The sequence below is a fragment of the Pseudomonas sp. B21-041 genome (assembly GCF_024748675.1).
Classification (GTDB): domain Bacteria; phylum Pseudomonadota; class Gammaproteobacteria; order Pseudomonadales; family Pseudomonadaceae; genus Aquipseudomonas; species Aquipseudomonas neuropathica.
On record NZ_CP087175.1, the window covers coordinates 4,780,001 to 4,837,671 of the forward strand.

The window sequence follows — 57,671 nt, forward strand, 5'->3', positions numbered from 1 at the left end:
AACTCATTGAATATCAAGGAGTTTTCCGTTTCGACTGCGCCGGAAGTGGGGCGAATTATAGACATCCTGAATCTGCCGTCAACCGTTAATTTCACTTTTCTATCAAAGCAGGCGAAAAAGCTCCCTCTATATAGACACAACTCCCATGCCTGATTCGAACTCAACCAGAAAGCCCTCCAAGAGAAAGCGCATACAAATTACGACTAGGCCTTGCCACGCCTGCTGATTGAGCGCTTCAAGACCATCGAGTATTAAAGGAGGGGAGTTTCAACAATAGATGGTGTCCCAGGGCAGGTTCGAACTGCCAACCTTCCCCTTAGGAGGGGGATGCTCTATCCAATTGAGCTACTGAGACACACGCTTTGTCGCAGCAGACGCTGCATGACGGACGGCGTGCATGTTAACCACCGAACCCTGATTTGTCATGTCGTCCGTTTGGCTTTTAAGTGTAGGCAAGCGGCCTGCAATGCTGCGGGAAGATTTACCGTGCATTTTGCACGCCCCCAGAAAAGCCACTGTTGCAGATTGCAATCTGCACAATTCGAGAAACCCGCTCAAATGCTTGTTTTTAAAGGACTTAACAGAGGTTAAACTGTTGGCACGACGGCTGCTTTGTCTGCTCTATCGAAGAACATTCGGAGCTACATCCATGAACAACGCCCTTTTGCTTGCAAATGCAATTGCTCTAGCGGTTTTGGTGAGCTTCCAGTTTGTGCCCGAGCGTGCAACACAGAAGCCATTGGCCCAGCGCATGCCGCATTACTTGCAGGTACAAAAAGCCCCCCAACTGGCGGTGCTGAACGATCAGGACACCTCTACCCCACAGGCCGTCAGTAACTCCGAGCAGGTGCGACCAGCACTGACCTCCGAATATCTGGTTTTTTGAAACATCTTCAGGAGTAAAACATGTCCAAGTCAGCTGCGGGATTTCTGATCCTCGCCCTATTGAGTGGCGTTGTGCATTTATCGCTGTTCGAGGGCGCTGAAATCACCCTGCCCCTGATTGGCTGCGCCATTTTTGCCACACTATTTGTGTTGGCACTGGCTGCGGGAAGAAAGATCAAATTTGATCCGGTTTTACGCTGAGCCTGATCAGACGCAAAAGATCACTGACGGCCTCCGCCAGCTCCCCGGAATTATCAATGACATTTACCGGCTCATCACTTGACCGCCTATCCTTGAACAACATATTGCGATCCAGTCTTGCGTCAATTTGCTCAAGCGTTTCTCGACCGCGCTTGAGCAGACGCTCTCGCAACACCTCACCCCGAACTGTCAGCAAAACTGGCAGCAGCGCGGGATAGCGCTCCATTGCTTGACGCAGATTGGCCCGGGAACCATTGACCAATACATGCCGTCCGGCATTCAGCCATTGATCCATTTCCACTGGAATCCCGTAGGCGAGACCATTGGCACGCCAGGCCAATGAAAATTCGCCGGCGCGCTCACGCTGCTCAAACTCATCCGGTGTCACCCCAACAGCATCCTCCCCCACCGATTCGGCAGATCGCGTGATCACCCGACGCATCACTTCACAGTTCAATGCACGTAAGGGGGCTCGCGCAGCCTCGATCAAACTGTCCTTGCCTGACCCGGACGGCCCCATCAAGTAAATTAGCTTGCCATCCATCCTGAAAACGCCCTCCAGCAGGTGTATGCCACTAGTAAATCGGCAATTTGCCACTATCCTGTACAGGTAAGGAACAAGGATGCAGAACCCGCATAGCATGCACGTTCTGATGCTATCGGACATCAATTGATGTGCAGCAGGAAGCGGACAAGGATGCGGACAGAGGTGAAGATTTCTAACCAGTCCGCATTTCTGATAATTGGTGCTGGCATTACGCCTTTACCCAGCTCAATATTTGTCACAGAATTGACGCCAATGATCTGGCAATTTTGAGGCATGATGCGGGCCTCTTAACAATTCAGGTTGAACCATTTGGCGCGGATGCTTGTCCTACCACACATCCTGCGGCCAATCCCGAGAACCGCTCCCCTGAACTAACCGGTTAAATATATGCGCCCATTGAAACAGGCAATTTATTCCAGCCGTACGGCTGACAAGTTCGTCGTACGTCTGCCAGACGGAATGCGTGAACGCATTGCCGAGGTGGCTCGCAATCATCATCGCAGCATGAACTCCGAGATCATTGCGCGCCTTGAGCAGAGTCTTATTCAGGAAGGTGCACTGGGCGAAGAGCTGAGCATGCGCCTGGACAGCCCGGAACTGTCGTTGCACGAGCGCGAGCTGTTGCAACGTTTCCGCCAGCTGTCTCATCGTCAGCAAAACGCTTTGGTGTCCTTGATTGCCCATGACGCCGAAATGGCAGCAGACGCGTCCTGAGCCATACCGAACATCTCAAGCCAGCTTAATTGCTGGCTTTTTTTTGCGCGGCATTTGAGATTTCGCAGCCACAAAAAAGCCCGCCAATTGGCGGGCTGTTTCGCTAATACCGATCAGAGCAGGAAGATTGTCGCCAGCCCGAGGAAGATGAAGAAACCACCGCTGTCCGTCATCGCAGTGATCATCACGCTCGCCCCCATCGCCGGATCTCGCCCCATCTTCGCCAGGGTCATAGGGATCAACACCCCCATCAACGCAGCCAGCAATAGATTCAGCGTCATCGCTGCCGTCATTACCACGCCCAACGACCAACTGCCGTAGAGCAGATAAGCAACGACGCCGATCACACCGCCCCAGACCAAGCCGTTAATCAAGCCCACCGCCAACTCCTTGCGCATCAGACGCGAGGTATTGCCAGTGCTGACTTGGTCGAGCGCCATGGCGCGAACAATCATGGTGATCGTCTGGTTACCGGAATTGCCGCCGATACCCGCCACGATCGGCATCAGCGCTGCGAGCGCTACCAGCTTCTCGATCGAGCCTTCGAACAGACCGATCACTCGAGAGGCGACAAACGCAGTGATCAGGTTGACCGCCAGCCATGCCCAACGGTTGCGTAAAGACTTCCAGACGGAGGCGAAGATGTCTTCCTCTTCACGCAAACCGGCCATGTTGAGAACTTCGCTCTCGCTTTCTTCACGAATCAGGTCGACCATTTCGTCGATCGTCAGACGGCCGATCAACTTGCCGTTCTTGTCGACTACAGGGGCCGAGATCAAGTCGTAACGCTCGAACGCCTGAGCGGCGTCGTAAGCACCTTCGTCCGGATGGAAACTCACCGGATCGCTGGCCATCACCTCGGCAACCTGTTTCTCCGGATCGTTGACCAGCAGACGCTTGATCGGCAACACACCCTTGAGCACGCCGTCGTAATCGACCACAAACAGCTTGTCGGTGTGGCCGGGGAGCTCTTTGAGTCGACGCAGATAACGCAGAACCACTTCGAGACTGACATCCTCACGGATGGTGACCATCTCGAAGTCCATCAACGCACCGACCTGCTCGTCGTCGTAAGACAGGGCCGACCGTACGCGTTCACGTTGCTGGTTATCCAGACTCTCCATCAGCTCATGGACGACGTCTCGCGGCAGCTCGGAAGCCAGGTCAGCAAGTTCGTCGGCGTCCATGTCCTTGGCCGCAGCCAAGAGCTCGTGATCGTCCATGTCGGCGATCAGCGTTTCACGAACGGAGTCGGATACTTCGAGAAGAATGTCGCCGTCGCGATCAGCCTTGACCAATTGCCAGAGCGTCAGACGATCGTCCAGCGGCAAGGCTTCAAGGATGTAGGCGACGTCGGCAGAGTGCAGATCATCGAGCTTGCGTTGCAGCTCGACGAGATTTTGTCGGTGAACCAGATTTTCGACGCGATCGTGATGCGCGCCTTCCTGGCGGTGAGTCAGGTCTTCCACGACCCGCTGACGCTGCAGCAGTTCGACGACCTGAGCCAGGCGATCCTGCAGGCTTTCTTGTGATTTCTTTACTTCGATTTCAGACATAGGCGAACTCCACTCCCAGCAGCGGGGCACGCCGGAAGGATCAATCAGTCAATTCATGATTGGTGAAACTATTTACTGAGTAACTACTGGGTAAGTCCATGGAGGTTTTCCATAAGCCCCGGCGGGGCTGACGGGCGCAATGATACACCGCCTGACGGTTTAAAACGTTAAAAAATCGCGGTCGAAACAAGCGCTTGCGAAACAAACCTGAGCACTGTCCTGATCCCTGCAAATGCGACGACTCATCCTGAAAAGAAAACACACCGGCGCTTGAAAATGTAGCGACTACCCTTGAGCGTAGATCGTCATGGAGGACGCCGAATGCCATTGAAACCATCCCACCTTGTGCTCACCTGTCTGCTCTGCCTGCCGCCCACCGGGGCCGCCCTTACCCTCCATCGTTGCGAAGCCGATGATGGCAGCATCACCTTCACCTCGATGAGTTGTGCGCACGGCGAGCAGCGCTCAGCACAGGAAGTCCACCCCTATTCCCCCGGATCAGTCGTGGCGGTGATGCCGGAACACAACCATGAAGAAATATCCGGGATGACAACAAAAACTCGAGCACTGGGGATTGTTGGTCACGCTGAAGACAGATGCGGAAACCTGATCGACGCCAGGCAACGTCGCGAAGCGATCATCAATCGCCGTGTCATTGCCGGCATGAGCCAACAAGATGTCGAGAGCGCGCTAGGTAAACCGCACAAGGTAAATATCCGAACATCGACGACGAGCTATCGATACGACCTCAAGCGAGGACGTTCGGCTCAAATTGATTTTGACGAGCGAGGATGCGTGAAAGCAAAAGCCAAATCCCGGACAGCAAAAAGCCCGCGTTAAACGCGGGCTTTTTGGTATATGGTGCACTCGACAGGATTCGAACCTGTGACCGCTCGGTTCGTAGCCGAGTACTCTATCCAGCTGAGCTACGAGTGCATTTGTGTTTTTAGACCAGACCACAACTGGCTGAAACCAAGTTATTCACATTGCTGCAACTAACTCTTAAATGGTGCACTCGACAGGATTCGAACCTGTGACCGCTCGGTTCGTAGCCGAGTACTCTATCCAGCTGAGCTACGAGTGCATTTGTGTTTGTTAGACCAGATCACACCTGGTTGAAGCCAAGTCATTTACATTGCTGTAACTGACTCTTAAATGGTGCACTCGACAGGATTCGAACCTGTGACCGCTCGGTTCGTAGCCGAGTACTCTATCCAGCTGAGCTACGAGTGCATTTGTTGCGCCGCATTATAGCCCGTCTAATCTCTATTCCAACCACTTTTTCTATTAATTTCAACAACTTACAGAAAAAGCCAGATTACAACGTACTAAGCAAATAATGGCGGAGAACGGGGGATTCGAACCCCCGACACCCTTTTGAGGTGTACTCCCTTAGCAGGGGAGCGCCTTCGGCCACTCGGCCAGCTCTCCGCAACACGGGGCGTATCTTAACCAACCTTTTCCCCGTTTGCAAACATAAAAATCGATAAAAATTAATGGCTTGGTTCTTCGTCCTTCTCTTTCTTTATACGCAGGTAAATTTCCTCACGGTGCACGGCAACCTCTTTCGGGGCGTTGACGCCGATACGCACTTGGTTTCCTTTAACGCCGAGCACGGTCACGGTGATTTCGCCATCACCGATAATCAGGCTTTCTGCGCACCGACGAGTCAGAATCAGCATACCTTTCTCCTCACGCAATTCATTTCAGGGACAACAGTCTGCAAAAAAAAGGCACCCGACCTACAACCGGAGCGATCGTAGCCCTACATGCCTGAGTATTGACCAGCGCGAGCAAAAGAACAGTTCAGGGCTCGCGCCATTCAAAAAATAAAGGGCGCGGTCAGACCGCGCCCTTCAAGAAACGGAATTACTCGCCCTGACGGGCCGGAGCATCCAGTTCGAAAGCCGTGTGCAGGGCGCGCACGGCCAGTTCCAGGTACTTCTCTTCAATCACCACGGAAACCTTGATTTCCGAGGTCGAGATCATCTGGATGTTGATGCTTTCTTTCGCCAGGGATTCGAACATGCGGCTGGCCACACCTGCGTGGGAACGCATGCCGACGCCGACGATCGAGACCTTGGCAATCTTGGTGTCGCCAACCACTTCACGGGCACCGATCTCGCGAGCGGTGTTTTCCAGCACGGTCTGTGCGGCCTGGTAGTCGTTGCGGTGCACGGTGAAGGTGAAGTCGGTGGTGTTATCGTGCGCGACGTTCTGCACGATCATGTCGACTTCGATGTTCGCGGCACTGATCGGGCCGAGAATCTTGAACGCCACGCCCGGGGTGTCTGGCACACCACGGATGGTCAGCTTGGCTTCATCGCGGTTGAAAGCGATGCCGGAAATGATCGGCTGTTCCATGGTTTCCTCTTCATCAATAGTAATGAGGGTGCCCGGACCCTCCTTGAAGCTGTGCAGTACGCGCAGCGGAACGTTGTACTTGCCGGCGAATTCCACCGCACGGATCTGCAACACCTTAGAACCGAGGCTGGCCATTTCCAGCATCTCTTCAAAGGTAATCTTGTCCAGACGCTGAGCGACCGGCACAACGCGCGGGTCGGTGGTGTAGACACCATCAACGTCGGTGTAGATCTGGCACTCGTCAGCCTTCAACGCGGCAGCCAGTGCCACGCCGGTAGTGTCGGAACCGCCACGACCGAGGGTGGTGATGTTGCCGTGCTCGTCGACGCCCTGGAAACCGGCGACAACCACCACGCGACCTGCTTTCAGATCACCGCGAATCTTCTGGTCATCAATCTGCAAGATACGCGCTTTATTGTGCGCACTGTCGGTCAGGATCCGCACCTGATTACCGGTGTACGACACCGCCGGCACACCGCGCTTGATCAGCGCCATGGCCAGCAGGGCAATCGTCACCTGCTCGCCGGTGGAAACAATCACGTCCAGCTCACGCGGAACCGGTTGAGTGTCGCCACTGATTTGCTTGGCCAGATCGATCAGACGGTTGGTTTCGCCGCTCATTGCAGACAGCACAACCACCAGGTCATCGCCGGCATCGCGGAATTTCTTAACCTTGTCGGCGACCTGCTCGATTCTCTCGACGGTACCGACCGAGGTGCCTCCAAATTTCTGTACGATCAAAGCCATTTCAAAGCCGCCTCTGCCCATGAAGGGCGCCCAATAATCACTCGAACAGCCGCCGGACCCGCCACTAGACTGCGGGCCGGGCGGACTGCCTTATAAACCCTGCTCGACGAATGGAACGGTCAGCGCCAAAGCACCATCCAGTGCGTCGGCGTCGACACCGCCGCCCTGCGCCATGTCCGGACGACCACCGCCCTTCCCGCCCACTGCCGCAGCAGCCTGCTTCATCAAATCACCGGCTTTGAGTTGGCCAGTCAGGTCCTTGGTTACGCCTGCAACCAGTACGACCTTTTCCTCATGGACACTGCCGAGCAGGATCACTGCGCGGCCGAGTTTGTTTTTCAGCTGATCAACCAGCGCCAGCAGCGCCTTGCCGTCCTGACCATCCAGACGTGCGGCCAGAACCTTCACACCCTTGACGTCCACTGCCGAGTTCGACAGATCGTCGCCCGCGGCACTGGCAGCCTTGGCCTGTAACTGCTCCAGCTGTTTCTCCAGTTGGCGGTTGCGCTCCAGCACAGCCGACAGCTTGTCGATCAGGTTGTCGCGGCTGCCCTTGACCAGGCTGGCCGCTTCCTTGAGTTGTTCTTCTGCCGCGTTCAAGTAAGCCAGTGCTGCAGCACCAGTGACTGCCTCGATACGACGCACGCCTGATGCCACACCGCCTTCGCTGATGATTTTCAGCAGGCCGATATCGCCGGTACGGTTGGCGTGGATACCGCCACACAGTTCGACGGAGAAATCGCCGCCCATGCTCAGCACGCGCACGTTGTCGCCATACTTCTCGCCGAACAGCGCCATGGCGCCTTTGTTCTTCGCGGTTTCGATGTCGGTTTCTTCGGTTTCAACCGCGGAGTTCTTACGGATCTCCGCGTTGACGATATCTTCCAGCGCTTTGATCTGTTCCGGCTTGATTGCTTCAAAGTGACTGAAGTCGAAACGCAGACGCTGGCTATCCACCAACGAACCTTTCTGCTGAACGTGCTCGCCCAAGACCTGACGCAATGCAGCGTGCAGCAAGTGCGTGGCCGAGTGGTTCAGCGAGGTAGCGTGACGCACTTCGGCATCGACGTGGGTTTCCACTGGCGCGCCAATGGTCAGGCTGCCCGAGTCCAGCACGCCGTGGTGCAGAAAGGCGCCACCGGTCTTGGTGGTGTCACGTACGTCGAAACGCGCGTTACCTGCCTGCAGGAAACCGCAGTCGCCGATCTGGCCGCCGGATTCAGCGTAGAACGGCGTCTGATTCAGAACGATCACCGCCTCTTCGCCCTCATTCAAGACGTCGACCGACTGACCATCTTTATAGATAGCGACAATTTTTGCCGAACCGCTGGTGTCTTTGTAACCGGTGAATTCGGTGGCGACATCAACCTTGACCAGGGTGTTGTAGTCCAGACCGAAGGAGCTGGCCGAACGCGCGCGAACACGCTGGGCTTCCATCTCACGTTCGAAACCGGCTTCGTCGACAGTCAGGCTGCGCTCGCGGGCGATGTCGGCGGTCAGGTCCATCGGGAAACCGTAGGTGTCGTAGAGTTTGAACACCACGTCGCCCGGCACCACGGTGCCTTTGAGTTCCAGCAGATCCTGCTCGAGGATCTTCAGGCCGTGCTCCAGCGTTTTGGAGAACTGCTCTTCTTCAGCCTTGAGCACACGTTCGATGTTGCTCTGCTGCTTCTTCAGTTCCGGGAACGCTTCGCCCATCTCGGCGACCAGCGCCGCGACGATCTTGTAGAAGAAGCTGCCGGTGGCGCCCAGCTTGTTACCGTGACGGCAAGCGCGACGGATGATCCGGCGCAGTACATAACCGCGACCTTCGTTGGACGGCAGCACGCCGTCGGCGATCAGGAAGCCGCACGAACGGATGTGGTCGGAAACAACCTTGAGCGAAGACTGGTCGCCATTTTCGCAACCGATGGCTTCAGCGGAGGCCTTCAGCAGGTTCTTGAACAGGTCAATGTCGTAGTTGGAATTGACGTGCTGCATCACCGCACTGATCCGCTCCAGGCCCATGCCGGTATCGACCGACGGCGCTGGCAACGGATGCAACACGCCATCGGCGGTGCGGTTGAACTGCATGAACACGTTGTTCCAGATCTCGATGTAACGGTCGCCGTCTTCTTCCGGCGAGCCCGGTGGGCCGCCCCAGATGTGGTCGCCGTGATCGTAGAAAATCTCGGTGCATGGGCCGCACGGGCCGGTATCGCCCATGGTCCAGAAGTTGTCGGAGGCGTAAGGCGCGCCTTTGTTGTCGCCGATGCGGATCATGCGCTCGACCGGCACACCGATTTCTTTGGTCCAGATGTCATACGCTTCGTCGTCGGAGGCGTAGACAGTGACCCAGAGTTTTTCCTTCGGCAGTTTCAGAACGCCGGTCAGGAAGGTCCAGGCAAAGGTAATCGCGTCGTGCTTGAAATAGTCGCCGAAGCTGAAGTTACCGAGCATTTCGAAGAATGTGTGGTGACGAGCGGTATAACCGACGTTTTCCAGGTCGCTGTTCTTGCCACCGGCACGCACGCATTTCTGGCTGCTGGTCGCGCGGGTGTACGCACGTTTTTCCTGGCCCAGGAAGCAGTCCTTGAACTGGTTCATCCCCGCGTTAGTGAACAGCAGGGTCGGGTCGTTGCCCGGAATCAAAGAGCTGGAGGCTACACGGGTGTGGCCTTGCTCTTCGAAGAAGCGAAGGAAGGCTTCACGGATTTCTGCGCTTTTCATTAGGTTCTTCCACGGAGGCTGCGGCCAAAGGCCTGTTCGAAACGTCAACAGACGAAGCGACGGCAAAGGGCCGCATTATATCGGCCCTGCGCGCGGGGTACAGCGTGTTTATACGATAGAAACGGTCAATTGGACGGCTAACGCTATCACTTGCGCGAAAACTCGACGAATGTCGCGATCACTTGCTCGATTTGCGAGCGTTTGACGTCCATGTGCGTGACCATGCGCAGACGTGCGGCAGCGCTCAACTTGATCCCGCGTTCGGCGGCAAAGGCCTTGATCGCTTCAGCTTTTTCACCCATTTGCACATAAACCATGTTGGTTTGCACCGGTTCGACGATGAAACCTGCTTCACTCAAGCCCTCGGCCAGTAACTGTGCGTTGGCATGGTCGTCTGCCAGACGATCAACATTGTGGTCCAGCGCATACAGCCCCGCCGCTGCCAGCAGCCCGGCCTGACGCATGCCGCCGCCAACCATTTTGCGCAAGCGACGAGCCTTGCCGATCAATTGCTCAGAGCCACACAGCACTGAGCCCACCGGCGCGCCAAGGCCTTTGGACAGGCACACCGACACCGAATCAAAGTACCGAGTGATTTCCCGAGCATCGACGCCCAGCTTGATTGCCGCGTTGTAAAGGCGCGCGCCGTCGAGGTGCAGTTGCAAGCCTTTGTCCTGAGTGAAGCGGCGGGCGCGGGCCAGATACTCCAGCGGCAGGACTTTGCCTTGCATGGTGTTTTCCAGCGCCAGCAAACGAGTCCGGGCGAAATGGAAGTCGTCAGGCTTGATCGCCGCCGCGACCTGATCCAGATCCAGCGAACCGTCGGCCTGCACTTCCAGCGGCTGCGGCTGGATCGAGCCCAGCACCGCCGCGCCACCGCCCTCATATTTGTAGGTGTGCGCCTGCTGGCCAACGATGTATTCGTCGCCGCGCTCACAGTGCGCCATCAACCCCAACAGATTGCTCATGGTGCCCGTCGGTACGAACAATGCGGCAGCAAAACCCAATCGCTTGGCCAGTTCGGCCTCGAGACGATTGACCGTCGGATCTTCGCCGTAAACGTCATCACCGGTGTCCGCTGCGGTCATCGCATCGAGCATGGCGGGAGTCGGTTGGGTGACGGTGTCGCTGCGAAGATCGATAACGCTCATGAACCTGGCCTCTAATCAGCAGGGGAAATCCCTTTACGAAGTTGAATTACTGCGGTCATCGCTCGGATTAATCAACCCTTGCGCAAGGAAAAGTCGTTTCGAACCGCCAGAAAATTCGATGGCAATCATCAGAAAGGCGCAATGCACACAGCCACAATCTGTGTTAAAAACGCTGCGCCGCCCGATAAAGGGCGGCAAAAACGTTCTCAGGGCGGGGTGCAATTCCCCACCGGCGGTAATTGCGCGCAATGCGCATAGCCCGCGAGCGCTTGGCGACGAACACAGCTTGGGTTGTGCGCGGTGGCAAGGTCAGCAGACCCGGTGTGATTCCGGGGCCGACGGTCATAGTCCGGATGAAGAGAGAACGGGATTAACGCCAAAGGGCCGTCCGCGCGATGTTGTGCGTGTGCGCACCCTTGAATCCCTTTCGATTCATAACGCCCTGTTTTTCACACAAACAGGAGTCAGAACATGCAACCCACCGCTATCGACAGCAAAAGCAAACACCCTCACGGCGAGCGCGTCGCGTTCATTCAGGCCTGCTGGCACAAGGAAATCGTCGACCAGAGCCGTAAAGGCTTCGTCGCCGAAATGCTTGCCTTGGGTTATCAGGAATCGGACATCGACATCTTCGAAGTCGGCGGCGCTTTTGAAATGCCTCTGCACGCCAAGTTGCTGGCCAGAACCGGTCGTTATGCCGGCATCGTCGCCGCAGCCCTGGTCGTGGACGGCGGCATCTACCGTCACGAGTTCGTCGCTCAGTCGGTGGTCAGCGGCCTGATGCAAGTGCAGCTGGAAACTGAAGTGCCGGTGTTCTCGGTGTCCCTGACGCCGCATCACTTCCATGCCGGTGACGAGCATCAGAAGTTCTTCTTTGAGCACTTTGTACACAAGGGCCAGGAAGCGGCGCGGACTTGCGCCGATACGTTGCGCAAGGTTCGCGCACTGCGCCGCACCGAGCCGCATGCTGTAGCGGTCTGACGCCGAGTGAGGTTTTGACCTCACTCAAATCAAATGTGGGAGCGAGCCTGCTCGCGAAGAGGAACTGCCAGTCGATGATAAGTTGACTGATAGACCGCTTTCGCGAGCAGGCTCGCTCCCACATTGGGTTTGTGCCGGTTTAGAGATCGCTGTCAGGCGAGGTTTTCGTCGGTGGCCGGCACGATCAGGATGCCCGCGCGCAAGCCGTTCTTGACCTTGGGATTGGGAAAGATGATGCGTGCTCCCTCCTCCTCAATCACCCAACGGGTATTGGCCAAATCCTCGGCCAGCACGTAACCCACTTCCAACTCTGAAAAGTTTTCGATGTCCTGCGGCAGGTTCAGGCGGAATGCATCGCTGTGCTTGATGATTTCCCGGGCGACGCTGAACAGCTGCAAACCGTCCAGCCCCTGCTCAGCCATCTGCGGCTCGTTGCCTTCAATGATCTGCTGCAGACGGGTTTCCAGCAGCGAGACATTGACCCCGTCGTTCTGCCCGAACGGCCGCGCCTTGCCCAGTTCCAGCGTGAAAGCCTCGGCACCGAGCTTGTCGTAGGTGTACGAGCTGAAGACGATCGACGGTTTGTTCTGCAACAGCACCGCTTCCATTCCGGCAGCGCGCAGACGTGCCAGCTCCAGACGCGAATGCTGGCGACCTTCCTTCCACGGATAGAGTGCGAACTGTTCGATCTTCGAACCGCGAATCGCCGTGTGCAGGTCATAGTGCAGACGCTGGCGATCCGGCAGGCTGAAGAAACTCGCCGCCAGACGTTCCAGCTCACAGGCACGCAGCGCTTCGCTGCCACTGCTTTGTTCATGACGGCCGTTGAACAGCCGATTGACGTCCTGCTCGACGAAACGCTCGCCCTTGCGAATCGCTTCCGGGTTGCCGAACAGGAACAGAATGCGTGCGCGCGGCTTCAGATCGCCGCGGGCGATGTCGTGCAGCAGCCGGTCAAGCAACTCGATCGGCGCTGTTTCGTTGCCGTGAATACCTGCCGACAGCAGCAGGTCCAGGCCATTGTCGCGTGCTTCGGGTGGCCGCACTTCCAGCGCACCTTCGCTCAACCAGCGCATACGCACGCCTTCGACAGTCAGTTGAGTCTTCTCCGCCGGTTCGCGGCCGGCGAGGGTCAGTTCAAGCAGTTTGCCGAGGGCGAGCATAGAGCGGTTTCCTTAGTGATCGTGGTTGCAATCCGGGCCGTGCACGTGGTCTTCGTCGTCGCCGACGTCAGCCGGTTCCATTTCCAGTTGCAGACTTACCAGATTAGTCGCCAATGGGCGCAGCAGCAGGTTGGCGTACTCGGCGTCACCTTCTTCAACGTCCACGCCGATCAGCAGTTGGCCACGGCCGTCCTGCTGGATCCACAGCTCTTTGCCTTGCCACATGACCGCGACGCGGGTGCACGAGGTTTGCAGTTGCGTGCCGTCGGTGTCTTCAAGGATCAACTGCAGGGAATCGCTCATGTTTTTACTCTCTTGGGGAGACAAGCCGCGCGCCGCGTTCAGGCGACGCGCCGGCCATCAATTGATCTGGAATGGATAAACCGCGCCCAGTTTAAGGATTTGCGTCAGTTCATCCAGTGCCGTCCGGCATTCAAGCAGCAATTGCGGATCCGCCAGATCGGTTTCGCTCAGGCGGTCGCGGTAGTGCTTTTCAACCCATGCGGTCAACGAACCGTACAACGGTGGCGTCATGATAACCCCTGGGTTGACCGCCGCCAGTTCGGTTTCGTTAAGCGCGACGCGCAGTCGCAGGCACGCCGGGCCACCACCGTTCTGCATGCTTTGCTTGAGATCGAAGACTTTCACTTCGCGGATCAGGCCGCCGGAGCTGGTCAGCTCTTGCAGGTAAGTCCAGACGCGCTCGTTGGCCTGGCACTCTTGCGGCACGATCAGCAGCATCGAACCGTCAGGACGCGAGAGCAACTGGCTGTTGAACAGGTAGGAACGCACCGCATCATCCACGGTGACTGCCGAACGCGGCACACACACGGACTGGAAGTTGCCGCCGACTTTGGCGAGCTTGCTTTGCAGTTCGGCCAGCATCTGATCGGTCTCGAGGAACGCGTCCTCGTGATAGAACAGCACTTCACCGTTACCCACGGCGATCACGTCGTTGTGGAACACGCCTTGATCGATCACGTTCGGGTTTTGCTGCGCGTAAACCACGCCTTCGTCACGCAGACCGTGCAGACGCGCAACGGCTTGCGAGGCTTCGAGGGTCTGGCGCGCCGGATATTTCTGCGGCGCCGGGTAGCGATTGTCGAAGGCACTGCGACCGAATACGAAAAACTCGACGCCCGCTTCGCCATATTCGCGGCAGAAACGTGTGTGGTTGGCCGCACCTTCGTCGCCGAACTGCGCCACTGCCGGCAACGCGGCGTGATGGGCGAAGTGCTGCTGATTGGCGAACATCGCGCCGAGCACGCGGCTGGTGGTCGGGTGCTCGATGCTGCGGTGGTATTTGCAGTTGAGGTTGGCGGCGGTGAAATGCACGCGACCGTCTGCGGTGTCGGCACTCGGGCTGACAGTCGCGGCGTTAGCCACCCACATGCTCGACGCGGAACAACTGGCGACCAGCAGCGGCATCGCCTCTTTGGCGGCGCGCTCGATCACTTGCGCGTCGGTACCGCTGAAGCCCAGACGGCGCAGAGCGGCCACGTCCGGACGTTCCTGCGGTGCGAGCACGCCTTGCTGAAAGCCCATTTCCATCAGCGCTTTCATCTTCGCCAGACCTTGCAAGGCCGCTTCCTTCGGGTTCGAAGACTGCTGGCTGTTGCTCTGGGAAGCAACGTTACCGTAGGACAGACCACCGTAGTTATGGGTCGGCCCCACTAGACCGTCAAAATTGACTTCATAGGATTTCATCAGCGAGGCTCCACGAGAATCTGTTGTTATAGGCTTCAGGTAACAATTCAGTCAGACCGCGTCGCGGCTATCGCGAGCAGGCTCACTCCTACAGGGATTTTCATCGCTCTTGTAGGAGTGAGCCTGCTCGCGATGGCCGTTACGCCATTTTCACGCCAGGCGTCAGGGCAGCAGGCAACACCAGGCTTGGGGTTTCCAGCGAGGCCACCGGGTACGCGCAGTAATCCGCCGCGTAATAGGCGCTGGCGCGGTGGTTGCCCGAAGCGCCGACACCACCAAACGGCGCGCTGCTCGCAGCGCCAGTCAGCTGCTTGTTCCAGTTGACGATACCGGCGCGGCTTTCCAGCCAGAACTGCTGATAACGCGCTTCAGAATCCGACAGCAGACCTGCGGCCAGGCCGTAAGCGGTGTCATTGGCTTCCGCGATCGCCGCTTCAAAATCAACGTAGCGAATCACTTGCAGCAACGGGCCGAACAGTTCTTCGTCCGGACGCTCGGCAACCGCCGTCACGTCAACAATGCCCGGCGTCAGCAACGCCGCTTGCGCCTGCGGCTGAGTCATTTCAAGCAGCGATACTGCGCCGTTGGCCAGCAGATGTGCTTGAGCGTCCATCAGTGCTTTCGCCGCGCCAAGGGAAATCACCGAGCCCATGAACGGCGCCGGCTGCTGGTCGAACGCGCCGACTTCAATGGTCGCGCTGACCTCAACCAGACGCTTGAGCAGGCTGTCGCCCCAGGCGCCTTGCGGCACCAACAACCGGCGTGCACAGGTGCAACGCTGACCGGCAGAGATGAACGCCGACTGAATGATCGTGTAAACCGCCGCATCCAGATCAGCGACCTGATCGACCACCAGCGGATTGTTGCCGCCCATTTCCAGCGCCAGAATCTTGTCCGGACGACCGGCGAATTGCTGGTGCAGGTGATTGCCGGTGCGGCTCGAACCGGTGAAGAACAGACCGTCGATGCCCGGGTTCGCCGCCAGCGCGATGCCGGTTTCGCGCGCACCTTGCAACAGGTTCAACACGCCCGCCGGCAGACCGGCCTCGATCCAGCACTTGACCGTCAGCTCGGCGACTTTCGGGGTCAGTTCGCTGGGCTTGAACAATACGCTGTTGCCGGCCAGCAGCGCCGGAACGATATGGCCGTTCGGCAAGTGCCCAGGGAAATTGTAAGGACCGAACACCGCGACCACGCCGTGCGGCTTGTGGCGCAGTACGGCGGTGGCGTCGCCCAACGGGCCGCTCTTCTCGCCGGTACGCTCACGGTAGCTCTGCACCGAGATGGCAATTTTGTTGACCATGCTGGTGACTTCGGTCGCGGATTCCCACAACGGCTTACCGGTCTCTTCACCAATGGTGCGAGCCAGTTCGTCAGCGTGGTTTTTCAACGACGCGGCAAAAGCCTCAAGCACAGTGATGCGCTCTTCCAGCGTACGACGTGCCCAGCCTGGAAACGCCTGACGCGCAGCTTGCACAGCCGACTCAACCTGCGCAGCCGTGGCACCCTCCCCCGACCACAGCACTTGCTGGGTCACCGGGTTCAGCGATTGAAAGGCTTCGCCCTGGCCGGCCAGCCACTCACCTGCGATGTATAGCGAATTCATTATTTCGACTCCCGTGCAGCGGACAACGCCACGGCGCGCACTTGATCGCCAGCGTTGAGTTGAAGACGTTTGGCGGTCTGCGGATCGACCACCAGAGTGCCGGCAGCCAGACGCGCCGGCGCAGCAGTGATGCGGCAATCTTCGCGCTTGCGGTTATGGATGATGAACGGCGTCGCGTCTTCGCCCGGCGTGCCAACGGCGAGCACCAGCGCTTCACTGTCACGCACTGCGCGGATCTTGCCGGTTTCGCATTCAATGGCCGGACCTGCGTCGAAGATGTCGACGTAACCCTGGTAGCTGAAACCTTCGCTCTTGAGCATCGCCAAGGCGGGCTCGGTGTCCGGGTGCACCTGACCGATGACGTTACGTGCGCCTTCGGAGAGGAAGCAGGTGTACAGCGGGAATTTCGGCATCAGCTCAGCAATGAACGCCTTGTTGCCGACACCGGTCAGGTAATCGGCCTGGCTGAATTCCATCTTGAAGAAGTGACGACCGAGACTTTCCCAGAACGGTGAACGGCCGGCGTCATCGGACACACCGCGCATTTCGGCGATGATCTTGTTGCCGAACAATTCAGGGTATTCCGCGATGAACAGCATGCGCGCCTTCGACAGCATGCGACCGTTCAGACCGTTGCGGTAATCGGCGTGCAGGAACAGCGAGCACAGCTCGGAATTGCCGGTCAGATCGTTCGCCAGAAACAGCGTCGGGATCTCGCGGTAGATGTTCAGCTCTTGCGAAGCGCTGACGGTCAGACCGACACGGAAGTTGTACCACGGCTCACGCAGACCAACGGCGCCAGCAATGGCGGAAATCCCTACCACGCGGCCATCGTCGTCTTCGAGCACGAACAGGTAGTCCGCGTCGCCACGGCCAGCTTCGCCGCGAAAGGTCTTCTCGGCCCAGCCGACCCGGTGGGCCAGACGTTCTTCGTTGGCCGGCAATGTGGTCAGGCCGGTGCCGGTGCTGCGGGCCAGGTCGATCAGAGCGGATAAATCGCTGCTGCGTACGGGACGAACAATCATGCTATCTCCTCAAACGGGCCGCCTTCGCCACCCGTGAAACTCGCTAAGGCGTTAAACCGCCACTAGGCGCACGCTGGCACCTTCACCGACGCCCAGGGCTTCGGCCGCTTCCAGATCCAGAGTCACCGGTTTGCCCGGCGCGTAATCCAGCTCCAGCAACACCGCGCGGTAATCCTGCAGCTGCGCGTTAGCCACCAGATACTGACGCCCGGCACCTTTCACCGGCTCGCCGATCTTCACCGGCACCACGCGGCTCTGAGCGATCGAACGGATCCCCGACACACGTGCATGCAGGGTCGGACCACCGTCGAAAATGTCGATGTAGTGATCGGTCTCGAAGCCTTCGCGCATCAGGATGTCGAAGGTGATCTGCGCACGCGGGTGCACCTGGCCCATCGCCTCTTGGGCGGAATCCGGCAGCAGCGGTACGTAGATCGGGTAATGCGGCATCAGCTCGGCGAGGAACGTACGGCTTTTCAGCCCGCACAGACGCTCGGCTTCAGCGTAATTGAGGTCGAAGAAGTTGCGACCAATGGCATCCCAGAATGGCGAGTCGCCGTTCTCATCGCTGTAACCGACGATCTCGGTCACCACCGAATCGGCGAAACGCTCAGGGTGGCTGGCGACGAACAGCAGACGGCCACGGGAGTTGAGCTCGGACCACGGCGAACCCACCAGCTCGCGCTGCACGTAGAAACTGGTCAGCAAGCTGTTGCCAGTCAGGTCGTGGCACTGCGAAAGCACGTGGATCTTGTTGTGGATCTTCAGCTCGCGGGAGGCGTGGACGAAGGTCTCGTTGCGGAAGCTGTAGAACGGCTCCGAGTAACCGGCCGAAGCAACAATCGCCGAGCAGCCGACCAGCTTGCCGGTGGCGGTGTCTTCGAGGACGAAGAAATAGCTCTCCTCGCCATTGAAGCTCACTTCGGCGGCAAACGAGGCTTCGCTCGCGGCGATCTTGTCGCTCAGACGTTCCACGTCATCCGGCAAGGAAGTGACACCAATCGGGCTGTCCGCAGCCAGACGCTGTACCTCGCCCAGATCAGCCATTTGCGCGGGGCGCATCACCAGCATGGTGTCACTCCTTTCTCTTATAAATTCACAGAAAAAAATAACCGGGCCTACATGGAGATCAATGTAGGAGTGAGCCTGCTCGCGATTGCGGTCTGTCAGAAACCAATGAGTTGACTGACATACCGCAATCGCGAGCAGGCTCACTCCTACAGTTGATCTGGTCCGGCATAAAATTTTGATCGACGCCTGAAAACTCCAGGCGCCGAAGGGTCTATCAGGCTTGCGTCAGTGCAGCAGCAGCGCGTTCGAAGCGGTCCAGACCAGCATCGATATCGGCGTCTTCCACCACCAGGCTCGGGGCGAAACGGATCACGTCCGGGCCGGCTTGCAGAATCATCAGGCCTTCTTTTTCAGCGGCGTTGAAGATGTCTTTGGCCTTGCCTTTCCAGGCATCGCTCAGCACGCAACCGATCAGCAGGCCGAGGCCACGCACCTGAGTGAACAGGCCGTATTTCTCGCCGATCTGCTCAAGGCGCGCCTTGAACTTGTCGTGCTTGGCGTTCACGCCGTTCAGCACTTCAGGGGTGTTGATCACGTCGATTACCGCTTCAGCGACCGCACACGCCAGCGGGTTGCCGCCGTAGGTGGTGCCGTGAGTGCCGACGACCAGATGTTTGGCCAGCGCTTCGGTGGTCAGCATCGCGGCGATCGGGAAACCGCCGCCCAGGCTCTTGGCGCTGGTCAGGATGTCCGGGGTCACGCCGTAATGCTGGTAAGCGAACAGCTTGCCGCTGCGGCCCATGCCGGTCTGCACTTCGTCGAACACCAGCAGCGCGTTGTTCGCGTCGCACAGTTCGCGAGCACCTTGCAGGTAAGCCAGTTCGGCCGGCAGTACGCCGCCCTCGCCCTGGATCGGTTCCAGCACGACCGCGCAGGTCTTGTCGGAAACCGCAGCTTTCAGCGCGGCCAGGTCGTTGTAAGGCACGTGGGTGATGCCGGTGATTTTCGGGCCGAAACCGTCGGAGTACTTCGACTGGCCACCAACGTTGACGGTGAACAGGGTACGACCGTGGAAGCTGTTCAGCGCCGCAATGATTTCGTACTTCTCAGTGCCGAAACGGTCGAACGCAACACGACGGGCCAGCTTGAACGCGGCCTCGTTGGCTTCAGCGCCCGAGTTGCAGAAGAACACGCGCTCGGCGAACGTGGCATCGATCAGCTTGTGCGCCAGGCGCAGGGCTGGTTCGTTGGTGAACACGTTGGACACGTGCCACAGCTTGTTCGCCTGTTCGGTCAGTGCACCGACCAGCGCCGGGTGCGCATGGCCCAATACGTTAACGGCAATCCCGCCGGCGAAGTCGATCAGCTCGCGGCCGGCCTGATCCCAGACGCGGGAACCGGCGCCACGCACCGGAATGAAAGCGGCAGGCGCGTAGTTGGGAACCATTACCTGGTCGAAATCGGCGCGTTGTACCGCAGCGTGCTCAACGGACATCGGAGTCTCCTGAAGAGGAACACTCGCCTGAAACTGGCGAGCTTGGTGAGGATTGTAAGGACAGTTTTCAGCCCGGCCTTGTCGCCAAGCGACAACTTCTTATAGCGCAAACCCCGGATTTTCCCGGGTTTACGGCAATGCGACATATAGCGTCGCAAAGGCGCAGTTTAACTGGCACCGTCGATTTGCGGCAGGCTGCAGAGAATACCAACTCAACCCTGCGACAAAGATATAAATATGTACCGCACAAGGGTGGCCGGTTCCTGATTTGCTGCGCGTTCTTTTCAACGCCAAGGAATGGCCCATGCACCTGACTCAGCGACACCCTCCGACAGCCTCGACCGCCACGAACAACGCGCTGCATCCAGACGATCATTACCTGCCACTGAAAAATGCCTTGCCCGATTGGCTCGGCGCCGCGACACCGACTCGCCGCCTGGCACTCACGAACAGCCTGCCGCGCCTGTCCCTCACTCTCCAGTCGGCACCTGCCGAGCAACATCAGCAGATGAACAGCCTCAACGCCACGCAATGGGCCGCGCAGAGCAAGGTCGATCAAAGCCTGGAACACTTGCAGGACGCCAGCACCTTTGCCGAGCCCTTGCTCCAGCAAGAACTGAAAAACCGTTTCGGTCTGGACCTGGATGTGCGCAACACCTTCGTGCGCCTGTACATCCCCGCAACCACTCCGTGGTTTCCGATCCGCACCGGTACGCGCGCCTGGACCGTGTCGTTACTGGAGGCCGCGCTGCACAACTTCGAGGAATCGGAAACCCATAACGACGCCTTCGAAGCTGACTCGACCTTCGTCACTCGTCCCACCGTCAGCGGCCAGTTCAGTCCCCTGCCGGCGATCAAGGCAAAAATGAGCATCGCCGCTTTCACCCGGTTGTGCCGAAGGCTGGACATCGGCGCGCGATACAAGGCCCATCTCGAAGACAACCTCGGCTATACCGATCCAATGGTGGCCACCGTACTGCGCAACAAAATCGATGACAGCCAGAAAGCCGCAATGAAAGCCGCCCTGCAGTGGGCGCGGATGAACCGCGATGTGTCGGAAAGCTATTTTCGCTTGATCGATGCCGTGCTCGACGGCATGAAGGGCCTGTACATCAGCGGGGCAGCGGTGTTGTGCCATGACATGGGGATGCTGTGCGCACCGCTGACCGGTATCGTCGTGTTTGCCCCCGACCTGTACGCCTCGCGAGACCCGGCACGGGTGGTGGCTTATGTCCCCGATGATCCCGAGCACCCTTTCAAGGAATACGCCTCGACCTACGAACTGGTCGCCGAACTGACCCGCCAGTTGCGCTCGAAAGACTACCAGCAGTTTTTCAGCCGATTCGTGAACCACGAACATCGAGGTGTTTTCTTCAGCACCCTCAATAGCCGCTTGAGCCAGATCATGTGGCACCCGCCCGAGTCCGGCAGCTCGCTGCCCGCATGGCGCGACACCGCTGTCGAGCGCCCGGATCTGCAAACCACGCTGACCGCGTTCCATGACAATCTCTGGCAACACATCCATCACGCGAAACTGAACAAGATCTTCAATGACGCCCGGGTGATCGCCGTACCCACCGCCGTGGTCGACCAGAAAGCGCGCTGGGCCTTCTGGGACTCGGTGAGCAACATCATTTCCACCATCGTGCAGACCGCCGCGCTGATCGTTGCGCCGTTCGTGCCGGTGCTGGGTGAAGCCATGATGGCGTACATGGCCTATCAAATGCTCGATGAAGCGTTCGAAGGCGTCATCGAGTGGGCGCAGGGGCGAACGACCGAAGCCTTGGAACACTTGATGGGCACCGTGGAATCGATGATCCAGTTGGGCCTGTTCGCCGTGGGCGGCAAGATTGGCGCGACCGAGTTCCGCAAGATTTTGCCCAAGGAAGTCGTGGCGTTCATCGACCGCTTCAAACCGGTAAAACTGGCCAGTGGCAAGACCCGCTATTGGGAGCCGGATCTCGAACGCTACAAGCACCCGCAGGTTCCAACGGCAGATTCGCAACCCGATGCGCTGGGTTTGCACACGCATCAGGGCAAGCGCCTGCTGCCCTTGGAGGATGCCCACTTTGCAGTAAAAGAAAGCCAGGTGCCGGGGCAGTACCGCATCGAACACCCGAGCCGCCCCGACGCTTACCAGCCGGTGGTGCGCCACAATGGCGAAGGCGCCTGGCACACTGAACTCGAGCAACCGCTGGAATGGGATGGCGAGACGGTTCTGCGCCGTATCGGTTCTTCCGTCGAGAGCCTGTCGCCGAACGAGCGCGAAACCGTCTTGCGGATCAGCGGAACCAGCGAAGACGCGTTGCGCAAGATGCATGTCAATCAGGAAAAAGTCCCGCCTTTGCTTGCCGACAGCATCCAGCGCTTCAAGATTGATCAGCAGTTGCAACGCTTCATCGATCAGCTCGACAGCCATGTCGCCGAAGAGTTTTTGCGCGCCGACCCGGTCACACAGCTGCAGGTGCTCAGCGAATACGGGCGTTGGCCAAGCGATAAGTGTCTGCGTCTGCTCGATCGACAAGGGCAGCAGCTGTGGCAATCGTCTGCGGACACAAGCCTGCCCGTGACCGAACTGCGCCAGGACAGTCTGGTCGGTGACGACGTGCTCAAAACCCTGCTCTATAGCCTCGACGAGACGCAGATCAAAGCCTTGTTGAACGAACCCTTCGCGGGACCGACACTGTCCATCGAGGTACGCAGCCAGAACCTGCGCAAGCAAGTGGCCGATCTCGCCAAACGCAACAGGAGCGCGCTGTTCGAGACGCGTTATCAGGCCCTTCAGCACCTCGATGATCCGTTGGCGGCACGACTCAAGGCCCACCCTCCCGAACTGCCGGCCAGCATCACCCGCGAACTGCTCGATACCGCGACCGGCAGCGAACTGTTGCAGATCAACGAAGGACAATTGCCCGCGCGCCAGCAGGCACTCATGCAGATGGCCAGTCAGGAGGTGCGCGTGACCCGCGCCTATGAAGGCCTGGAGCTGGACTCGGTGAGCAATTCCGACTCCGACTCTCTGGCGCTGCACAGCCTCAAATTATTGCCGGGCTGGAGCGGCGATGTACGCATCGAGATCCGGGACAGGCGCTACGAGGGCCCGTTACTGGACACCATCGGCCGTGAAGATGCAGCCGCACACAAGGTTCTGGTTCGCCGCGACGATGGCCAATATCAACCTTACGACGATCGTGGGCAGCAGCTGCATTCGTTCAGCGATTTCTATTCCAGCCTGTTGTACGCATTACCCGACAGCGAGCGCCAGAACCTCGACATCCGGATTGGCCAGGGCCAGGCGCTGAAGGCGACCATTCGCGAACGTACGCTTGAGCGCAACGAGTTGCGTCAGGTGATCGGCGATACGCCGACCCAACCGTCGGCTGTCGACACACTGCGGCTGCTGGGGACCGATGGTTATCCCCCTGCGCCACCACGTCCGCCGCGCCCCAGTTCCCAACCGCGCACACTCGAAGAAGACATCCGGGTGCTCTATCCGCGAATGTCGAACCATGAGGTGGGTTATCTCGCCGAAAGCATGCTACGCAGTCCCGCTGGCCCACGCGCAGAGATACTTCGCTTGCAAAATGACTACCTGCAATTGCAGAACGAACTGCATGTCTGGGCCAACAATCCGCCCGCCATTCACCCCGAAACCGGCATGGCGCTCACGCCGCTGGAGAAGCGCGCCGAAATCCAGAACCGCAGGTTGCTCAGGGACGAGTTACTCAAAAGCTGGCGACGGGAGAACGTCACGCACTACGATCAACAGGGCTTCGCCGCCGGGCACGCCGTGCTGCTTAAGCACGCCATCATCGGCGACTTGCCCGTCCTCTCGAGCGATTTCAGTCATATCACTTCGCTCGGCATTGATGGCAGCCCCATGACCACCTCGGTCGAGCGCTTTTTGCAGTCTTTCAGTCAGTTGCAGATTCTGGATGCGCGCAACCTCAACCTGCCAAGCCTGCCACAAGCGCTGACCTCGATGCGCTCGCTGCGCGAATTGAGATTACGCGATTGCCGAGTCAGCCTGACAACGGTCACCGAGTCGGTGTTCGCCTCTATGCCGCAACTCACTCTGCTCGATCTGGAAGGCAACGCGCTGGGCTTGCCGCCGGACCTGCACTCGATGCCTGCATTGCGTTACGTCAATCTGTCGAATACCGGTATTTACACGGTGCCCGACGATTTGCTGGATCATCCACGCCTGATCTCGGCGCAATTCGATCGCAACCGCATCACCCGGATACCGGAAAGGTTTTTCAACCTGCCCAGCTCCCTCAGCGACGGTTACACCTTTGCTGACAACCCGTTGAGTGCGGCCTCTCGCGAACGGGTGAAAGTGTTCTTCGAGCACACCGGAAAGTACTTCGGTGTACGGCCTGTACAGGAAGATCTGCAGCGCACGATCGCCTTGTTCCCAGCCCTTGATGCTGAAAAAGCTACACAGGTGTTGTACCGACTGCCCGGGCCGTTGGCCGAATTCGGTGCACAGTTGTCGCGCTGGGAAGATGAACTCGGCGCCCTGAACCTCGAACTCAATCAATGGACCAACCAGGCCGCCGTCCTTGACCCTGAGACGGGCGAACGTCTGCCCCTTGAAGCACAAACCCGCGAACTGGACGCCAGGCGATCCTTTGCGCAACAGATCGAGCAGCTCTGGCGCAGCCCGCCCGGCTACTACCGCCTCAAAGTACTCAGGGCAACGGCAACGTTCACGGGGGATATGCCGACGCTCAGCGCCGGTTTCGAGCACGTTACCCAGCTGGACCTCAACGGCAACGCCAATATCACCAACGCCCTGCGCTTCGTCGAGTGCTTCCCCAACCTGGCCGAGCTGAAAATGAACGGCTTCGAACTGGAGCCGCTTGCGCTTGGCGAAGTAAAACTGCCTCGACTGACCGACCTGGAGCTGAAAAATTGTGGCGTGGTCATGACCCCGGAAAATCAGGCTGTGCTGCTTTCACTCGACAGCCTCGACTCGCTGAACTTGAGTAACAATCCGCTGGGGACGTTCCCCGACCTGAACCTGCTGCCCCAACTGGACGATCTCGACCTGTCCAACTGCGGGCTGACCGTCGTGCCTGAAGGATTGACCAGCCATCCGGGTTTTCGAACCGTGGTGCTTGCGGGGAACCGCATCACGCAACTGCCTGACGCGCTGTTCGACCTTCCCGCCGATCGCAGTGACGCCATTGACCTTGCCGACAACCCGCTATCGGCAGCCTCCCGCGACCAGATCAAGAATTACTTCCGCAGCCATCGAAACGACTTTGACGTACTGGCTGACGAGCAAGACGTTGCCCTCGCCCGGCAGTTGTTTCCCGGTCTGAACGCCCAAGAGGCCAGCGAGATGATCTACGACTTGCCTGGCGACCTGGCCGGCGGTCGAAAACAACTCGTGCGCTGGAGAGCGGAGCTGCAACAGATGCGCGAGGATCTGGCGCGCTGGGCACTGGAAACTCCATCAGCGCACCCGGTTACAGGTCAGGTGCTTAGCGAAGGCGAGCGTCTGGAGCAACAAGACGCGCGTTCCGCCTTCAAGGAGCTCATGGAGGATTTCTGGCGTGAAAGGTCAATTGACACCGGCGCGCGCACCGCGTCTTTTGCGACAGACCTGAAGTTCTTCGGCGAACTGCCCCGCCTGACTGTGAACTTCGATCACGTGACAAGCCTCAAGCTTGCAGGCAATGCAACGACCACAGGCATCGATGCATTTGCTGCCTTGTTCCCGAATCTTCAGGCGCTGGAACTGAAAGCCTTCGCGCTCGATGACATCCCCTCATTCGTCGGGCGCCTCAAGGATCTCAAAGAGCTCAAACTGACTGACTGCGCGCTGACATTCACGCCTGAAGGGCAGCAACTGCTCGGTGCCATGTCCAAACTGCAGTTGCTCGATCTGAGCCACAACCCGCTGACAATCGCACCTGATTTGAACGCCTTGCCAAACCTGACGAGCGTTTCACTTGCCCATACAGATATCAGCAGCGTGCCCGAGGGTATCGCCGAGCATCCGGCTCTTGAAATTCTCCATCTCAATAACAACAACATCACCGAGCTGCCGGACACTTTTTTCAGCTTGAGTGCCGATCAGGCCGACGGCGTATATCTGAACGATAATCCGCTGTCCTTGAATGCTCGCGAGCGCATCAAGCGCTACTACGCCACACAGGGACGCAACTTCCGGGTCAAACCGGCATCGGCTGACATTGCCATGGCGCAAAGACTGTTCCCGCGACTGGGTGACAACGCGGCCATCAACATGATTTATCGCCTGCCCGGGACATTGCTGGCCGGCACGACTCAACTGCTCAGTTGGGAGGCAGAAATCGCCCGAATGATGGGTGATCTCAACGCGTGGCGTGAGCGTCTGCCGGTCAACAATCCGTTGACTGAACTGCCATGGACTGCTCAGGAAAAAGCCACAGAACTCGCCGCCAGACAAGAATTCAGCGACAAGCTTGAGCAACTCTGGCGCGGCCGGCGTAACGACAATTCAGCACTACGGTTCAACACCTTCGATGCCAAGCCGGCGTTTACCGGTGAGTTACCGGAGCTGAGCACTGATTTCACTCATATCACGCATCTCAATCTTCAGGGCAATCCAGGGCTGAAGGTTTCCGGAGGTTTTCTCAGAAGCTTCAGCGGATTGCAGGGACTGGAACTGCAGGGCTTCGGCCTCGGCCGCATACCTCAAGCGCTTCAAAGCCTGTCGTCGCTCGAAACGTTGATGCTGAGCAAGTGCCAGATCACTCTGGATCCTGAAGGACAAGCGATCCTGTCCACGCTGACCCGATTGAAATCGCTGGACTTGTACAGCAACACATTGCAGGCCACGCCCGATGTATCGGCCCTGCAAAACCTGACGTTCATCGATCTGATCAACACCGGGATCGATAGTGTGCCTGCCGGGCTGGAACAGCTGCCGCATCTGGAAGTGGCGTTGCTGAGCGACAACAACATCATCGAACTGCCGGAGGAACTGACGCGTTATTCTGGTCGCGGCATGGAACTGGGCAGCAACCCGCTGTCAGAGGCTTCCAGAGAACGAGTCAAAGCCGCTTTCCAGGCCAAGGCCGACAACTTTGGTATCTCCGCTCGACAGGACGACATCGAACTGGCTCAAAGTCTTTACCCATCGCTGTCCGGTTTCGACGCCAACGATCTTATCTACAGCCTTCCGGGTACGCTGGCCGATGGACGTCTTGAGCTGATGCGCCGCAAAACCGAGCTGACCGGCCTGCTCGACCGCCTGGGCACCTGGGCAAATGAGCCTCCCAGCGATCCTGTAACGCAGATGCCACTTGGGAACGACGCTGCAGCGACGGAAAAACTCAATCGCCAAACCTTCAGGCTCAACCTGGAAAAGGAACTGCGCCTAACGCCCACGTTCCTGACAGATCCAGCGGTTTACTGCGAGTTGTCGTTTACCGGTGAGCTGCCGCCGCTGACCGCACGCTTTGACCACATTGAAAAATTGAATCTGACCACCAAAGCGTCCGCCCCGCCTCGGGTTGATCGTCTGCTGGAGCTTTTTCCCAAGCTCAAAGACATCGACATCCGCAAATTTCCGCTGGGCGAGATTCCCGCCCCGATCTTCGCTATGGACAGGCTGCGCAGCCTGCATCTGCCCGACTGTGGAATCACCCTGACGGAACCGGCTGCAGAGGCCTTCGCAGGCTGGAAAAACCTGAGTTCCGTGGACCTGAGCAACAATCCGCTCAACATTGTTCCAGACCTGAGGCATCTCCCGCAGTTGGACAATCTGCGTCTCGGCAATTGCGCCTTGAGCAAGGTGCCTGACGGTCTGTTCGAGCTGCCTCGATTGACGAGCGCGGACTTGTCCGGGAACGCGATTACCGAGTTGCCAGGCGAGTTTCCTTCACAGCCCGGCGACGCGGTGACCGAATACAACTTCGACGACAACCCCCTTCACCCGGAAAGTCAGCAACGCCTGGACAGATACACCACGGCGTTTAACGAGCAAATGAACGAAAGATGGAGGACGGGGGTCCGGCGCGAACTTGACGACTTCGTGGATTCGGATTTTTCCGATGGCGAGGAGCGACCATTACCATCGACAAGGCATAGCTGACCCGCCGTCAGCCACGTTCTGGCGGCACTGACGACAACTCGAACGGGCTGCTGCTGCGCCGCTGGTTGCGATCTTCCCGCGGCGTGGCACCGAAGAAGTTGCGATAGGCGCTGGAGAAATGCGGCCCCGAGGAGAAGCCACAGGACAGGCCGATCTGGATGATCGACTTGCTGGTCTGCATCAACATCTGCCGGGCTTTGTTCAGGCGCAGCTCCAGGTAGTACTGGCTCGGCACACGGTTGAGGTATTGTTTGAAGATCCGCTCCAACTGGCGACGGGACACGCACACATGCTGGGCGATTTCGTCGGTGGTCAGCGGTTCTTCGATGTTGGCTTCCATCAGCAACACCGCTTGGGTGAGCTTCGGATGGCTGGAGCCGAGACGGTTCTGCAACGGGATGCGCTGACGCTCGCCGCCCTCGCGAATGCGTTCAACGACCAGTTCTTCCGAAACCGCTCCGGCCAACTCTGCACCGTGATCGCGAGCCAATACCGCCAGTAGCAGATCAAGCACGGACATGCCGCCGCACGCGGTCAGGCGATCGCGATCCCAGTCGAACAGGTGACTGGTGGCAATGACTTTAGGGAAACGCTCGGCGAAATCGTCCTGCCAGCGCCAGTGCACGGCAGCACGATAACCGTCGAGCAACCCCAGTTGCGCCAACGGATAGACACCGGCCGACAGACCGCCGATGACCGTACCCGCACGTACCAATTGCTTGAGCGCACTGCTCAGTGCCGGCGCCAATGTGGTCGGCGGCTCGTCAGCGAGCAGGAACAGTTTCTGGAAGTTTTCGAGTTTGCCGGTCCAGGCTTCACCGGGCAATTGCCAGGCGCCTTCGGCCGCCGCTGCGGTCACGGCTTCCGCCTGCAGGAACGACAGCTCGTAAACCACCTCCGGGTGCACACGCTGAGCAACACGCAAGGCTTCCTCCGCCAGCGCCAGCGTCAACGCTTTAGTGCTGGGCCAAATCAGGAAACCAATTCGATGGGCAGTCATGGGCGGGCGATCCGAAACGAAGAACAGTGATGAAGGCATGGGCCAATGCTAGCCCGTAAATGAACACAAATCTTGAGACCAACACCGATCAACTGTAGGAGCTGTCGAGTGAAACGAGGCTGCGATCTTTTGATCTTGTTGTTGAAGATCAAAAGATCGCAGCCTTCGGCAGCTCCTACAGGAAATTGAAGCCAGCCTACTGGCTGCGAAGCATGCACTATCGCGGTGCACAACGGCAGCCCTGATTTATTTCAAACTGCCCGAGAGGAATTGTTGCAAACGTTCAGACTGCGGATTCACCAGCACTTCACGCGGGTTGCCGCTTTCTTCAACAACACCTTTGTGCAGGAACACCAACTGGTTCGACACTTCACGGGCAAAGCCCATTTCGTGCGTGACCACGACCATGGTGCGACCTTCCTGAGCCAGCGCTTGCATGACTTTCAGCACGTCTCCCACCAACTCCGGGTCGAGGGCTGAAGTCGGTTCGTCGAACAGCATCACCTCAGGTTCCATCGCCAGCGCACGGGCGATCGCCACACGCTGCTGCTCGCCACCGGACATGTGCCCCGGGAACGCGTCTTTACGATGGGCCACACCGACCTTGTTCAGGTAGTACTCGGCTTTTTCGCGGGCTTCGTACTTGGGTACGCCCAGTACGTGAACCGGCGCTTCCATGATGTTTTCAATAGCAGTCATGTGCGACCACAGGTTGAAATGCTGGAACACCATCGACAGGCGCGAACGCATGCGTTGCAGCTGTTTCGGATCAGCGGCTTTCAGCGCGCCGTCCTTGTTCGCCACAAGTTTCAGCTCTTCGTTGTTGAGCAGAATCTTGCCCGCGTGCGGCTGCTCGAGCAGGTTGATGCAGCGCAGGAAAGTACTTTTGCCGGAGCCACTGGAGCCGATGATGCTGATCACATCGCCGGCTGCCGCTTTCAGGGACACGCCCTTGAGCACTTCGTGACTGCCATAGCGTTTATGCAGGTCTTGGACTTCAAGTTTGTACATGCGGTCGGTTCTCACAAAAACAGTCAGTCAGTCGTTGAGCAAGCGCCCGTGACGCAGCGCTTCGCGCCCCGCCACCTTGGCCAGCCAGAAACCGGGTTGGGCATAACGCAGCCGTTCAATGGCAAACAGCACCCCGGAGGTACCAGCACACACCGTGCTGACCCGATCGGACAGAGGATCAATCACTTCAAAAATCTCGTCGCCGGCCTCGACCCACTCGCCGGGCTTGCGCAGAAAACTTACGACGCCCGGATGCGGCGCGAACAGCAACTCGGTGCCTTCGAACGGCATGCCTTCACAGGCCTCGTGCGCCGGGTTCGGCCACTCGCCGGTGATCAAACCTTGCTCGGCGAGGAAGGCGAGAATGCCTTCAGCATACGCGCAAGCTTCGGCGCGACCGGTATCGGCCTGACCGCCCAGCTCAATGGTCGTTGCCAGACACGCCAGTGGAATCTGCGCATCAGGGAACTGCCGCGACAGACGCAGCCATGGCAGCGAACAAGCCTCATCGAACGAGCTGCCGCCGGAATCTTCCGCGAGCAATCCGACCTTCACATTCAGGTGCGCGGCCAGTGAGCGCCACTGCGGCCAATGCTGCGGCAACGCGTACATGTGCAGTGCGGCTTCGGCATCGCAGTGCAAGTCCAGCACCACGTCGGCTGTGCAGGCATGGCTGAGCAACACGCGCTGCATGCCTTGCAACTGGCTGCTCGCCTCTGGCAATGCCGCCAGGTGATCGGCCATGGCCTGACGAATCAGGCGCACATTGGCGTGCGGATCGTCACCGAGATTGTCGGCCAAAGCGGCCGCAACCGGCGCGCTCAGTTCGACGAAATCACGATTGAAATTCTTGCCACTGCCGGCCTCGAAACGGCCCTGGTGATTGCCTTGCAGCAATTGCCCGAGACCCAAGGGGTTGGCGACTGGCACCAGCTCGATGACACCGTTGAGCAGGCCTTTGGCTTCGAGTTCGCCGAGGCGCTTTTTCAGCTCCCAGGCGGTGCGCATGCCCGGCAATTCGTCAGCGTGCAGGCTGGCCTGAATATAGGCCTTGCGCTCGCCGCGACCGAAGCGAAAGACCGAAATCTTGCGCTCGCTGCCCAAGTGGCTCCACGGCAATACGTGGTCGATGCGTTCCATATCAGTGCTTCCGCGGGGCCAGGTAGCTCAACCAGCGACGCTCGGCCAGTTTGAACAGCTTGACCAGAATGAACGTCAGGCACAGGTAGAACACGCCAGCGGTGATGTACGCCTCGAACGGCAGATAGAACTGCGCGTTGACCGTGCGTGCTGCGCCAGTGATGTCGATCAAGGTCACGATGGAGGCCAGACTGGTGGTCTGCAACATCATGATCACTTCGTTGCTGTACTGCGGCAGTGCCCGGCGCAGGGCCGATGGCAGCAGAATGCGTTTGTACAGTTTGAAGCGCGACATGCCCATGGCCTTGGCCGCTTCGATCTCACCGTTCGGCGTGGCTTTGAGGCTGCCGGCAATGATTTCCGCGGTGTAGGCGCTGGTGTTGACCGCAAAGGCCAGGCACGCGCAGAACGTTGCGCTGGACAGCCATGGCCACAGGAAGCTTTCGCGGACCGCTTCGAACTGTGCCAGACCGTAGTAGATCAGGAACAGTTGCACCAGCATCGGCGTGCCACGAATCACGTAGGTGTAAAGCCACGCGGCGCCGTTGACGACTGGGTTCTTCGAGACGCGCATCAGCCCCAGCGGCAGGGCCGCGAGCAGACCGAAAAACAGCGACAGCGCGAGCAGTTTAAGGGTGGTCAGCAGGCCGCCGAGGTACAGCGGCATGGCCTCCCAAATGACGTTGTAGTCGAAGATCATAGATCAGCCGCCCTTACGCCTACCGAGTAGCGCTTCTCAAGTTGACGCAGGATCAGCAACGAAACACTGGTGATCACCAGGTACATCGCCGCCACTGCGAGGAAGAAGGTGAAAGGCTCGCGGGTGGCATCTGCCGCCTGCTTGGCCTTGAACATCATGTCTTGCAGACCGACCACGGAAATCAGCGCGGTGGCCTTGGTGAGAACCAGCCAGTTGTTGGTGAAGCCCGGAATCGCCAGGCGAATCATCTGCGGCACCATCACCCGGAAGAACACCTGAAAACTGCTCATGCCGTACGCCATGCCCGCTTCGGCCTGACCTTTTGGAATGGCCATGAACGCGCCACGGAAGGTTTCCGACAGGTACGCACCGAAGATGAAACCGAGGGTGCCGATGCCGGCGGCCAGCGGATTCAAATCGATGTAATCGTCATAGCCGAGCATCGGTGCGACGCGGTTGAGCAAATCCTGACCGCCGTAAAAGATCAGCAGGATCAGCACCAGATCAGGAATCCCGCGGATCACCGTGGAATAAAGATCGCCCAGCCACGCCAGCCAGCGCACCGGCGACAGGCGTAACGCGACACCAATCAGCCCGAGAACGATGGCCAGAGCCATGGACGACAAGGCGAGCTGAAGCGTCAGCCATGCGCCATCGAGGATGACAGCCCCGTAGCCTTTCAACATGATTCAGGTCCTCGAAAGTTGGGATGAAAAAATGGCGCAAACCGCAGAGATCCTGTTGCTTGCGCCATTTCGGACTTGTCGCAGAGACGTTTTACTTGCCGTAGATATCGAAGGCGAAGTACTTGTCCTGGATTGCCTTGTATTTGCCGTTTTCACGGATGGCCGCGATGGCCGCGTTAATCTTGTCTTTCAGGGCGTCACCCTTACGGACTGCGATGCCTACGCCGTCGCCGAAGTATTTGACGTCGGTGAACGCAGGACCTGCAAACGCGAAGCCTTTGCCGGCGTCGGTGTTGAGGAAGCCATCTTGCAGCAGAGTAGCGTCAGCCACGGTACCGTCGAGGCGACCGGCAGCCACGTCGAGGTAGATTTCGTTCTGCGAGCCGTACGGCTTGATCTCGGCACCCAGCGGGGCGAGGACTTCGCGGGCGAAACGCTCGTGGATCGAACCACGTTGCACGCCGATGTTCTTGCCCTTCAGCTCAGCCAGACCTTCGCTGACCTGAGTACCGGCCTTCATGACCAAACGTGCCGGGGTGTTGTAGTACTTGTTGGTGAAGTCGACCGACTTCTTGCGATCTTCAGTGATCGACATGGACGACAGGATCGCGTCGATCTTGCGCACTTTCAGTGCAGGAATCAGACCGTCGAACTCTTGCTCGACCCACACACACTTGACCTGCATCTGCTCGCACAGAGCGTTGCCGATGTCGTAGTCGAAACCGACGATGCTGCCGTCCGGTGCTTTCGAAGCGAACGGAGGGTAAGCCGCTTCGATACCGATCTTCAGAGGTTTTTCGTCAGCGAAGGCGTTCATCGACAGCACGGACAGTGCCAGGGCGCCAAGCAGCACAAGTTTCTTCATCTTGGGACTCCATCGGTAAAGGGCAAAAACGGCAGAGTGAGCGACAGCCCAATATGCGAATGGGTGAATCGGGAAATCGGTTGCTGCATCGGTGGGAAATTTCCCATTGAAACCGTCGGAGATTTCAACGTCAGCCACGATGAGCGAGTGATCGGCATTCTAACGACAGGCCCGAAGCCGATATTTCTTCAATGCGACAACTAATTACAGATGCACAGAGAAAGCGACTTGAGCACATTGACAGCCTTGCAATTTCATGCAAGAGCGAAAGACAGTGAACCGATCTATGCTGCAAATTGCGGGCCTATTATTCGCAAACCCTTCTAATCCGGCAAGCGCAGCGTTGTGTCTTATTTTTCACCGGGGGTTTCGAGGCTCTAAAACGGGGCAATGCGTTTCCCTTTGCCCCGCTCCGGGGCGGGCGGTTACACATTCGGTTACGTGGAAGGTGTTGGGTAACAGGGGGAAATGTCTTACGGGGGAGATCGATAATTATTGACCCCCCGATCGTTCCCACGCTCTGCGTGGGAATGCAGCAAGGGACGCTCCGCGTCCCCGGAGCCGACGCAGAGCGTCGAGGGAGGCATTCCCACGCAGAGCGTGGGAACGATCGGAAGGTACTCGGTCAAACTGTGGGAGCGAGCCTGCTCGCGAAGAGGCCCGCCCAGCCACCACAAAACCCCCAGACACAAAAAAAACCCGCCCGGCAAACACCGGACGGGGCTTTTCAATGCATCAAGCCGAATGCTTAAGCAACATTCATGGTCTTGTGCGTATCAATCAAATGCTGCACCACACCCGGATCCGCCAGGGTCGAGATATCCCCCAACCCGTCATATTCCGCCGTGGCAATCTTGCGCAGAATCCGGCGCATGATCTTGCCCGAGCGGGTCTTCGGTAGCCCTGGCGCCCACTGGATCACATCCGGCGAAGCAATCGGGCCGATCTCCTTGCGCACCCAGTTCTTCAATTCCAGACGAAGCTGCTCAGTCGGCTCCTCGCCATTCTTCAACGTGACATAGACATAAATGCCCTGCCCCTTGATGTCATGCGGCACACCGACCACCGCCGCCTCAGCAACTTTCGGATGCGCAACCATCGCGCTTTCGATCTCGGCCGTACCCATGCGGTGGCCAGAGACGTTAAGCACGTCATCCACGCGCCCGGTGATCCAGTAGTAGCCATCGGCATCACGACGCGCGCCGTCACCGGTGAAATACATGCCACGGAAGGTCTTGAAGTAGGTATCGACGAAACGATCGTGATCGCCATACAGCGTGCGCGCCTGACCTGGCCACGAGTCGAGAATCACCAGATTGCCTTCAGCCTCGCCCTCAATAATGTTACCGAGGTTGTCGACCAGCGCCGGCACCACACCAAAGAACGGACGTGCTGCCGAACCCGGCTTCAGCGCGTGGGCACCCGGCAACGGGCTCATCATGTTGCCGCCGGTCTCAGTCTGCCACCAGGTATCAACGATCGGGCAACGCGACTTACCGACATTCTTGTAGTACCAGTCCCAGGCTTCCGGGTTGATCGGCTCGCCGACCGAACCGAGCAGACGCAGGCTGCTGCCATCCGCACCTTCAACGGCGGCCTGACCCGAGGCCATCATCGCGCGAATCGCGGTGGGTGCGGTGTAGAGGATGTTGACCTTGTGCTTGTCGACGATCTTCGCCACTCGGGTGATGTCCGGATAGTTCGGCACGCCTTCGAACAGCAACGTGGTCGCGCCATTGGCCAGCGGGCCGTAGACAATGTAACTGTGGCCAGTGACCCAGCCGACGTCGGCGGTGCACCAGTAGATTTCGCCTGGGCGGTAGTCGAACACGCGCTCGTGGGTCATCGCCGCGTACAGCAAATAACCGCCAGTGGTGTGCTGCACGCCCTTCGGCTTGCCGGTGGAGCCGGAGGTATAAAGGATGAACAGCGCTTCTTCCGCGCCCATCTCTTTCGGCGCGCAGACGGTGCCCGCCACTTTCATCAGGTCTTCGTACCAGATGTCGCGATGCTGGTTCCACTTGATGTCGCCGCCGGTGCGCTTGCACACGATGACTTTCTGGATGCTGCTGGTTTCCGGGTTGGTCAGCGCGTCGTCGACGTTGGCCTTGAGGGAAATCTTCTTGCCGGCACGGATGCCTTCGTCAGCGGTGATCACCACTTTCGATTTGCAGTCAATGATGCGACCGGCCAGGGCTTCCGGCGAGAAACCGCCGAACACCACCGAGTGAATCGCGCCGATCCGGGTGCAGGCCAGCATGGCGACCACGGCTTCGGGAATCATCGGCATATAAATGGTTACCACGTCGCCGCGGTGCACGTCCTGACCACGCAAGGCGTTGGCGAGTTTGCACACTTGCTCGTGCAGTTCGCGGTAGGTGATGTTACGGCTTTCGGATGGATCGTCGCCTTCCCAGATGATCGCGACTTGATCGCCGCGCTCGGCCAGATGACGGTCGAGGCAGTTGTAGGAAACGTTCAGGGTGCCGTCGGCAAACCATTTGATGTCGACATGGTGATCGTCGAACGACGTCTGTTTCACCGTGGTGAAAGGCTTGATCCAGTCGAGACGCTTGGCTTGCTCGCGCCAGAAGCCGTCAGGGTTGACGACCGACTGCTGGTACATGGCTTTGTAGGTCGCCTCGTCAGTCAGCGTGTTAGCCAGAACCTCGGGACGAACGGGATACAGAGAAGCCGCACTCATCTTTCCTACCTCGGTGTAATAGTTGTTTTTGTATGACCCTGTTGTAACGGGGCGGGGGCCATAGAACCATTCGACGATGGTAGTAACAAGCCCCTACAAGTCGTGGCGATACCGAACCAAAACCCTCAACCCCATGCCCCACGCCGCCTGTAGGAGCTGCCGAAGGCTGCGATCTTTTGATCTTGCGTCTAAACATCCAGATCAAACGATCGCAGCCTTCGGCAGCTCCTACAGGGGGATTTCGGGGATTGTTACCAAATCTGCCAAAGGTGTTTATCAAAACCCGCTCTGTTTACCCCCGCCCCATCTCCCTAAAATTCACCTCGCCGACAAGGCAAACGCGATTAACAACGTTACAGCCCCCACGAAGGCCGTTAATCCAGCTCTCCAGTAATAACTGCAAATGATGAAGTTCCACACGCAACCCTAAAAAGGTTGCGTGACCCCACTCGACCTCAAAAAGGTAAATCTGAAATGAAAGCTTTATTGGTTCTGGCCCTCAGCAGTCTGTGCGCAACCGCCATGGCAGATGAGGTTCCGACTGATGTCGCGCAGCAACAACCGGTTGTTGAGGAATACACTTACTCGACTCACCTGGACATCGCCAAAGTTGTTTCCATGAGCGAAGTTCCGAATGTCTGCGAAGTGGTTCCAGCCAAAATGGAATACGACGACTCCAAAGGTCAGCGTCACATCCTGCGTTACAGCATCATGGGTAACGGCTGTACCAATTGATGTTTGAGACTGCACCGAATTGGATCTCTCAGCGCTTCATTGAGGGTCGATTCCAGCCCGACTTCGGTCGGGCTCAGTTGTGTTTGAAGCCGGTAAAAATGCTTGCAAAACACTAGATGTAGTGAAAAAGCGGTTTTTTTGTTCGTTTTTTGAGCAAATTCACAATAGCGAGATTTTTACGAAAAAAAATCTATCCCCGGCAAAGCCCTGTAAACCCTCACTCTCGTCGAAAAACCACCCTCCTCGACCGCTCCATGCGCGGATTCGCCTCAGCACAGCCGTGTTTTTTTCCCTATAATGCCGCCCCATACGGGTCAGCAATATTCCCTTACAGGGAGCAAAAGCCATTCTGAAGCCCCGCAGCAGCGTTCAACGCTGATTGCGCCCATCAGAGGCTCTCGGAACCCGTCAAAATTTCTGTTTATTTGCCTGCGTGCATCGCTGCAAAAAACGACATCCAACGCGGTCTGTACGACCGTGTGAAAAACCAACCAATCAGGTTTCACACGGGCACAGGCCCTCACGCAGGAGACGACACGTCATGCTGAGCTGGGACGAATTCGACAAAGAAGACAGTGAAGTAGCAGCAGTGAAAGGCGCCAACGCCGGCCACGCTAGCGAAGCCAACATGGACCGCCTCGACAACGCCGGCGGCGCCGCAGCGCTGGAAGCCCGCGCCGTGACCGCCGACGACTCGGCCGCTGTCGCCCGCGCCAAGGCTGCACTGAACTCCCTCGACGTTGCCGAAGGCCTCGCCGAGCTCGAAGGCGCCTCCGCCCGTGTCGCCGTTGACGAAAAGCGCATGATCAACTGCCGCGCCGACCTCAACCAACTCGTGCCATTCAAGTACGACTGGGCCTGGCAGAAGTACCTGGACGGTTGCGCAAACCACTGGATGCCGCAAGAAGTCAACATGACCGCCGACATCGCCCTCTGGAAAAACCCGGAAGGCCTGACCGACGACGAGCGCCGCATCGTCATGCGTAACCTCGGCTTCTTCTCCACCGCCGACTCCCTGGTTGCCAACAACCTGGTCCTGGCCGTGTACCGCCTGATCACCAACCCGGAATGCCGCCAGTACATCCTGCGCCAAGCTTTCGAAGAGGCGATCCACACCCACGCCTACCAGTACTGCATCGAATCGCTGGCCATGGATGAAGGCGAAATCTTCAACATGTACCACGAGATCCCATCGGTCGCCAAAAAGGCAGCCTGGGGCCTGAAGTACACCCGCTCGATCTCCGATCCGAAGTTCGAAACCGGCACCCCGGACACCGACAAAGAACTGCTGCGCAACCTGATCGCCTACTACTGCGTTCTGGAAGGCATCTTCTTCTACTGCGGCTTCACCCAGATCCTGTCCATGGGCCGCCGCAACAAAATGACCGGCGTCGCCGAGCAGTTCCAATACATCCTGCGCGACGAGTCCATGCACCTGAACTTCGGCATCGACGTGATCAACCAGATCAAAATCGAAAACCCACACCTGTGGGATGCCGAGATGAAGGAAGAAGCGACCCAGATGATTCTGCAGGGTACGCAGCTGGAGATCGAATACGCGCGTGACACCATGCCTCGCGGCGTACTGGGCATGAACGCGGCGATGATGGAGGACTACCTGAAGTTCATCGCTAACCGTCGTTTGTCGCAGATCGGTTTGAAAGAAGAGTATCCAGGGACGACTAACCCGTTCCCTTGGATGAGCGAGATTATGGACTTGAAGAAAGAGAAGAATTTCTTTGAGACTCGGGTTATTGAGTATCAGACTGGTGGGGCGTTGAGCTGGGATTGATTCTAGCTGCACCCCAAAAAAACCCGCACATGCGGGTTTTTTTTCGAGTCGGCTTCTGAACGAAAACGATCTGGCAGTCCTGGTTTACCGCGCCGTCGCTGTTTTCAGTTCCCACGGCTTAAAACTCAGCCACAGCAACACCCCCGGCACCTGCAACGCAATCATCACTCCCAGCGACCACTGATAAGCCTCTACCGGGTGCCCATGCCCAGTTGCCGGCCACAGGTTCAAAATTTCCCCCATCAACCATTGCAAGACGAACGCCAGCACGAACACCACCAGGTTGAACGACGAACTGACCCGCCCGGCCAGCTCAGGCGATACCGACTGAGCTACGATCGCGTAGTTCATGGTCGTCGAGGTGCCGAAGAAGCTGAAACCCATAGCAATCAGCAGCGGCGATACAGGCAGTCCGCTGATCATCAGCGATTGAAATACGATGAAAATCGAAACCCCGGCGCCGCATACCATGATCGGTTGAACGCCAAAGCGCCGCAGGTAATCTGTGATCGAGCCGAAGGCCAGCGAGCCTGCAACCATCGCCACGGTGCCCCAGAGCAGGGTATTGGCCATGCTGGATTCGCTCAACTGGGCGACATCGCGTAGCCACGGTCCCATCCACAGCGACAGCACCGACATATAGATCGCATGGGCAAATACCGAGTACAACGCCAGTCGCCAGAATACCCACGAGGAATACAGCGTCCCCACGGCCTTGGACATTTCGGCGAGAGTGGTGTGTTTGGGTTTGTAGGTGCGCGGCACGCTGAAATGAATGACCACGCAGACGAACAAAGTCAGTAGCGCCAGGATCAAGAATGCTTCACGCCATGAGATCCACTTGAGCAGTTCATGCAAGGGCGTGGTGGACGCCATGGCGCCCAGGCCGCCTACCGATAACAGGCATGCCGTACTCAACGGCAGGCGTTCGGCGGGCAACCAGATGGCGCACGCCTTGATCGCACTCATCAGAGAACCAGCGACACCCAGGCCGATCAGACCGCGACCAATGATCAGACCCAGTTCGGTATGGGAGAAACTGAAAATCAGAGAGCCCAACACGGCGAACAGCAGCATAGGTGCCTGCACGCTGCGCGGACCGTAGCGGTCGAGCATGACACCGAGCGGAATCTGCGCCGCAGCGAAGGTCAGAAAATACACGCCGGTCAGGAGACCCAGGCTGCTGGGGGCAGGTTCAGTTCCCGTTCCAGGTCCACATAAATCAAGGCATTGACCGTGCGAAACAGGTACGACACAAAATGGCCGAGGCCAAACGGGATGAATATGGTCAAGAACAGGTACAAAAACGTGTGCTTGATTTCCTGGTCGGCCTTGGCGCACGAGCCTGTATTCTCATTACTCATGTCGAAGCCTCGCATGTGGAAAAGGTTGTGCGTATTTCACAGCAGAAACGCCCCCGCACCTCTTCAAGCCAAAGTTCATCGGGGCACGGTCGCATTTCAGAGAACTTTACGTGACCAGCATTCTTCAGCGCATTGGTGATGCCGTCGAAGGACAACGGATTATCGAAGTCGAGGAACAGCGGTTTGGGTTCGGTATCAATCTTGACGAAGGCATAACGGGGCAAACCGTTGACGGCGGCCCAGGCACGCCATTGCAGGGTGTGCTCAAGCTCGTCGACCGAGCCCTTCGGCTCTGGCAGGAGATCGCTGGTAAATAGCCAGGAAGCGCGCTTGTAGAGGGTGCGGCCCAACCAGATACGTCGGTGTTCGTGTTTGGCCACGGCGCTGCCAGCCAAGGCGAAGCCCAGCCGATGCATGGGGGTGGAATACACGCACAGCAAGTCTTCGCTGAACTGACCCAGGGCATCGACCACTTGCAGGCGACCGTTCACCCGCAGCACTTTTGCCCTGCCGGCGGCAAACTGTTGATGCGCCGCGACACAACCGCCGCCAGACGGCAGCACCAGTTGCAAATATGAGGGCTGCAAAGGCCAGTCGATGTGGGAGCGTTGATAGCTTTCGGGCGAGTCAGCCAATACCAGACGAGGGCGTTGGAATAACGCCTCTACCTGTTGGTTTATCTGAGTATTGAACGGTCCGAACGGCGCGGCGACGGGCTGGCTCAGAGTATGGACTGCCGGATGCACTTCACCCACGATGATTTGGTAGTCGCCGCGATTGAAGGCCTCGACCGACGCGCTGGAGAGCAGGATATCCGGAGAATGATAGTCGCTGCCGAACACCTCGAAGCCAGCAACATTCAGATCGTTATTGAGCAAAGTGATCAGGCGTTCGATGTCCGCCGCGCAAAGTTGTACCTCGGGATGGTCCGGGAAGTCCTGCAGCACTTGCGTCCAGGCTGTTTCCAGGCGCTGCTCGAGATCGAGGATGAGGCGCGCTTCAAGTGCAGGTAACAGAGGCGCGAGGGTGTTGAGCAGGTCGAGAAAATCAACTGGCTGATCGGGGCTGGCAGTCTGGCGCTGTTCCCAGACTTCAATGAAAGCCTCATTGAGTTGATGCGCGATGGCTTTGATCAGCCACTGATTGATGCGCATCAGCGGCGCCAGTTCTTCATTGACCTGGCTGAGCATGGCCTGGCCAAGGCTGATGTCTATGTTTCTCGAACAATCTTCGTACACCGGGTAACGTCCGACATACATGGCGCCGGTTTCTCGGCTGAGGTCCACCCCAGCCTCGCCAAGCAGCTGGTTCAAACCCTCCAGGCATTCGGTCCGGCGCATCAGGTCGCCGTGGGCATAATCCCGGCGCAAGCCTTCCAATGCTTCAAGGCGCGATTGCCAGGCCAGGCCGAAATCAGCGGACACTTGCGCGTCGACCAGGCAGCGCTGCAGCCGCGCGATGGGGCTTCGCTCGCGAGGCGATACTTGCCAGCCTCGGCGCACGATCCGTTTGCTCACCAAGTGCTCCAGCAGGTCGCGCAGAGTGCTGGGCGCGACTTCCGGACAGGCGCTCAACATACCTGCAAACGTGGGCTCTTGACCCTGTTGGTCGCTGATGTAGTGCAATACCCGAGCGGTTTGCGGGGTGAGGCGCTGGCTTTTGCCAATCGGCATGAACAGGATCTGCTCTTGCAGATAGCAACCGGTATTGAGCTGCAACGGCATTCGGTCGGTGTCTGGACATTGCCGGTTAATCTGTTCGACGAGCCGCTGCACCACCCAGTTCTCGAAGAATGTGTGGCGCTCCTTGATCCACGCCGTGTCACCTTGGGTCAGACGTACATTGTCAGCCTGGTTGGCATCGAACCGGCCCCAGGCCAAAGGTCCGAAAAAACTTGAGGTATCGTTCTTGGCGCAAAAACGTTGCGCGTAACTCCAGCCCAAACGCAGCTTCTGCTTTTTGCGGGTATCGTTTCTGCCGTGCCGATCCCGGACCAGCTCACGGATACGTGTCATCGCCGAGGGGTTGGATATGAATAAAGCCTCGGCGACTGCGTCGTCATCCAGGAAGTCGATCAACCCTTGGCGGGCACTTTCCAGATAGGCGTCATATTCCTCGGCTGCCTCTTCACGTGCCGCCGTCCGCTCCAATAAGCCGTTCCATTGCTGCAAAGACTCGGCCAGTGGTTCGCGCAGTACTTCCGGCAGATCAGAGAGTTGCAGGACCTGGTGCTCGTTGAGTTTGCGGATGAGCTTGCGGCAGGCCTGCGGTGAGTGCGCGTTGGCTTTCTCAAGCAACGTTGCCTTCAACGCCTGCAGTGAGCGGAAGTTTTGTTCAAAGACACGGCACGATGGCAGGTCGGCGAACCGGCCCAGATCGGTCAAGTGATGAATGGGAAATCCGGTCGAGCGCAGCCAGAAGTATTGTGAGCTTTCCATGTTCTAGACCGGCATCCTGATTGCGTTGAGTTGCTGCAGTTTACCGAGCAATGACAGGTCTTCACTGCTGAGTTGCGCGGTGGCGGAGGAACTCAGTATCTGCATCAAAGTGGCGAGTGACTGCGGTTGCTCCAGGCATCTATAGAGGTGCGCCGCGCGCGGGCTTATGAGCGTAAATTTATGGCGGGCCTCAGGGTCAGGTAAATACACCAGGATGTGTTGGCTGGTTTCCTCCGGGCTGCTACGCCCCAACAGGCTTTTGTCGCGCAACCACTGCGACAGCGCATAGCTACTCTGGTAAATGCGTGCACCGTCGGTGCGCTGATAATGGCCCGGCACCACGGCGCTGGTTTCCACAAGTCCGGTGTAGAGGCGCACACATTCGCGCTCAAGCCCCATCAGGTCACGGATCTGCGGGTAATCAGCGAGTTCCTGGCGCTCGAGCAGAAACCCCAGCGCCGCATCGCAATAGCCATAAACTCTTGGCCCATAATCGAGCCAATTTTGTTGCCGCAGAAATGCCTTGGACAGTTCAGGCAGATCCAGCCCGATGTTGATCAACGCGCGCAACGTCAACGGGGCACCGGTTTCCAGCGCGTTGATAAACGAATTGACCAAGCGGAACTGATAGTTCTCGACGAACCATTTCACTCTCTCAAACTGACTGGCATACACCTGCAAAATCGCCCGCTCGTCATCGGGATAATGCTCCAGCCATTGAGTCGCCCCCTGGGCTTCGTACAACTGCTGCTGCAGTGTTTCATCGCGTAGCAGGCGTCGCCACAGCTTCCAGACCTGCTCAGCATCCATGCATCAGCTCCTTAACCGGTTTGGTGTAGTGATTCCAGATTTTCTGTGCGCGGCGCACATCGGTGACGATCATGTGTTCGTCGTTGGCGTCCATCACCCGTGTCAGCGCATGGTGGGCCTGCCCCTGGTATTCCAGGATGATCGCCGAAGGCTGGGTACGAGACATAAGCTCCTCGTATAGATCCCAGACAGGTTCAGGCACACACGAGTCATGCCAGTCGTGGTAAAGCCCTTCGTGCCAACTGCCACCCGCCAGATGCACCGAGATCACCTTGTCCAATGGCAAGGTGTCGAGGTAGTCGCGCAAGTCGAAATTTTTCAGGTTCAAGTGATTGGTGTAGATGTTGTGCAAGTCCAGGTGCAAAAAGGTGCCGGACTGCTGTACGAGCCGGGCCAGGAACTCAGCTTCACGCATTTCCGCGCCCGGGCATTGCAGGTAATAAGCAGCGTTTTCATGGGCCAGCGGCATCCCGTAATGGGCCTGCAACATCTTTGCGCGTTCGGCACAACGGAGCACCTCGGCATTGGAAAACTGCAGCGGGCTGCTCCAGATGTCCAGCCAGGAGTTGTCGCCATAGAAACAATGGTTGGCGACCCATGGGCTGTTCAGCATTTTGGCCAGGGGCACATGGCGTTGCACCGCGGCGGTTTCTTCGAGAGGGCTGAAACCGAAATCGCAACCGTAATTGGAATGCGCTAGCAAGGTGAACTTCTCAGCCAGCCGATTGATCATCTCCTTGGCTGCGGGCCTGATAATCTGCGGGCCGTCCATGGGGGCCATGATGTTGTCGAGAAGGATTTCCAGCACATCGACTTCGATGTCCTCAAACGGAAACCAGTCGAGAATCTCGGGGTTGTACTGGATACCCACACCAATCGGTTCGGGCTTAACGAAGTGAGCCATGTGGTTGCCCAGTCAGAGGAAGGGGACGGCTCCCTCGACGTAACGCCGAGGAAGCGTTTGAAACGATCAGGCGAAAACTTTGCTTTCGATGATTTCGATATCGTCGAGATCAAACTCTTCGAACGCCGTTTCGTTGAGGGCTTGCGGTGCGACGTTGGTGGTGGATTCGGTGGTGAGTTCATCCGCGTTGGCGATAGCCGGGGTCACAGTAGATTGAGTCATGTCACTGTCCTTATGGGTGGTTGAAAAGGCGAATCAAGGTGGCTGCGGTGAAGCACCAGGCTATTACCCAGCCCAGGCAGGTCAACAGAAATGTACCCCAGTAGAGTCTGCGCAATGCAGGGGAAACCGTTTCCAGCGGCGCAGTACGCCAATGGCGCTTTACATGGTTGAAAGCACGCTGACGCAGGCGTGGCTGGCCGAGCACTTCGGTAATGGCCAGGTACGTGTCGCCATTGAAGATGGGCAGCAGCGTCGGTATCAGGGAAATGAACGAAGCCACGATCATCACGACAAAAAGAGCCGGTAAAACACCTTCGGTGTCACGAAACATTGCCCACAGGGCTATGCCCACGCCGGCATACAGAAGGCTAACCAAGGGTCCTGCCAGAATGGTGATCACCCGCTGGTTCAGTGGCAGCTGCGACCATTGCGTCTGCACCGGACGTACCCAGCCGGTGGCGAGCAACACGTAGATGCCGATTCCGAAATCGTTAACCTTGACCCCATAATGACGACAGGCCATCGCATGCCCCAGTTCATGAAGGGCGATGGACGTCAAAATGACCGGGAAGTGCCAGAGCAACCAGTGGTAACTGTGGATATACGTCTCGCCGACATCGGCCAGGAACGTGCCGAAGTGCATACCCAGATACACGAAGCTCGCCAGGGCCAATGCCAGCAGCGGCAAAATGAATATCGCGCGACAGCACCAGGGCGCCCACCGGTAAATATGATCGAGCAAAGGCTGCGGATCGGTTTTCACCAAATTAATCAGCAGATATTCTTTTAGCGGGCCGTAGGTGATACCCGTGGCGGGATCACGCAGATCCTTTTTATGAGCGGTTCGCTCGCTGCTCAGCAACTTCAGATTGAGTAGCTTGCGCTCGAACTGCGCGAGCTTCTCAGGGCTGACCTTTATTCGATGCTGCGCAAGGGCAGCGTCGGCAATGTCTTGCCGGCTTCGCTGGCCATCGAAGAGCAAAGCGAGTGAGTACTCGGCCTTGCCCAGTTCAAAGCCAATATCATTACGAGGGTCGTAGAGGTTGTAGCGCCCCGTCACCGAATCGGCAGGCGGCGAGGTCACGACCAGGTCATCCCTGAAGCAGGGATGGGCTTGGATGCTCGACTTTTCGAGAACGCAGGCCGAGGCACTCATGCGCGAGCTCGCAACGCGTGCAGGCTGGGCATGTAAGACTCCTGAAGTGCCTTGCGACCCTGGGCCTTAATGCTTTCGAGGCGTTCGGTGGCAGGCTGGGCACAGGCGCGGCCCAGCACGAACACCGCTCCCGGCCTGGTCGGCCCGCACACCGGTTCGTGGGTGGTCTGGATCGGTTCCCAACCATGCAGGCACATCAAGTACTCGATGCTACTGGCACTCAAGTAACGGCGATGGTTATGCGTCAGAAACCCTTGCTCGATGCCATAACCCAGCGCGCGCCCCTCAATCAACAACAATCCGTCCTCGGCACTGGCCTTCCGGCAAAGTTGCATGACCTGGTTGACATCATGAACATGTTCCAGCGAACCATTGATGATGATCAGGTTGTAATCACCACTAGGGCTCATATGCTCGGCGCCCACCAGATCGATATCCAGGCCGATTTTTTTGCCGTATTCCACATAGGCGCGGTCGGGGTCGTTGCCTCTGACAGTCCATCCCCGTTTAGCGAAGGGAATCATCAAGCCGCCGGCGGAACAACCGACGTCAAGCAGTTTGCCTTTGGCGGGCAGCACATCGTGCAAGTACCGACACAGGTGTTCGCCACGGCGGACCTGGTCTAGAAAGAAGGCGCGCTCCGGCTCCGTATTGCCAAACAGGGTCAGGCGGTAGAATTTGTCGTAGTAGGCGTTGTAAAAGGCTTCATCGAAGCGGTACTGCTGGAAAATATGCCCGCAATCCTGGCAGCCGAGTACAGGCAATGCCACGACCTGATCACCAGGACCTTGGACACTTTCCAGTAAAACCCAATGTGCTTTGGAACTGCACAATTCACAGTTCATTTTCTGCGCGCAAAACTTTCCAGGCATTTGCAAAACTTGCAAATACTGTTGCTCTATAGTTGTACTCACGATGACATCCCGGTCACTTGATGCAGAAGAAACCTTCAAAGCATATGTACTTGAATATACTGGTTATATCCTTAAAGCCGGCGCGAGATAACATATCCATATTGCCAGCCGTGGAAAAAGGTTCAAGTACGCCTTTCAAACTTCTTGTCTTCGCCAGGATTTCATCGGCGTTATAACCCTGGTCGCGTTTATAATCTACATACAGGCTACTGAGGATGTCTTGAAAGCGCGCATCCGGGCCGCGTACTTTTTCAAACATGATAAAAGCACCGCCCCAGTTCAACGATTCGTAGATACGATCAAACAAGGCTTGGCGAATACGCGGGTGCACGAACTGAATAGTGTAGTACGCAACTATCAGATCGCTTTTTTCATAAGGAAAGGTCAGGATGTCATCGGTAACGAAGCTGACATTGTGCTGCGGCGATGCGCTCAGAAGCTCATTTGCCTTGCGGGTCATGGCGTCTTCCACATCAATGCCCACCCACTTTGCCGAGGCGCAATGACGCTGTGCGAGTTGTCGGGTAAGGGTGCCGGTAGAACTACCCAGCTCGTAACAGGTGCTGTCGCTCTTTACAAAAAAGTCACTGAGCGACAGCACGATATCGTGCCCGTCCTTATATTTAGGTACGGATTTCGATACATGGGAGTCAAAGTGTTGCGGGGTCGTGCCTCCGAAACTCCATGAGGCATTACTGGACTCTACGCCGTCACCGACGGTTTCGTAGAGAGTGGCAGGCGAAGTCATTAGGGAAGACATGTATGTCACATCCTTGTCCGATAACATGGGAGCACTTTAGTGCAACGAGATTCCTTTCTGCTCGACCAGAGAATATCCAGTCTTAATTAATGTGTCATCATTTTTCTGTGGAAAATAATTATTTCATGCGCACCAAACAGGTGCATGAAAACTGACCCAGGAATGTTTGAAGTGCACGCCGTTTTTTGAGTGCGAAGGCTGTGGCGAACCTGCTCCATTTGAGAAGGATGGGAAGCCGTTTCTGGAAGTGCATCACGTTAAGCATATGTCGCAAAAGGGTTCGGACCTTGAGACGAATGTTGTGGCGTTGTGTCCCAACTGTCACCAACGTTGCCACCATTCGGACGACAGAGAGGCTTTCACTGCTTGGCTGTATGACAACGTTGGAAGACTCGAAAAGGAATAATCGCGGTTTATCTGACTAACCCTATTTGTTGTTCTTGAGTCTGCTTCGCACCCCAGCGGAAGCAAGCTCCCTTGCCACAAGGTGGTGCATGGTCTGCAGTGGCGGTGTGGGGATTGAAATCTTGTTGAAGCCTAGAATCGCCAGCAGGCTGCCTCCCACAAATTCCGCATCATCCTGAAAACAATCAGTGCAACCCGCGCCGCCTCCCGCTATTAATACCCCTCCCCCACTCAAGGATCCGAGCCCCACCATGAAATTCGATCTCGCCTACTGCCTCGGCCTCGACGACAAGTTGTCGATCTATGACGTTCGCGATCTCAATTTCGATGAGACGGTGGCGTTTGACTCCGCGAAGGAGCACTTCCAGTGCCCCAACGATGCGTGTCGTTCGGCGTTCGAGGCTTCCAACGAGTTGGGCACGTTCAACGCCAAGAATGTGAATTACGTGCGCACGCCGCACTTCAAGAATCTGCCCACTACCCAGCATGTAGCGGGTTGTCCGTATGTGAGTTTGAAGGTTTCAGCGTCTGGCGTTGAAACGGCGGATGGCGAGGTGGATGACGGGCGTGAGGAACACTTCCCATCAGAGTTGCTGCTCACCCGGCGTGAGTATGTGCGCAAGCCTGTCGCGCCACCGGGGGCGGCGGATGTGTTGCGCGATGATCCGGTGCGGGGGGTGGCGGACACTGGTAAAGAGTCGGCGAGTCGTGAGTCGGCACCGGACAAGACCAGTGTGTTTGCGCACCCGGTGGAGTGCTTTGTTTCGAACTTCGCGGACAAGGAGCTGCTTAAGCGCATGCCGTTGAAGGTCGGCGAGCATACGGCGCCGTACAGTTCGTTCTTCAAGAAGATTGAGTATCTGACGGACAACAAGGGGCTGATTTACTGGGGGCGAATCAAGAAGATTGAGGACTTCCACAGTGGTGCCAGTTTCCGGATCGATTTCGAGGACAAGGTCTGGTTCAAGAAGCCCGAGGACAGTAAGAAGAAGCCGTACCCGGTCAGTGTTTATCTGAACAAGAAGCTGATCGACAACTACCGCAAGCGCAAGGCGTTTCTGGAGGAGATCAAGCACGCGGCGGATAGCGACAAGGCGTTGTTCTGTTTCTTCTATGGGGTGACGCCGGAGTTGAAGCAGGTGCCCGGCAAGAAGAACCCCGAAAAGCCTTTCGAGGTCTTCAATGCCAATATCGAGAACCTGGATCACTTCATTATTCGTGAAGCGCCGGGTTTGGAGTGACGGTTAGCCCTGGGGTAGTTGCAGGTTGACGGCGCCGGGGTGTTGTTTGACGACGGAGTACGGCAGGATCGACCACTCTGGTTCATCGCAAACACGTTGTATGCGCGGGAAGTACGGTCCGAGGTAAATGCCCTTGGCAGTGAAGTGCCAATTCAAAACGCTCCAGACATTTTCATCGGTGTAATCACAGCTGTCCTCATCACCGTCGGCTGGTTTTTTCATTTCGTTGGAATACAGCGTTGTGAATTGTTTGATCAACCACGGCGCCAACACATCGCTCTGATTGCTGGCGTTTGCTCCAGTCGAAGTATTCTCGCGCTCGCCAACCCACAAGACGTCTTGCAGCTTTATGTCTTGGCCAGTGTGAACATTGAGGTTGACGGGGGAGTTACTGACATCGGGGTGCGCGCCACCACAGTCATACCCGGTATTGATGTTCAGACTGACCACGTCCGGTGACAGGAACGTGGGCGCGACACTCTGATACTGCTCGGCATTTTCGCCACCCTGCAGCATGCAGGCGTGGTAGCTGATGACCTCTCGCCAGAGTCGCTCAAGCAATAGCTGATTGATGCGTAGTTGATCTTGCGCCGGGTAGCCGGACGCGACGCTGAACAGTGAAATTTTCGACTCAGGTTCTACCCACCACTGCAGGTTATAACCCATGAAGTTTTCTGTTTTCGCGGGCTTGAGCTTTAGCCCCTGTAAACGCAAATACTCGTAGGGTTCGCTCTTCGGCAGTGTGGCAATGAAAGGCAAAGTCGTTGATGTCGGCGCTGGAAGTTTGGCTTCGGCCAGTTTTACAGGCAACTTCTTGCCCTGCGGACTTTGCCACTCGCCTTGCCAGCCTTCGGCAATGGGTTTCAGTTTCAGCGTCGGCAGCGGCTTGTCATCACCGTAACGATTGTTGCCCTCGGTCAAGGTCAGTGTGCTGTCCTGCAATGCGCCGCTGAGAGGCAAATCGCGATGATATTTCTCGTAGAAATACCGCCCAGTCACTTCATCCGGCTGTGTGGTATTGAGCTCCACGACAATCGGCGTTTTACCCAGCGTACCGGTAAATACGCGCCGCCCATCTTCAGCATGGGCAGTGGAGATCAGTGAGAACAGCACAGCGGCGCACGGTGCCAGGCGCATCAGTCCCTTGAGCATGAATCAATCCTTGAAGGAGTCGGAGGTCGCGTCGGCACACAGGCGCCGACGCTGAAAAATACGCTGCGGATTATGGCGGGGGCGGCTTAACTATTCGAGTTTTCTTGCTCGTACTTTTCAAGCCAGGCTTCGTGCTCCAGCGCCGCAATTTCCCGAGCCATTTGTTGGCGACGCTCCTTGGCAGCATGAAGCTGGACGTCATCAAGAAAGCAGTAATGACGCAGCCAGTGAAGCGCCATTTCCTCATCCGGAAAGTAGTAAGACTTGGCGCCCTTGCTGTTCCTGGGCGTGTCATTCATTTGCTCGTCAAATACCATCGCTGTGATTTCATCCGGTGGCAAAGATCCCGTATGGGCGACCTTGTCTTGGAAATTCCATGCAATCTCATCAATGTGTTTTTGCGCGCTGCGATGGCTACGCCGATAGAACCGTTGATGCTCACAAGTCTGTTTCAGCCGCGCCAACATCAACTCTGGGTTAAGCCACTGCCCGAGGTCATGATGATGGGCGTTGATCACTATCCCCTTGACCCAACGATCCACAAATCGATCAACAAAGTCTTCTGTGTCAGCCTTTTTCGCATCAGCGAAAATCAGGCAATAGCGGGTCTGGACGTGAATGACCAGCAACACATGCTTGCGTTGTACCGTTATCGCGTGCACCAGCCACTGCTCATCAGCGCCGCTCAGCTCATCATCTTCAATGATTGCGGATGGCGGTTTAGCATCCACTGGCGTGATCTTTTTGCCCTTGTGGACACGGCTGAAGAATTTGCTGGCGGCTTCGGTGCAGTTAAAGATCAGCATGCTAGGCCCCATGTGATTTCTACAGAAAAGAAACATATTCTTGCGAACACGCTGACTGATTCCAACCCCCTTCGACGCACTAATCCAGTTTTACTCAGGGCAATTGCAATGGAACGCCGCCGGGGTGCTGTTTGATCAGGTCATAAGGCAGCACGCCCCATTCGACGTATCCGCACACGGCGGCGACATGTGGATACGACGGCGTGACGGTGATGCCGTTTGCGCTGAAGTACCACGATGGGAATGCCCAAGGTTCTTGCTCGTCGTACCCGCATTCGTTTTCGCCTTCCGCAACGACGGTCATTTCCCTGGAATAAAGCTTTAGTAGCTGCGCGACGAGCCAGGGTGAGAATTCTTTGGAGCGGTAGTTGTAATAGTCAGCGGAGGACACAGTAGAGGCGCCTTCCAATCCCTCCACATAATGAAAGGGCTTGCCCTGCCCCACCCACAGAACATCCTCAAGGGTCAGCAACTTCCCTGTTTGCGCATCAAAGTTGAGCGATTCATTGTTCTGATCCGGATAGGCACCGCCACAATAATATTCGGTAGAAATGCGCGCACTCATCACCGAAGACGACAACCATAGCGGCTGACTGGATTGCGAGTAACTCCCCGCACAGCTGAAGTGTGCGTCTACCTCGCCCCACAAGCGTGCCATTAAATATTGATTGATGCGCTCCCGCGCTTGCGGCGAATAACCCGATACCACTTCAAACAGCGAAGCCCCCGACTTCGCCTCGCTCCACCATTGCAGCGTGTAGCCCATCAAGGTTTCGGTTTTGCCTTTTACAAGTTGCAGACCCTGCAACCGTAGGTACTCGTACGGGTTCTTGTCATGCAGTTCGGTGAAATACGGCAAGGCACCAACGGGAACATCGGGGAGCTTGGCGGGCTGTAATTCGACCTTCAGGATCTTCCCATCCGGGTTGCTCCATTCGCCGCTCCAGCCGTCGAGTTTTGGCTGCAAGCGCAGAGTCGGGCGCGAATGGCCATCCATCGCCGCGCCTTCGGCCATCACCAGCGCATCGTCTTCTTTGCTGATGTCCAGCGCCAAGTCTTTTCGGTATTTTTTGTAGAAGTAACGACCCTCGCTGTAGCGAGTGTCGATTTCCACAACGATCGCGGCTTTGCCCAGGGTGCCGGCGTACACCTGTTTGTTGTCTTCGGCCCATATCGGGGTTGAGAGCACTAAACCGGCGAGCATCAACATGCCGGAGATTCGCAACAGTCCGCGATACATCTTTCATCCTTGAGTGACTGGGCTTTTGCCCATGAGAAAACGTTGCGGATTATGTCGAGGTTGCGCGGGGGAATCGAGCGCCGTCGCGCTCAGCTCAAACACATGCTGATCATCACGATCAGCAACAGCCCGATGTACACGCGCGCATGCACCCGATCCGGGATCCGCCCAATCCATGGCGCGGCCAATCGAATCCCGATGAGCGAGCCAACCGTCAGCAGCGCAAACGCCAGCAAATCCACATACCCGACAAACCAAGCGCCCAAGTCAGCCTGACTGAACCCGGCCAACGCCATGTACGTCAGCGTCCCGGCCAATGCCACCGGCACACTCAACGGATTGGCCATGGACGTCGCTTGCGACATGCTCAATCCACAACGGCGCAACAACGGCACGGTCATGACGCTGCCTCCTACACCGAGAAACGTCGCGATGGCGCCAATGCCTACACCACCTGCGGAAGTTTCCGTAGCGCCAAGTCGGCGTGGGATGACGTCTGCGTTTTGCGTGAGGAATCCGCGTCGTAACAGGCAATCGACGATAGTCACGCCGAGGTAGCCGATGAACGCGTAGCGAATCACGTCGCCGCTGACCCACACCGCCGCTATTGCGCCAACGACCGCACCCATCCCGATAAACCCACCCAGCGGCCACAGGTAATGACGGATGAGGTTGCCGGCGCGGCGATGTTTGTCGGTGGCGATCAGGGCGTTGACGATCATCACGCAGGTCGAAGTGGCGACAGCGATGTGCATCGCCGATTGGCCGATCGGGTCATCGGCACCGTGGCTGGCGGTGAGCAGGCGATACAGCAGCGGCACCACGACGAAGCCGCCGCCGAAGCCGAACAGCACGGCGGTAATGCCGGTCAGGCAGCCGAAGAGGGTCAGCAATAAATAGAACATGTCGAGGCGTCCGTTGTGGGAGAGCGGTCGACGATAGAGCGGCAGCGCTTGGCCTGCTTCAGTAAGTCAGCCAATAATGTTTGCGTTTACGCCAACCACCGGGAAACGCCTGATGCGCAATGTTTCGATCAATCTGCTGGATGACACACCGCGCGCGGTGGTGGCGATCGGTACGGATTATTCCCACGGTCACTTGTTGCCCTTTCACACGCATCGCCGGGCGCAATTGTTGTACGGCGCGACCGGTGTGATGCAGGTCAGCACCCATGACGGCAATTGGGTGGTGCCGCCGCAACGTGCGGTTTGGATTCCGCCGGGGGTGGCGCATGAGGTGATGATGCTCGGCGTCAGCACTCGCAGTGTGTATATCGAGCCAGGCGCAGTGGATTTGGGCGAGCGCTGCCAGGTGATCAGTGTGTCGCCGTTGATGCGGCATTTGTTGATGGAGGCGGTGGAAGTGCCGCCGACCTATGACTTGGGCGGACGCGACGGCGTGTTGATCGATCTGTTGCTGCATGAATTGACGCGCAGTGCGCCGCTGCCGTTGCACATTCCGCTGCCGACTGACGGAAAGCTCCTCTCTCTGTGTCAGAACTTTCTGCATCAGCCGTACGCCCATCAATCTCCACAGCAGTGGGCCGAGCAGTTACACATAAGCTTGCGCACCTTCAACAGGATGTTTCGGCAACAGACCGGATTGAGCTTCAGGCAATGGCGGCAGCAGGCCTGCGTGGTTCTGGCGCTGGCACGCTTGGCCTCGGGTGAAGCGGTGACACGAATCGCGCTGGACTTCGGTTATGAGAGCCCGGCAGCGTTCTCGACAATGTTCCGGCGCATCCTCGGGCAGGCACCGTCCGTCTGGTTGGAGGCGGCGAATTAGGGCAAATCAAAAAATGCGTTTGATCCCGGCCGAAAACAACTGTACAAAAACACAGTACATTTTCAATCAGCACTCTTGAGCCCGGAGCACACCATGGCCTCTCTTGCGATGAACCACATCCTCGAACGCATTGCCCTTTTCCAGTTCACCCCGACGCACTGCGTCCAGGCCCGAGCGATGCTGGGCTGGAGCGTGGACCAGCTATCGCGGGAGGCAGAGGTTTCGGTTGAAGACATTCAACGGTTTGAAGCGCAGCAGGACGTAGCGGATGCGGCGCGATTGGCGCTGGCTTACCGGTTCGAGGCGCAGGGGCTGGTGTTCTTTCCAGGGTTTGCACCGGGGCGTAGTGCGAGTGTTCAGGGCGTGTCGTCGGAAGCGATGGGGCGTGGGGATTTTGCGATGGCTGAGTAAGGATAAAAACATGAGCGAGATCGAAGAAAGCACAGGCAATGTTTATCAAGATTTAGAGCTTGAGCATGCAGGCGAGATGCTGCTCAAGTCCGAGTACGCGACCAAATTGATCTCGCTCATCGAGTCCACCGACATAAGCGAATCTGAAGCCGCACAAAGACTGGGAATACCTCTGGAGAACCTGCAGCAATTACTTCGTGGAAAATTTCGAGAAGTGTCGGTTACTACTATGGCTGATTACAGCCGTAAGATTTCAGGGCTTGTTTCTGGAGCAACCGGTTCGCCCCCTTAGGCGCGAACCGTCTTCATCTGATCAGGCGTTCTGCACCACACCCTCACTCTCCCCTTCAACCGCCAACCACCACGCCTCCCCGCGTTGCGGTTGAGCGATGTTAAACGCCTCACCCATCTGCGGCGTGGTAATGGAAATACTGCGTTCCCACGCCAGTGCCAGAATCCGGTCAAACGGTTCGTGCCAGGCGTGCATGGCCAGGTCGAAGGTGCCGTTGTGGATCGGGAAGAGCCAGCGGCCCTTGAGGTCGATGTGCGCTTGCAGGGTTTCTTCGGGCTGCATGTGCACGTGCGGCCATTCGACGTTGTAGGCGCCGGTTTCCATCAGGGTCAGGTCGAAGGGGCCGTACTGTTCGCCGATGCGTTTGAAGCCATCGAAGTAGCCGCTGTCGCCGCTGAAGAAGATCCGCGTGTCGCCGTCGATCATCACCCAGGACGCCCACAGGGAGCTGTTGCCATCGAACAGGCCACGGCCGGAAAAATGCTGCGACGGTGTAGCAACGAAACGGATGCCGGCAATCTCGGCGCCCTGCCACCAATCGTACTGGCGGACTTTGCTGGCTTCGATGCCCCATTTGATCAGCGTGTCGCCGACGCCCAGTGGCGTCAGGAACAGGTTGGTCTTGGCAGCCAGTCTGAGCACGGCCTGGTAATCGAGGTGGTCGTAGTGGTTATGCGACAGAATCACCGCTTCGATCGGCGGCAATTGGTCGATGCTGATCGGCGGCTGGTGGAAGCGTTTCGGCCCGGCCCACTGCACTGGTGATGCACGCTCGGCGAAGACCGGGTCGGTGATGAAGAATTTGTCGCGCAGTTTCAGCAACAAGGTCGAGTGACCGAGGCGATAGACGCTGTGATTGGGCGCTGCCAGCAGCTCTTCCCGAGTCAATGCTTGCACCGGGATCGGCGCAGCGGGCCGGGTGTTGCGCGGTTTGTGGAAAATCATGTTCCACATGATCCGCAGCATTTTGCGCAGGCCTTCGCGTTGCACCGGCGCATGGTTACGAAACAGGCCTTGAGCCTGTCGAGAGGCTTCAGGCGTGGATGTTTTATCCGGGATAGAAACAGGATTGGCCATGACTGAATGACTCCAGAAAAACCGCGCAATTCGCGGTTTCTCCACGGTTGGGACGATAAATGGCCAAGCTGCACGCATAGGCCGAACTGTCTGCTTTTTAGGTTGCGAGGATTAACGCAACATTACACTGCTCGGTGTAGTTTCTAGGTTGCATCAAAGCGGATGACAAGTAAACTGCCAAGTGTAATTTCATCTTTTCTTTGCCGAAGCGTACTTATGACAGCTCCACAGCGCCTCACCGACCGTAAACGCGAAGCCATTATTCAAGCGGCGATTGCCGAATTCCGTGCCAACGGTTTTGAGATCACCAGCATGGACAAGATTGCCGCCACCGCCGGTGTGTCGAAACGCACGGTGTACAACCATTTCCCTAGCAAAGAGGAGTTGTTCGCCGAAATTCTCAACCAGTTGTGGGCACGAATCAGCGCAGAGCAATCCGTCGTCTATAACCGCGATCAGCCCTTGCGCGAGCAATTAAGGCAGATGCTCCAGGCCAAAATGCAGTTGATGGCTGACGAGAATTTCCTGACACTGGCCCGTGTGGCAATTGCCGCCACCATTCACTCGCCGGAGCGCGCGCAGAACATGGTCGAGCGCATGGGCAAGCGCGAGGAAGGTCTGACCGTGTGGATTCGCGCCGCGCAGGCTGACGGCCGACTGAAACCGGTCGATCCGGAATTCGCCGCACAGCAAGTACAAGGCTTGCTCAAGACCTTTGCTTTCTGGCCGCAGATGTCGATGGGCCGTGCCGCCCTCGATGTCGATATGCAGAACAGCGTCGCCGAATCGGCGCTGCAGATGTTTCTGGCCCACTATCAGCTCTAAATCGCCCCTCTCCTGCGCGAACCATCGACTAAATGGCTCGGAAGGACACTGATTATTCCCGTTGGAATAAATGACAATGTCCGACAATCGACCGACGAACGGTTAGCCTGAGAAAATACTGCAAAGTATTTCAGGATGAATTTCGCGCAGGGCATCATGGAAAACCAACGCGGCAAAGGCTTGTCATTCGCCAGACGTATTTATCTGCCCAGAGCCATTGGCTTGGGCGTGGGATTCTTCAGCGTCGCTGCGGCGTTGTATCCGCTGACCATGCCCGACTGGCTGTGGGCGCTGTTGTTGTTTAACGGTTTCGCCTGGCCGCACTTGGCTTACCAGATCTCCACGCGCTCGGCATTCCCGTATCAGGCTGAACGCCGCAATTTGTTATACGACTCGATGTTCGGCGGTTTCTGGGCGGCGTGCTTTCAGTTCAACCCGCTGACCACCGTGACCATCCTGTCGATGATGACCATGAACAACGTCGCCGCCGGCGGCCAACGTCTGTTCGTGTTCGGCGCCCTCGCGCAACTCGCCGGTGTACTGCTGGGCTGGGCGATTTTCGGTGTTAAATTCAGCCTGACGATGACCCAAATGCAAGTCTGGGCCTGCCTCCCGATGCTCACCCTGTATCCGCTCGCGCTGGGCATGGTGTGTTATCACCTGGCGATCAAACTCTCCCAACACAAGCGCGCACTGAGTGCCCTGAGCCGCACCGACAGCCTCACCGGCCTGCTCAATCACGGGGCCTGGAAAGACCTGCTGCACCTGAAATTTCAGCAGTGCCGCCAACACAACACCCAAGCCACGCTGGCGTTGATCGACATCGACCATTTCAAGGAGATCAACGACAGCTTCGGGCACATCGTCGGCGATGAAGTGCTTCAGCAATTGAGTCAGGAGCTCAAACGCCTGCTGGACCAGTACGAATTGGCCGGGCGCTACGGCGGTGACGAGTTCTGCGTGATCCTGCCGACACTGCCCCTGCACAAGGCCGAAGCCCTGATGGAGCAATTGCGCGAGGCATTGCAGCAGTATCGTCATCCGCAGGTGCCAGAGTTGCGAGTGGGCCTGAGTATCGGTTTGGCGCGCTATCAATCCTTGTACAAGGATGTACTGGACTGGCTGGACGATGCCGACAAAGCGCTCTACATCGCTAAACACACGGGCCGCAACACCATCAGTGTGGCCTTGACCAGGACCGCGACTGACAACGCCGACGCCTAAAAAGTTATACAAAATTACAAATAATTACTCTCTTGTACAAGTTTATGAAGTTTTGTAT

Annotated in this window: 46 protein-coding genes, 5 tRNA genes, 2 pseudogenes and 1 riboswitch; of the genes and pseudogenes, 15 read left to right on the forward strand and 38 right to left on the reverse strand. The window is 57.6% G+C overall.

All coding sequences use genetic code 11. The features are described 5' to 3' along the window. Positions 1-278: 278 nt before the first annotated feature. Positions 279-355 (reverse strand) — tRNA-Arg (locus LOY43_RS21235). Positions 356-649: 294 nt separating this feature from the next. Between LOY43_RS21235 and LOY43_RS21240 the strand changes: the two genes are divergently transcribed. Both LOY43_RS21240 and LOY43_RS21245 read left to right on the forward strand, forming a co-directional pair. Further along, positions 650-886 (forward strand): hypothetical protein, encoded by a 237-nt coding sequence (locus LOY43_RS21240; RefSeq protein WP_258708686.1) that lies wholly within the window; start codon positions 650-652, stop codon positions 884-886. 20 nt (positions 887-906) lie between these two features. Further along, positions 907-1,086, forward strand: coding sequence for a PA3371 family protein (locus LOY43_RS21245; protein WP_095048111.1), 180 nt, complete (start codon positions 907-909; stop codon positions 1,084-1,086). Here the strand turns inward: LOY43_RS21245 and phnN are convergent. After that, positions 1,061-1,630 (reverse strand): phosphonate metabolism protein/1,5-bisphosphokinase (PRPP-forming) PhnN, encoded by a 570-nt coding sequence (gene phnN / locus LOY43_RS21250; protein ID WP_095048112.1) that lies wholly within the window; start codon positions 1,628-1,630, stop codon positions 1,061-1,063. The genes LOY43_RS21245 and phnN overlap by 26 nt on opposite strands. Positions 1,631-2,020: 390 nt before the next feature. Between phnN and LOY43_RS21255 the strand changes: the two genes are divergently transcribed. Further along, positions 2,021-2,347, forward strand: coding sequence for an Arc family DNA-binding protein (locus LOY43_RS21255; RefSeq protein ID WP_003178899.1), 327 nt, complete (start codon positions 2,021-2,023; stop codon positions 2,345-2,347). A 113-nt stretch (positions 2,348-2,460) separates the two neighbouring features. Here the strand turns inward: LOY43_RS21255 and mgtE are convergent, their stop codons facing one another. Further along, positions 2,461-3,903, reverse strand: coding sequence for a magnesium transporter (gene mgtE, locus LOY43_RS21260; RefSeq protein WP_258708687.1), 1,443 nt, complete (start codon positions 3,901-3,903; stop codon positions 2,461-2,463). Between the two features lie 321 nt (positions 3,904-4,224). Between mgtE and LOY43_RS21265 the strand changes: the two genes are divergently transcribed. Further along, positions 4,225-4,743: a cell envelope protein SmpA gene (locus LOY43_RS21265; RefSeq protein WP_095048114.1), complete on the forward strand. Its 519-nt coding sequence runs from the start codon at positions 4,225-4,227 to the stop codon at positions 4,741-4,743. 19 nt (positions 4,744-4,762) lie between these two features. Here LOY43_RS21265 and LOY43_RS21270 read toward each other — a convergent pair. From LOY43_RS21270 to ltaE, 8 genes are all read right to left on the reverse strand, one after another. Next, positions 4,763-4,839, reverse strand: a tRNA-Arg gene (locus tag LOY43_RS21270). Positions 4,840-4,910: 71 nt separating this feature from the next. Next, positions 4,911-4,987, reverse strand: a tRNA-Arg gene (locus LOY43_RS21275). Positions 4,988-5,059: 72 nt separating this feature from the next. Beyond that, positions 5,060-5,136: transfer RNA gene (locus tag LOY43_RS21280), tRNA-Arg, on the reverse strand. 107 nt (positions 5,137-5,243) lie between these two features. Beyond that, positions 5,244-5,334 (reverse strand) — tRNA-Ser (locus LOY43_RS21285). Between the two features lie 62 nt (positions 5,335-5,396). Beyond that, the gene (gene csrA / locus LOY43_RS21290) at positions 5,397-5,585 is read right to left on the reverse strand and encodes a carbon storage regulator CsrA (RefSeq protein WP_002554426.1); all 189 of its coding nucleotides are present in this window, start codon (positions 5,583-5,585) and stop codon (positions 5,397-5,399) included. 187 nt (positions 5,586-5,772) lie between these two features. Beyond that, on the reverse strand, positions 5,773-7,014 hold the full coding sequence (locus LOY43_RS21295; RefSeq protein WP_007919332.1) for an aspartate kinase: 1,242 nt from the start codon (positions 7,012-7,014) through the stop codon (positions 5,773-5,775). Positions 7,015-7,104: 90 nt separating this feature from the next. Further along, complete coding sequence (gene alaS, locus LOY43_RS21300) at positions 7,105-9,723, reverse strand: alanine--tRNA ligase (protein WP_258708688.1); 2,619 nt, start codon at positions 9,721-9,723, stop codon at positions 7,105-7,107. A 146-nt stretch (positions 9,724-9,869) separates the two neighbouring features. Beyond that, the gene (gene ltaE, locus LOY43_RS21305) at positions 9,870-10,874 is read right to left on the reverse strand and encodes a low-specificity L-threonine aldolase (RefSeq protein WP_258708689.1); all 1,005 of its coding nucleotides are present in this window, start codon (positions 10,872-10,874) and stop codon (positions 9,870-9,872) included. Between the two features lie 198 nt (positions 10,875-11,072). Next, positions 11,073-11,244, forward strand: a riboswitch (FMN riboswitch). 101 nt (positions 11,245-11,345) lie between these two features. Between ltaE and LOY43_RS21310 the strand changes: the two genes are divergently transcribed. Further along, complete coding sequence (locus LOY43_RS21310; RefSeq protein ID WP_095048117.1) at positions 11,346-11,855, forward strand: 6,7-dimethyl-8-ribityllumazine synthase; 510 nt, start codon at positions 11,346-11,348, stop codon at positions 11,853-11,855. 152 nt (positions 11,856-12,007) lie between these two features. Here the strand turns inward: LOY43_RS21310 and astE are convergent, their stop codons facing one another. The 7 genes from astE to LOY43_RS21345 form a co-directional block, all read right to left on the reverse strand. Beyond that, a complete protein-coding gene (gene astE / locus LOY43_RS21315; protein ID WP_258708690.1) occupies positions 12,008-13,018 on the reverse strand; it encodes a succinylglutamate desuccinylase in 1,011 nt (336 codons plus the stop codon). 12 nt (positions 13,019-13,030) lie between these two features. After that, positions 13,031-13,321, reverse strand: coding sequence for a hypothetical protein (locus LOY43_RS21320; protein WP_016983958.1), 291 nt, complete (start codon positions 13,319-13,321; stop codon positions 13,031-13,033). Between the two features lie 57 nt (positions 13,322-13,378). Then, on the reverse strand, positions 13,379-14,725 hold the full coding sequence (gene astB, locus LOY43_RS21325) for an N-succinylarginine dihydrolase (protein WP_257355933.1): 1,347 nt from the start codon (positions 14,723-14,725) through the stop codon (positions 13,379-13,381). Positions 14,726-14,864: 139 nt separating this feature from the next. After that, positions 14,865-16,334, reverse strand: a complete 1,470-nt coding sequence (gene astD / locus LOY43_RS21330) for a succinylglutamate-semialdehyde dehydrogenase (RefSeq protein WP_258709942.1) — start codon at positions 16,332-16,334, stop codon at positions 14,865-14,867. Further along, positions 16,331-17,356 carry an arginine N-succinyltransferase gene (gene astA / locus LOY43_RS21335; RefSeq protein ID WP_095048121.1) on the reverse strand — a complete coding sequence of 342 codons (1,026 nt, stop codon included), beginning with the start codon at positions 17,354-17,356 and terminating at the stop codon, positions 16,331-16,333. The genes astD and astA overlap by 4 nt, the downstream gene beginning before the upstream one ends. Positions 17,357-17,407: 51 nt before the next feature. Then, positions 17,408-18,427: an arginine/ornithine succinyltransferase subunit alpha gene (gene aruF, locus LOY43_RS21340; protein WP_007951057.1), complete on the reverse strand. Its 1,020-nt coding sequence runs from the start codon at positions 18,425-18,427 to the stop codon at positions 17,408-17,410. Between the two features lie 214 nt (positions 18,428-18,641). Then, the gene (locus LOY43_RS21345) at positions 18,642-19,862 is read right to left on the reverse strand and encodes an aspartate aminotransferase family protein (protein ID WP_008077923.1); all 1,221 of its coding nucleotides are present in this window, start codon (positions 19,860-19,862) and stop codon (positions 18,642-18,644) included. A gap of 304 nt (positions 19,863-20,166) precedes the next feature. On the opposite strand from LOY43_RS21345, the gene LOY43_RS21350 reads away from it, so the two are divergent. Continuing rightward, entirely contained in the window at positions 20,167-27,954 is a 7,788-nt protein-coding gene (locus LOY43_RS21350) for a dermonecrotic toxin domain-containing protein (RefSeq protein ID WP_258708691.1), read from the forward strand. Positions 27,955-27,961: 7 nt separating this feature from the next. On the opposite strand, the gene argR is transcribed toward LOY43_RS21350, so the two are convergent. The 7 genes from argR to acs form a co-directional block, all read right to left on the reverse strand. Next, positions 27,962-28,954: a transcriptional regulator ArgR gene (gene argR / locus LOY43_RS21355; protein ID WP_176471324.1), complete on the reverse strand. Its 993-nt coding sequence runs from the start codon at positions 28,952-28,954 to the stop codon at positions 27,962-27,964. A gap of 246 nt (positions 28,955-29,200) precedes the next feature. Further along, the gene (locus tag LOY43_RS21360; RefSeq protein WP_007912705.1) at positions 29,201-29,965 is read right to left on the reverse strand and encodes an ABC transporter ATP-binding protein; all 765 of its coding nucleotides are present in this window, start codon (positions 29,963-29,965) and stop codon (positions 29,201-29,203) included. A gap of 27 nt (positions 29,966-29,992) precedes the next feature. Beyond that, entirely contained in the window at positions 29,993-31,105 is a 1,113-nt protein-coding gene (locus LOY43_RS21365) for a M14 family metallopeptidase (RefSeq protein WP_220556861.1), read from the reverse strand. 1 nt (position 31,106) lies between these two features. After that, a complete protein-coding gene (locus LOY43_RS21370) occupies positions 31,107-31,805 on the reverse strand; it encodes an ABC transporter permease (RefSeq protein WP_007912703.1) in 699 nt (232 codons plus the stop codon). Continuing rightward, entirely contained in the window at positions 31,802-32,491 is a 690-nt protein-coding gene (locus LOY43_RS21375) for an ABC transporter permease (protein ID WP_007912702.1), read from the reverse strand. The genes LOY43_RS21370 and LOY43_RS21375 overlap by 4 nt, the downstream gene beginning before the upstream one ends. Positions 32,492-32,582: 91 nt before the next feature. Further along, complete coding sequence (locus LOY43_RS21380) at positions 32,583-33,356, reverse strand: ABC transporter substrate-binding protein (protein ID WP_038366516.1); 774 nt, start codon at positions 33,354-33,356, stop codon at positions 32,583-32,585. Between the two features lie 748 nt (positions 33,357-34,104). Next, positions 34,105-36,060: an acetate--CoA ligase gene (gene acs, locus LOY43_RS21385; RefSeq protein WP_095048126.1), complete on the reverse strand. Its 1,956-nt coding sequence runs from the start codon at positions 36,058-36,060 to the stop codon at positions 34,105-34,107. Positions 36,061-36,534: 474 nt separating this feature from the next. Here acs and LOY43_RS21390 point away from each other — a divergent pair, with 474 nt between their 5' ends. Both LOY43_RS21390 and LOY43_RS21395 read left to right on the forward strand, forming a co-directional pair. After that, positions 36,535-36,795 carry a DUF2790 domain-containing protein gene (locus LOY43_RS21390; RefSeq protein ID WP_093430405.1) on the forward strand — a complete coding sequence of 87 codons (261 nt, stop codon included), beginning with the start codon at positions 36,535-36,537 and terminating at the stop codon, positions 36,793-36,795. Between the two features lie 541 nt (positions 36,796-37,336). Continuing rightward, positions 37,337-38,587, forward strand: coding sequence for a ribonucleotide-diphosphate reductase subunit beta (locus LOY43_RS21395; protein ID WP_095126160.1), 1,251 nt, complete (start codon positions 37,337-37,339; stop codon positions 38,585-38,587). 84 nt (positions 38,588-38,671) lie between these two features. On the opposite strand, the pseudogene LOY43_RS21400 reads toward LOY43_RS21395, so the two are convergent. The 8 genes and pseudogenes from LOY43_RS21400 to LOY43_RS21435 all read right to left on the reverse strand — a co-directional run bounded on the left by LOY43_RS21400 (position 38,672) and on the right by LOY43_RS21435 (position 47,155). Further along, positions 38,672-39,951 (reverse strand): annotated as a pseudogene (locus tag LOY43_RS21400) (MFS transporter). After that, positions 39,948-42,389, reverse strand: coding sequence for a lantibiotic dehydratase (locus LOY43_RS21405; RefSeq protein ID WP_220556863.1), 2,442 nt, complete (start codon positions 42,387-42,389; stop codon positions 39,948-39,950). The pseudogene LOY43_RS21400 and the gene LOY43_RS21405 overlap by 4 nt, the downstream one beginning before the upstream one ends. Before the next feature lie 3 nt (positions 42,390-42,392). Next, entirely contained in the window at positions 42,393-43,199 is an 807-nt protein-coding gene (locus tag LOY43_RS21410; protein WP_258708692.1) for a hypothetical protein, read from the reverse strand. Next, entirely contained in the window at positions 43,189-44,103 is a 915-nt protein-coding gene (locus tag LOY43_RS21415) for a DUF692 family multinuclear iron-containing protein (RefSeq protein WP_095048131.1), read from the reverse strand. Before LOY43_RS21415 ends, LOY43_RS21410 begins: the two co-directional genes overlap by 11 nt. A 66-nt stretch (positions 44,104-44,169) precedes the next feature. Continuing rightward, positions 44,170-44,325: a TglA family RiPP precursor gene (locus LOY43_RS21420; RefSeq protein WP_156685508.1), complete on the reverse strand. Its 156-nt coding sequence runs from the start codon at positions 44,323-44,325 to the stop codon at positions 44,170-44,172. A 10-nt stretch (positions 44,326-44,335) separates the two neighbouring features. Beyond that, complete coding sequence (locus LOY43_RS21425) at positions 44,336-45,481, reverse strand: M50 family metallopeptidase (protein ID WP_176471325.1); 1,146 nt, start codon at positions 45,479-45,481, stop codon at positions 44,336-44,338. Next, on the reverse strand, positions 45,478-46,395 hold the full coding sequence (locus tag LOY43_RS21430) for a bifunctional 2-polyprenyl-6-hydroxyphenol methylase/3-demethylubiquinol 3-O-methyltransferase UbiG (protein ID WP_256579885.1): 918 nt from the start codon (positions 46,393-46,395) through the stop codon (positions 45,478-45,480). The genes LOY43_RS21425 and LOY43_RS21430 overlap by 4 nt, the downstream gene beginning before the upstream one ends. Positions 46,396-46,408: 13 nt before the next feature. Further along, positions 46,409-47,155, reverse strand: a complete 747-nt coding sequence (locus LOY43_RS21435; protein WP_256587276.1) for a methyltransferase domain-containing protein — start codon at positions 47,153-47,155, stop codon at positions 46,409-46,411. A gap of 190 nt (positions 47,156-47,345) precedes the next feature. Here LOY43_RS21435 and LOY43_RS21440 point away from each other — a divergent pair. Both LOY43_RS21440 and LOY43_RS21445 read left to right on the forward strand, forming a co-directional pair. Continuing rightward, positions 47,346-47,561: pseudogene (locus LOY43_RS21440) on the forward strand (HNH endonuclease); the annotation flags it as partial. 250 nt (positions 47,562-47,811) lie between these two features. Next, positions 47,812-48,801, forward strand: coding sequence for a hypothetical protein (locus LOY43_RS21445; protein ID WP_258708693.1), 990 nt, complete (start codon positions 47,812-47,814; stop codon positions 48,799-48,801). 3 nt (positions 48,802-48,804) lie between these two features. On the opposite strand, the gene LOY43_RS21450 is transcribed toward LOY43_RS21445, so the two are convergent. The 4 genes from LOY43_RS21450 to LOY43_RS21465 form a co-directional block, all read right to left on the reverse strand. Further along, positions 48,805-49,953, reverse strand: a complete 1,149-nt coding sequence (locus LOY43_RS21450) for a hypothetical protein (protein WP_258708694.1) — start codon at positions 49,951-49,953, stop codon at positions 48,805-48,807. A gap of 86 nt (positions 49,954-50,039) precedes the next feature. Beyond that, positions 50,040-50,759: a DUF6933 domain-containing protein gene (locus LOY43_RS21455; RefSeq protein WP_258708695.1), complete on the reverse strand. Its 720-nt coding sequence runs from the start codon at positions 50,757-50,759 to the stop codon at positions 50,040-50,042. 94 nt (positions 50,760-50,853) lie between these two features. Further along, on the reverse strand, positions 50,854-51,999 hold the full coding sequence (locus LOY43_RS21460) for a hypothetical protein (protein ID WP_258708696.1): 1,146 nt from the start codon (positions 51,997-51,999) through the stop codon (positions 50,854-50,856). 89 nt (positions 52,000-52,088) lie between these two features. After that, positions 52,089-52,904 (reverse strand): sulfite exporter TauE/SafE family protein, encoded by an 816-nt coding sequence (locus tag LOY43_RS21465; RefSeq protein ID WP_258708697.1) that lies wholly within the window; start codon positions 52,902-52,904, stop codon positions 52,089-52,091. 112 nt (positions 52,905-53,016) lie between these two features. Here LOY43_RS21465 and LOY43_RS21470 point away from each other — a divergent pair, with 112 nt between their 5' ends. The 3 genes from LOY43_RS21470 to LOY43_RS21480 all read left to right on the forward strand — a co-directional run bounded on the left by LOY43_RS21470 (position 53,017) and on the right by LOY43_RS21480 (position 54,487). Next, complete coding sequence (locus LOY43_RS21470) at positions 53,017-53,784, forward strand: helix-turn-helix domain-containing protein (protein ID WP_258708698.1); 768 nt, start codon at positions 53,017-53,019, stop codon at positions 53,782-53,784. 93 nt (positions 53,785-53,877) lie between these two features. Next, the gene (locus tag LOY43_RS21475; RefSeq protein WP_150693326.1) at positions 53,878-54,195 is read left to right on the forward strand and encodes an XRE family transcriptional regulator; all 318 of its coding nucleotides are present in this window, start codon (positions 53,878-53,880) and stop codon (positions 54,193-54,195) included. A 10-nt stretch (positions 54,196-54,205) separates the two neighbouring features. Further along, positions 54,206-54,487 carry a helix-turn-helix domain-containing protein gene (locus LOY43_RS21480; protein ID WP_064387601.1) on the forward strand — a complete coding sequence of 94 codons (282 nt, stop codon included), beginning with the start codon at positions 54,206-54,208 and terminating at the stop codon, positions 54,485-54,487. Between the two features lie 21 nt (positions 54,488-54,508). Here LOY43_RS21480 and LOY43_RS21485 read toward each other — a convergent pair whose 3' ends face one another. Continuing rightward, positions 54,509-55,564, reverse strand: coding sequence for an MBL fold metallo-hydrolase (locus LOY43_RS21485; RefSeq protein WP_258708699.1), 1,056 nt, complete (start codon positions 55,562-55,564; stop codon positions 54,509-54,511). Positions 55,565-55,780: 216 nt separating this feature from the next. Here LOY43_RS21485 and LOY43_RS21490 point away from each other — a divergent pair, with 216 nt between their 5' ends. Beyond that, positions 55,781-56,389, forward strand: coding sequence for a TetR/AcrR family transcriptional regulator (locus LOY43_RS21490; protein WP_095048142.1), 609 nt, complete (start codon positions 55,781-55,783; stop codon positions 56,387-56,389). A 156-nt stretch (positions 56,390-56,545) separates the two neighbouring features. After that, positions 56,546-57,613: a diguanylate cyclase gene (locus LOY43_RS21495; protein WP_258709943.1), complete on the forward strand. Its 1,068-nt coding sequence runs from the start codon at positions 56,546-56,548 to the stop codon at positions 57,611-57,613. Positions 57,614-57,671 lie beyond the last annotated feature (58 nt).

Excerpts from the sequence above, each read along its gene's own strand:
- aruF (WP_007951057.1), bottom strand. The coding sequence starts at position 18,427 with ATGCTGGTGATGCGCCCCGCGCAAATGGCTGATCTGGGCGAGGTACAG.
- LOY43_RS21390 (WP_093430405.1), top strand. The coding sequence starts at position 36,535 with ATGAAAGCTTTATTGGTTCTGGCCCTCAGCAGTCTGTGCGCAACCGCC.
- LOY43_RS21240 (WP_258708686.1), top strand. The coding sequence starts at position 650 with ATGAACAACGCCCTTTTGCTTGCAAATGCAATTGCTCTAGCGGTTTTG.
- phnN (WP_095048112.1), bottom strand. The coding sequence starts at position 1,630 with ATGGATGGCAAGCTAATTTACTTGATGGGGCCGTCCGGGTCAGGCAAG.
- LOY43_RS21295 (WP_007919332.1), bottom strand. The coding sequence starts at position 7,014 with ATGGCTTTGATCGTACAGAAATTTGGAGGCACCTCGGTCGGTACCGTC.
- LOY43_RS21490 (WP_095048142.1), top strand. The coding sequence starts at position 55,781 with ATGACAGCTCCACAGCGCCTCACCGACCGTAAACGCGAAGCCATTATT.
- LOY43_RS21370 (WP_007912703.1), bottom strand. The coding sequence starts at position 31,805 with ATGATCTTCGACTACAACGTCATTTGGGAGGCCATGCCGCTGTACCTC.
- LOY43_RS21450 (WP_258708694.1), bottom strand. The coding sequence starts at position 49,953 with ATGCTCAAGGGACTGATGCGCCTGGCACCGTGCGCCGCTGTGCTGTTC.
- astA (WP_095048121.1), bottom strand. The coding sequence starts at position 17,356 with ATGATTGTTCGTCCCGTACGCAGCAGCGATTTATCCGCTCTGATCGAC.
- LOY43_RS21365 (WP_220556861.1), bottom strand. The coding sequence starts at position 31,105 with ATGGAACGCATCGACCACGTATTGCCGTGGAGCCACTTGGGCAGCGAG.
- LOY43_RS21350 (WP_258708691.1), top strand. The coding sequence starts at position 20,167 with ATGCACCTGACTCAGCGACACCCTCCGACAGCCTCGACCGCCACGAAC.
- LOY43_RS21405 (WP_220556863.1), bottom strand. The coding sequence starts at position 42,389 with ATGGAAAGCTCACAATACTTCTGGCTGCGCTCGACCGGATTTCCCATT.
- LOY43_RS21360 (WP_007912705.1), bottom strand. The coding sequence starts at position 29,965 with ATGTACAAACTTGAAGTCCAAGACCTGCATAAACGCTATGGCAGTCAC.
- LOY43_RS21255 (WP_003178899.1), top strand. The coding sequence starts at position 2,021 with ATGCGCCCATTGAAACAGGCAATTTATTCCAGCCGTACGGCTGACAAG.
- acs (WP_095048126.1), bottom strand. The coding sequence starts at position 36,060 with ATGAGTGCGGCTTCTCTGTATCCCGTTCGTCCCGAGGTTCTGGCTAAC.
- ltaE (WP_258708689.1), bottom strand. The coding sequence starts at position 10,874 with ATGAGCGTTATCGATCTTCGCAGCGACACCGTCACCCAACCGACTCCC.
- LOY43_RS21455 (WP_258708695.1), bottom strand. The coding sequence starts at position 50,759 with ATGCTGATCTTTAACTGCACCGAAGCCGCCAGCAAATTCTTCAGCCGT.
- LOY43_RS21485 (WP_258708699.1), bottom strand. The coding sequence starts at position 55,564 with ATGGCCAATCCTGTTTCTATCCCGGATAAAACATCCACGCCTGAAGCC.
- astB (WP_257355933.1), bottom strand. The coding sequence starts at position 14,725 with ATGAAATCCTATGAAGTCAATTTTGACGGTCTAGTGGGGCCGACCCAT.
- LOY43_RS21425 (WP_176471325.1), bottom strand. The coding sequence starts at position 45,481 with ATGAGTGCCTCGGCCTGCGTTCTCGAAAAGTCGAGCATCCAAGCCCAT.
- LOY43_RS21420 (WP_156685508.1), bottom strand. The coding sequence starts at position 44,325 with ATGACTCAATCTACTGTGACCCCGGCTATCGCCAACGCGGATGAACTC.
- LOY43_RS21395 (WP_095126160.1), top strand. The coding sequence starts at position 37,337 with ATGCTGAGCTGGGACGAATTCGACAAAGAAGACAGTGAAGTAGCAGCA.
- argR (WP_176471324.1), bottom strand. The coding sequence starts at position 28,954 with ATGACTGCCCATCGAATTGGTTTCCTGATTTGGCCCAGCACTAAAGCG.
- LOY43_RS21415 (WP_095048131.1), bottom strand. The coding sequence starts at position 44,103 with ATGGCTCACTTCGTTAAGCCCGAACCGATTGGTGTGGGTATCCAGTAC.
- LOY43_RS21495 (WP_258709943.1), top strand. The coding sequence starts at position 56,546 with ATGGAAAACCAACGCGGCAAAGGCTTGTCATTCGCCAGACGTATTTAT.
- LOY43_RS21320 (WP_016983958.1), bottom strand. The coding sequence starts at position 13,321 with ATGAGCGATTCCCTGCAGTTGATCCTTGAAGACACCGACGGCACGCAA.
- LOY43_RS21410 (WP_258708692.1), bottom strand. The coding sequence starts at position 43,199 with ATGGATGCTGAGCAGGTCTGGAAGCTGTGGCGACGCCTGCTACGCGAT.
- csrA (WP_002554426.1), bottom strand. The coding sequence starts at position 5,585 with ATGCTGATTCTGACTCGTCGGTGCGCAGAAAGCCTGATTATCGGTGAT.
- LOY43_RS21345 (WP_008077923.1), bottom strand. The coding sequence starts at position 19,862 with ATGTCCGTTGAGCACGCTGCGGTACAACGCGCCGATTTCGACCAGGTA.
- LOY43_RS21380 (WP_038366516.1), bottom strand. The coding sequence starts at position 33,356 with ATGAAGAAACTTGTGCTGCTTGGCGCCCTGGCACTGTCCGTGCTGTCG.
- LOY43_RS21475 (WP_150693326.1), top strand. The coding sequence starts at position 53,878 with ATGGCCTCTCTTGCGATGAACCACATCCTCGAACGCATTGCCCTTTTC.
- LOY43_RS21375 (WP_007912702.1), bottom strand. The coding sequence starts at position 32,491 with ATGTTGAAAGGCTACGGGGCTGTCATCCTCGATGGCGCATGGCTGACG.
- LOY43_RS21310 (WP_095048117.1), top strand. The coding sequence starts at position 11,346 with ATGCAACCCACCGCTATCGACAGCAAAAGCAAACACCCTCACGGCGAG.
- LOY43_RS21445 (WP_258708693.1), top strand. The coding sequence starts at position 47,812 with ATGAAATTCGATCTCGCCTACTGCCTCGGCCTCGACGACAAGTTGTCG.
- alaS (WP_258708688.1), bottom strand. The coding sequence starts at position 9,723 with ATGAAAAGCGCAGAAATCCGTGAAGCCTTCCTTCGCTTCTTCGAAGAG.
- LOY43_RS21470 (WP_258708698.1), top strand. The coding sequence starts at position 53,017 with ATGCGCAATGTTTCGATCAATCTGCTGGATGACACACCGCGCGCGGTG.
- LOY43_RS21460 (WP_258708696.1), bottom strand. The coding sequence starts at position 51,999 with ATGTATCGCGGACTGTTGCGAATCTCCGGCATGTTGATGCTCGCCGGT.
- mgtE (WP_258708687.1), bottom strand. The coding sequence starts at position 3,903 with ATGTCTGAAATCGAAGTAAAGAAATCACAAGAAAGCCTGCAGGATCGC.
- LOY43_RS21435 (WP_256587276.1), bottom strand. The coding sequence starts at position 47,155 with ATGTCTTCCCTAATGACTTCGCCTGCCACTCTCTACGAAACCGTCGGT.
- LOY43_RS21265 (WP_095048114.1), top strand. The coding sequence starts at position 4,225 with ATGCCATTGAAACCATCCCACCTTGTGCTCACCTGTCTGCTCTGCCTG.
- LOY43_RS21465 (WP_258708697.1), bottom strand. The coding sequence starts at position 52,904 with ATGTTCTATTTATTGCTGACCCTCTTCGGCTGCCTGACCGGCATTACC.
- LOY43_RS21245 (WP_095048111.1), top strand. The coding sequence starts at position 907 with ATGTCCAAGTCAGCTGCGGGATTTCTGATCCTCGCCCTATTGAGTGGC.
- astE (WP_258708690.1), bottom strand. The coding sequence starts at position 13,018 with ATGCTCGCCCTCGGCAAACTGCTTGAACTGACCCTCGCCGGCCGCGAA.
- LOY43_RS21480 (WP_064387601.1), top strand. The coding sequence starts at position 54,206 with ATGAGCGAGATCGAAGAAAGCACAGGCAATGTTTATCAAGATTTAGAG.